Below are 57,671 nucleotides of genomic sequence, written 5' to 3' on the forward strand. Positions count from 1 at the left end.
ACGCGGGCGCGCCCCGGCTTCACCGCCTCAACCTCCTCGGTTGAGGTGTTGTGGAATGACTCGGTTGTCGCCGTCGTTCCTCCAGGTAACACCTGGGAAACCTACGATTTCGCGGTCGTCGGAACCGGCGGACAGGACCGCTTGACCTTCCGCGAGGTGGCGGGCCAGGGCGGCGACGGGCTCGGTGCTCTATATGACAATGTTGCATTGACGCCCACGTCGACGAGCGCGGCACCGGCCGCCACCTTGGCCAGTGCAGATCGGTCGATCGATCTCATGAGGCAGTACACAGCGACGAGCCTGGTCAGTGCCGGTTCTAATCTGAGCAGTTCTCTTGCAGGCGCGTCGGCGAATGCTTCGGTCGACCAGACACTGGCGTTGCCGTTGCATTAGCTGGCTGAGGCCGCCTCAGTGGAGGAAGGTGAATCCAGTCCGCGATGCTCGCGGGCACGGGTTCACCTTCGCCCGGCGCCGCACCTGAAAATGGTCGTTCCCGGCAGGCCATTGCACTCCTGCTCGCGAAATGGATTGAAAACACGCGTGGGAAACCGGTTTCCCGCGCTCCTGGCGCCGTGGCGGTTCGCCGTACTAACGGAGACGGTGTCCGCGAAACGCTATGCGCCGCACCATTCTAATCAGGCTTGACGCTCCCGCGTGCGGACGATCAAGCAGCCGATCTTCCGCCGACAGTACCGCGACAACGATCGGGCCAGCCGGCGCGGAACGGCGGGATAGTTGACAACGGTCAACTCGGGCGCGCGCGAACTTCGCACTACTTCCATAGAGGCACTCTAGTTGACGCGGTCCGCCCGCCTTTTGTGGGGGGTACGTTCATTGCCGAAGAGATCGATTTTCAACTAAATCGCGATCCCAATGGTTCTTGATGATCCCATGACGTCCTCCGATGTCGTCCCGACCGGTTCCCCCTATCCGTTCGTGACGATCGCTATTCCGACGTTCAATCGGGCGGCGCTCCTGAAGGGCTGCGTCACCTCGGCGCTGTCGCAGACCTATCCGCATTTCGAAGTCGTCGTCTCGAACAACGCCTCTTCCGACGAGACCGAAGACGTCCTGAGCGGATTCAAGGACGCACGATTGCGCATCATAAACCAGCAAACGAACATTGGCCTGCTACCGAACTGGAACGCCTGTCTTGCAAGCGCGAAAGGCGACTACATCGTTTTCGTTTCCGACGACGACAGAATTGCGCCTTGGCTGCTGGAGCGATGCGCTCGCCTCATCACCCAGCAGCCACACCTTTCGACCGTCATTGCGCTGAGCAATGTCCACGCAGCTTCGTTCGGACGAACGAAGGCGGCGCGCACCAGCCGATCCCGGGATACCGGCATCTGGGACGGTACAGATATCCTGACGGACTTCCTGACGGATCAGGTCACGGTGGCGATCTGCAGCGTCGCCATGAGCACCGCGCTCCTGCGCGCGCGCGGCGGCTTCCCACTCGACCTGCCGCACACCGCGGACGTCGGCGCCTGGGCACCCCTGCTGTTGCTCGGCAAGGCCGGCTTCGTCAACGAGGCCTGCGCCACGTTCACATGTCACAACAATTCCGAGACGGCACGGTTGGGCGTCGAACAACTGCTGTACGACGGACGGAAAGCGGCCGACCTGATCGCAAGCACCGCGGACCTCCATGTCGCCGACCCGCAGCAGCGCAAGGCCATCAAGGTCCAGGCCCAGCGCCACTTCGCACACCGCGCGCTGATTGCCTTGTCCGACTATCGCAGCAGCGGCGGCGCGGTCCGACAGATGTTGAACGTCGCGTGGCGCTTCCGCCACGACCTGTACAACGCCAGCTTGCACGCAGTCCTGCGCTTCATCGCCGTCGCCTTTATTCCGCAATCCTTTGCCGCCAAGCTGCGCCAGCTGAGGCATAGCACATTGGCGCGCCCGGCCTGACAACATATCGCCCGGCGCAGGCGCTCGCCCGCTGCCCAGGACAACGGCCTTGCCTGGGAATCACAATGTTTTCACCCCTTGCGCCTGACGCTTGCCTTATTGACAGCCGTCAACTCTCCCAGCCCCGTATGCGCGAAGTTTCGCTCGCAGGAGCGATTGCATGGTCCTCAGGTTATACAGGTTCCTCTTCGATCTTCCGCCGCATGAACCGCAGTGCCGTTTAAACGTCACGATTGAGCGACGAGATCGCGATACAGTTTGTTCACGCACTCTGATTGGTCGTGTGTAGCGAGACCTTGCACCTATGCCCGCCTCAGTGAGCAGGCTTCTCGTCGACTTGGCAGTCATGGCCATGCGCGCCAGCGTGATGGCCGCCAAGTTCGCCCTTGCAATCTTCATTGCACGCTATCTTGATCTATCATCACTGGGTTTGTATGGGCTCGCTGCCGGCGCCATCGCGATTGTTCCGGTGGTCGTCAATGTCGGAATGAACCACCTGGTAATGCGCGATGCAGTCGCTGCCTCGCCCGCCGAGTTGACGAATAGCCTACGCTACTATTGGAGCTTCGTGACGTCGATTTATGTCATCCTGCTGGCGCTGGCCGTTCCGCTCACGATTGCGCTCGACACTTCCGCTTTATGGATCTTTGTCATCGCGGTGATGTGGTTTGAGCATATCGGCTACGACGTGTTCTATCTTTTCTCCAACACGCAGCGTCACGTTTCGGCGAATGCGACCGTCTTCCTGCGCGGCGGCGCGTGGATTCTCGTCTACGTTCCGCTCGCCATTTGGGAGCCACACCTCAGGACGCTTTCGCACCTGTTCGGGTTCTGGCTGGCGGGCGGTATGCTTTCGCTTCTGCTGTTCGCATGGATGAGCTGGTCGTGGCCGTGGCGAGAGGCATTTTCCCTGCCATTCAAGCCGGGCGTGGTTGCGACCGCAATCCGGAAGTCCGCGCTCTTCTATGTCGGCGATCTCGGCTTCGTTGCGAGCCAGTACCTCGATCGATACCTTGTCACGTTGTTCCTGGGTTTGAAGGTCGCCGGCATCTACTTTCTGTTCTGGACCGTCGCGAATGCCGCAACTACCTTCATCGGATTGGTCGTCCAGCAGCAGCAACGCCCTCTCCTGATCAACGCGTACAGCGTCGGCGGGTTGGCCGCCCACTCCCAGCTCGCCTGGCGTTACATGCAGACAACGGTATTGGCCACCGTGGCCTTGAGCATTGCGACCGGGGTTGTTTTCCAAATCCTCTTGCCGTGGCTGGGTCCGCCCTCAATTGCCGACCAGTTGCCTGCGTTCTGGTTGATAATTGCCGGTATGGCGTTCCGCTGCCTGGCGGATTTCGGGGCGATGAGTCTGTTCACCGCATACCGCGATCGCCTCACGACGCTCACCAACCTTGTGTCGGTAGGAGTATTGGCGATTGCGCAAACAGCACTCGTGCCGTTCGCGGGACTCTACGGCGCTGGTGGCGCGATCCTGATCACGTTTGTCGGAATATCGCTTTGGCGTTACCTGCTGGTGTTTGATTCTTCACTCGTGAAGCCAGAAAGTACGGCGGCACCATGAAAATATTTAGCATTTGTTGCGTTCGGGACGAGAACGATATCGTTGGGGAGACGTTGAAGGCGGCTCTAGGCTGGAGCGACAGAATCTTTGTGTTTGATAATGGCAGCGTCGATGGAACGTGGGATACGGTGCAGGACATTGCGAAAGCAAATTCAAAGATCGAGATTGTCGGTCATGATGACCGCACTTTCACCGATGAGATGCGCGGGGAAATATACGAATCCTACAGGAGCATGGCCTCTCCCGGCGATTGGTGGTGCAGACTCGATTCCGACGAAATATACATTGATGATCCCGCCCGTTTTCTTGCGGAGGTTCCCGACAAATACGGCTTTGTGCTCTCTGCTACATTCAACTTCTATTTCACCGATCTTGATCTTCGCAGCTATGAACAGAGTCCGTCGGAATGGCTCGCCAGACCGGTTCGAGAACGGCTCAAATTCTATCAAAACAACTGGAGCGAACCTCGGTTCGTCCGCCATCGGAATGATCTTGAATGGGGCGGATTGATCTGGCCCGATAACCACGGCCGCACGTATCCCGTGCGGATACGGCTCAGACACTATCCGTACCGATCTCCGGCGCAGATATCCAGCCGACTCGAGATACGCCAACGGCAGCCCACACTCTTTAAGCACGAGGCCAACCGGTCTCTCGCTGCGCCGAAAGAAGTACGGCCAGATTGGTCCGACCAGTATATCGCGACGGCCACGTTCGAGAGAGCCTCTTGGCAGGATCGAGTAATGAGAGCTGCTGAATGCGATGTGGATCTTGGAGATGCGACTTTGGTCAGTCGTAACGAGTTGATGCCGCCGCTCCCACTGCCCGCGGTCGATTTGGTGAAGGCTGGTTTGCAGGCGACACCTGTTGGTCGAGCGATATTGTCCCCTCTCCTGAAATGGCGCCGAAGCCAGGCTAGTCGCCGGTGAACGGTTTCGAAGCGCATATCTGGGATGCGACGACCTTAGGCGCGTTACGATGCAGGTCGATCGCTAAGAATGCTTCGCGAACGGATGGGCTGGCAATGAATGCGCCTACTGCAAGCTGCCATGGGCCTGGGCAGCGATTACGGGCGCAACTCCGCGCGTGAACAAAATATCTGCCTGGTAGTTCGGAACGCCGTCCAGTCGTTGCAGAGGCGTTAGCTGATGCCGCTGCTTAATGTACCACTGTCGGTTATAGGAGTTTTCGATAAAGTAGGCTGAAAATCCGGCGGCTCGCATACGCTGGAATATGTCGGGCCATTCGTCGCACGGCGCTACTTCGACAATAAGGGTCACAAAGTCCGGGTAGAGTTCGAGGGTGTCAAGAAAGCGGTGCATCACAGGCACTTCGCCCCCCTCGATGTCCATCTTGATAAGCCGAAGTCTGGAACGCTCCTCGACTGTGAGAATCTGATCCAATGGTAGCGCTTCGACCGTGGCCTCAATCTTGGAGGTCGGTGATGCCAGAGTCGTTGTCAGGCCACGATTGCCGGCGGGACCGGCGTACAGGTTCAGCATTCCGGGTCCATCCGATACCGCCTTCTGCACGAGGCGAATGTTGCGCGCGTCATTCTCGCCTATATTTCGCGACAGCAGATCGAAGATGCTTGGCGAGGCTTCAATCGCTACTACCGAGCCGTGAGGCCCAACGAGGTGCGACGCCAAGAGGGTGTCGTAACCGACATTGGCGCCAATATCCACGCATATGTCCCCAGGCGACAATAGCTGCTCGATTACGGCGGATATATTCGGCTCCCAGGTTCCAAAGTGAAGGACCGTGTTCTGAATGGCGTCATGCGGGTCGCAAAGCATTGTTGACCCGAAATAGGTGCGGGCGCGGTATCTCCCGCCAAGAAGCCTCAGTGCGACATTATACGCGCGGAGAAGCGTCGAGTTATGTGCCGGGGCGCTTTCGATGTAGGAGAGGATGTTCCTGTGTAGCCAAGCCGGCAGTTCGCGCACGGGGCGCTCGCGCCTGCCAAGCGCCACTCCCGAAGCTGTTCGCACGTCGATCTTCATGCGGGCCTCCCTTGGCCATAACCGAACGCGTTTGGACGCGCGTCGAGCAGCGGCGCCGATGTCTGCTTTTCCTCACTCGACGTGGTTGATATTCGGCTCGATGCTTCACCCAAAATAGACATCCTTCGACCCCTCCTTTCTCTGCCGGGCAGCCAGCAAGTCGACCGGATCGTCGTCCCGGACACCAGGTGCGCGGTCCCGGTGTGGATGCAGGGAAGCTCTCGCGAGTTCCGGCCCGACGATCAACGCACAGCCAAGCAAGAGACCACCGGCCATTGCCAAGGCAATGAGATGCGGGATCTGCGGAAACACAGGCGCCGTCGGGGAGATCGCTTTCTGCATGACTCTCAGGCTCGAGAGCTGACTCTTCTTGGCGACCTCGGAACTAATCTCCTCCTCCACCATCCGGCTTGCATAGTGAGCGGCGGCGGTAGACGCGGTGGTGAGAAAGCGTTTCAACCTGCCATACTCTGCTTCCTTCGAGGAGAGCAACGCCAGTTCCTTGTTCACGTTCTCGAGTTCAGTGCCAAGTTGGTTCAGCAGGTCTGTCGTTCCAACAAGCTCGGCGTTGACCTTCATGAGCTGCGCCATGTTGTCCTGATAGACCTTTATCAGGAGCAAGGGAGGAGCCTCCTCGAACTGCTCCGGCTGCTTTTCTCCAGGCCTTCCCAGTCCCCCGATTATTCTCACCATCTGGCTGACGGTTTTGGACTGAGCGACCGGCTTCAGGTGCTCCAGTTGAGTTACGATCGCTTGTTTCTGCCCTTTCTTCTCTTCAATTGCTCCTCGCGTCGTGGACATCAATGCTGCCAGGTCGGTCGCCCGCTTGAGCAGAAGCTGCCGCTGCTCGTCAACCGAATAGATCGATGCCCTGACGGAAAAGCTCTCCAGGTTGGCAGCCGCTGTTTCGGCATCCTGTTCGAGACGTTTCGTCTGTTGCTGGAAGAATTCCTGCGCTCCGGGCAGCTGCACCTCGGCGTTATTAACGGCTACCAGCGAATTTGCGAGCTCGTTCAAAAAGCTTGCGGCGATCGACGGATCGGCGTGGCGAAAACTTATTCTCAATAGATCGGATCTGCCTTCCTGCTTGGCAACGACCCGGTCCCGCAACCCGAGGATGGCCGACTCCTTGCGGTCTGCATCAGCCTGCGTCTCAGCATTTGTCGGCTCGTAGGCTTCAGCATGCCTGACTTCCTTTGCCCACGCCAAGAACTGGGCCATGAGCGTTGGGTTCGGATCAGAAGACAATCGATCGTACCCGACCTCCTTCGCCGCCTGCTGAATGACGGTATCAATTTTGGCGAGGCGCGCCAGCGACTCCATGCGGCTTTGAAGATCAATACCCTCGCCAAGGGCAGCGTTCCCCGAACGCTCCTTAATGCCCTGCCCGGAGCGCAAAAGTGTATACGCCTCGTAGCGTTCACCGGCCATCGCATAATACAGGAAGGCGGCGCTGGCCGTGAAAAGCAGGCACAGGTACAGGATCCATTGTCGGCGCCAGAAAAGCCGCAAGATGCCGCGTTCCACTGTTGACCTCGCTCGTTCGTACCCTGCTCGCATAGCCTCTACGTGAAGCACCTGGACAGATATTGACGACGGTCAACTCGGATTTCGACAGATCACCTAGCTGCTTGTCATTGCTGCCATTCCCGGCGGCAGTCCGGCAAGGTCGCTGTTGCAGAGCGACCCAAGCAGGACCATGCGGCTAAGTAAGAGAGGCGGGTTGCTTCGTCGTGCAAAACTTGACTGTAAGCAGAGAACGAGCCGCCCACATCGTTCCCGCGTCCGTGGCGATTCAGCACCAGTTCTTCCCGGTGACCTGCCTGGGTCTCGTGCTCCTGAATCTATTCACTTTCGCTTACCACTTTACAGGATCTACTCTATTCAACACGCTCAGCAACTCCGTGAGCCTTTTGCTTATTTCGTTTTCAGTCTACGTTCTAATCCTCGGCAAAGAGGGTAGCGGTTTCTATAAGATCCTCTTGGTATTTGCCTGTGTTCTCGTCGGCACGAGCTTTCTGGCCAACTTCGGCGCTTTCGAGATTGCGGATGCCCTGAAGCTCTTGTCGTTGTATACGTTCTATATTGCGGGCCGAAGCGTTGGGGCGCGCTGGCACCCTGTCGAGAAGCTATGCATCTACGCTCTTGTCGCTCTGCCCTTCATATTCAAGCTGGTGGGCACGACAAAACTCTTCGTCGGGGCCGACTTTCCCGACGTTTTCGCGTACTTCCCGAACACAAACACGGCAGCACTATATTTTACTGCATCGCTCTTTGCTTTGTCGCACTGGTTCGAAAGCAAAATTCTGATACTGCAGTTCGTCAATGTAGTGGTGATGAATAGAGTCGGCGCCGCCTTGGCAACCATTCTGGCTATCGCCATGTGCTCTGTCTTTCCCCTAAGTAAGGCTAAGTTCGTTGCGCTGTTCGCTTTGGTGATCGCAAGCCTTTTTGCCTACGCGCTTGGCGCTTTGGATCGTTTGCTGACGGGTCTGGACGCCATAGCCTTGATCTGGAGTTTGGACCCCAGCACCGTCTCGCGGATGACCTACAAGCAATTGATCCATTTGACGGGCACGACAGATTTGTCCGCGTTCTTCCGCATCATTCATTGGACAAACATATGGGACTACTATTCGTCGCAGGGGCTCGGCGGAATATTGTTCGGTTACGGCGCAGGTCAGACCTCAATCATAGCCGTCATTCCAGTGCCGCCCCATAACGATTACCTGCGCGTCCTGGCAGAATTTGGACCCTTGAGTTTCCTGGCATTTGTCGTTTTTGTGCTCAGTATCGTGTTTTCGCTGAAACAGCAGGGTGCGAAAACTCTGTTCACCGTGCTGCTCATATATTTCCTCTCCGAAAATCTGATCGACAACTTTACGTCGATGACACTGTTCTTCTCGTATGCCGGTCGGCTTACGTCCGCGGCGTCATCTGGCGACAGTTCCGCTTAGCTTGCCTGGTGCCCGCTGCTTGAGGACGAAATCACCAATGAACTTCTCGATTTCCGATGCCATCAGACAGAACAGCCCCGGCCAGAGCGAAGGCTTCCCGGTTGGCGTGCCCAAAAGCTACAATTGGTATAAGGGCTGGAGCGACGAAGGGATGCCTACGCCGCCCTCGGGCTTCACCGCCGTTGTGGGTTGGGGAGCAGTCTATCAGCAGGTGGGAGCACCCGCGTATTCGAATGCAGATGCGGCCGTCGAAGTTGCCAACGCGAAGACCTATGTCCGCATCAAAGATGGCGGCCAATGGATTCTTGTCCAGGACCAATCAAGTCATCCAGTAGTGGGCGGGCATTTCGTTCCTGACTTCACTGGAAATGCAGGATACCCGATGAAGGTAACCCCTCTGCCGGGTGGTGGTGCCTCGTTCAGTGTCCCTCCGACCGGATACAACGATCATTTCTGGCACAATGCGCGGGGAACCTACGCGGCCGGGACGGTTGACGCCGTCTATGTCCAAATGGACATGAGGGTGACCGATCCAAACCTGAACCTGATCGCTAGTGTGGGCGCCGACTGGTGGCGCGACGCGAACGCACCCTATCTTGACGACCACAGCAACAATCCGGGCGTCGGCAGCAGCAACTGGGTCAAGCTCTCGACGGAATGGAAGACGCTCGGCTTCTATTCAGTCAGCACTGCCGAGCTTCAGAACAATCTGCCACCTCCGTTGCGCGGAGTCGTGAACACGCCTCCGATCGCCCCCCACCTGAAGAAGAAGTCATTCGAGGCAACCTCCGCGACGGCGGACGAGTGGGCTTCCTTCGGAGGCAATGACGCGTTTCACGAGATCGCGCAGACTGTTGCGGGGCCAACTAACAACCTCTTCCTCCTTGCGCGCTCGCGGCCGGGATCCGCCGGCCCGACGACGCCGATTGAGGGCTTGTGGAGCGATTCCCTCATCTTTCTGACCGTCGTCTTCGGCGCCATGGTCAAAATCGGTTGGAATGGCCCGCGCAGGCGCAGAAAACGCGAGAGCCGTAACCATTCGCGCCAACGCGCGCCAGGCCCTCAGGATTTTCAGAAGCGGTCCACCTCCGGCTCCTAGCCACGTACACGGTTATTGAGGATCGTCAACTCGATCACGAATGCAAGGACTAACCTTTGCGCTTCCATCGGCCCAAACCTGCAAATACGGAAGGACACCGGCGATGCATGGAGCAGTCTCGCTTGCCCGACTCGACGGCGGCCAAATAAGATCAGACCTCCTGGAACTGCTGGCATGCCCAAAGTGCCGTGCAGCGCTGATGGAAGACGCGGACGGGCTGCGTTGTACCGGCTGCGCGGCTACATACGACGTCAAACAGGGCATCCCGGTGCTCGTTCCCGATGATGTCAACACAGTGCACCTGGAGGAAGAGCACAACCTCGCGCTGATGATGAAATCGAGAGAGCAGCTTCCGGAGGAGCGGTTCAATCTCGGTCAATGGAGCCTTTCCAAGCGCGAGTTCTGGGCAATGGTTCGCTCTGTCGTGAACGACTCTCCCCCCAAGCGATTTGTCAATATTGGCTGCGGCTTTGACCCAAGCTGTGCGGAGTTTGAAAGGCTCGGACATACGTTCGTCAACCTTGATCTCGTCTTCGACATGTTGGCCCAACTACGGAGTGACTGCGGAGCGGCGTCCTGCGTCAACGGCGACGTGAACCGTATTCCGCTCAAGGCCGGCGCCTTCGACTATGTCGTCTCAATCGACTTGATACACCACGAATGCGAGCGACTTCCCGAACTGCTCGGGTCGTTTCGGGATCTGCTCAAGCCGAAGGGTATCTTGTTTCTGGAAGATCCCAACGCGTGGGGACTTTTCCAGATGGCAAAATCGATCTTCATGCCCCGATTCGCGTACAGGTCGCTGCGATCCGCCTATCACACGTTAAAACGCTCAACCCACCGCCCGGCCGACTATGAGTTTCCTACAAACGTGTGGCGCGTGATGGCACTGCTTCGCGAACTCGGTTTTGAGAATATAAGGTGTTACCCGCACACCGCATATCCGACCGTCAGTGAGCGCAGCTATCGGATGTACCGCTCGCTAAGCGGTTCGGAATTCGTGCGCAAATATCACAACTATCATTACATGCTGAGCGCAGTGCGGGCCTGATACGCGCCGACGGCGCGGTACGCGAAGTCGGCCCAATTTGGGTGCAGCACCTGATTGCGGGCAATCTTCTCGGGCTGCAAGTACTGCGCTATCTTTCGGCGCGCATTTGTGGCGCACTGAAACCAAATGGATCTGCGCGTACAGCACCTCACCGGCCTATTCCAGGGCCGTCATACGAGCTCGGCGCAAACGGTGCCGAGCGAGGCAACCGCGTCAACAATCGGTTTGAGAACGTCCCCGTATAGAAACGTGCTGAACACACGTGGCGCACCCGACGTTGATGGCGCCCACAATCGACCGGCGCGCGCGGAACATGGACGACCTGAGTGCTTCTTGAGATTCGTCAACTTTAGAAACTGACCGACGCCTACCCTCTTGTCACGGAGGCGTATCCAGAAGGGTTCGGTCTCATGCCGTCGTATTTCCAACGAGTTGTCCGTCTTCCATTGTCGGCTGCCGCGTTCGGACATGTCGCCCGCGTCTTGGCGAGGAAGCTACCTTCATTGTTGCCGATCGGAGCAGTCCTGATTTTCAGTATAACGGTGTCTGGTTCGGCGTCCGCCGACGAACCGATGAAACCGTCAAGCCAAGTCGGCGCGACCGCGCCTGCGCTCGACATCATAGCGCAAAACACACCAGGCTATAGCGAAGCATTTCCCGCTGGTGTGCCCAAGACGTACTCCTGGTGCAACGGCTCCTACAAACCACCCGGCGGCGGTACGCCACCTCCCGAATTCACTGCGGTGACAGCAGTGGGCTCAGTGTATCCCAAATTCGGCGAGCCTGCATATTCGAACCCCGACGCGAGGATCGTAGTCGCAAATGCACGGACCTACGTACACCTCCACGCCACCAAGGAATGGCTTATCGTACAGGACCAGAGCGCACACGAAATCACCGGAGCTCATTTCGAGGCTAAGGGCTCCAGAGCCAGTGGAGCCGAAATGAAGATCGAGGCTCAGGCGGACGGTGTGACCGCCATGGATAGTCCCCCACCCGGACGCAATATTGTATTATGGATGGTGAAGCGGGGCAACTATGCCGCCGGAAGCGTCGATGCCGTGTACGTTCAGATGGACATCAAAACGACGAATCCGAAGCTGAAACTCGTCGCCAATGTTGGAGCCGAATGGTGGCGCGACCCGGCAGCAGCCTATGTTCAAGGCCAGACCAACAATCGAGGAGCCGGCAACAGCAACTGGGTTGAGCTATCCACGCGGTGGTCGACTCTCGCATTCTTTTCCAGCACCACCGCGCAATTTGAGGCCAATCCGCCTCCGCCACTAGTCGAAACCGATCTCGGCGCCCGGCCGATCCGTGCGCGACGCGCTCCAGAGACCCCTTCGCCTTGCCTGAGCATCCCCGCACCTCGCTGACGCCTTGCCGGCATGCTCGGCACATGGCGTCTTTTGCCAGGGAACATCCGTCCGCCTGATCGAGACAACGCGCCGGACCATCCTCCTGACGTTTCATCCGAACAGTACTAGCTGAAGATAGCCAACGCCTCCGGCGAAAGTGGGCCGCATCGAAGCTCGTACCAACGAGCCTGGGCCTGCCGATAGTGCAATCGGACGATCGGAGTGACAACCGATCCAATGACGCTCCGGTTCGGCCCCTCGTACCAATAATCGGCTTCGAGCGGTACCGTATTCATGAGGTGATCCAGCAGTCCTGTCACCAGTATCACGCGTTGCCGCATGAGCCAGTCCTCTTGCGGCTGAATGATTTCACGCACCACTTCCGGCAAAGCGGACTCATCAAGGTTTCGCGCCCGCTTCTCGAAAGCCAGCGCGATGGCGTCCCACAAATCATGGCGGATCGTCGCAGGCAGGCCCTCAATAAACTCCAGCAGAAGCCGATCTGGTGACGGATCGCTCACACCCCAGTCCTTCCCTCCATGGAAGTAGGCGCGGCTCTCGGGTTTCAGAATTGAGGAACTCTTCCTAACGCGGTCCTTAAGACAAACCCCGCCTCGTCACTCAAACCGTAACCCTCGACATCACGGCGAATATTGAGAACCGTCAAGTACGACAAGGACGCGATGCATATCCTGCAACCTCGCTCATGCAGGCTCGAATGTAGCGTCAGTCTTTGCCATCTCCATCGCTTTCAGGACGGGATTATGCCTCGCCTGCTGCTCAGTGATATCGGGACGCCTGAGCACAATCCCCCTCGCGCCAAGCCTCCAGCTGCGTCCTTGTCTGGCAGCTCTGGCTTTCCACATAGCCGAGCAACGTCCCGTCGAGCGACCGGATAGAGGAGACGACCTCAGCTGCTTAAGCAAAGAGGTTCAATATGTCTACGACCACCGATACGTCCACAACCGCCCTTGATTTTGATCAGCTCCATTCCACACGTCGCGGCACGTCATTACAGAGGCCGTTTCAGATATTCGTCCTCACCGGCGATTTTTTGCTGATCCTGGTCAGCTATATGCTCGCAGGGATTCTCTATCGCCACTTCGCAGGAACTCCGATCGAGCAGGAGTTTTCAATCGGTGTTGGCCTGATCGTTGGCATGGTTTTCGTCATCATCGCTCTCTTTCAAGGCGTCTACGACGGCCCTCGGTTGCTCGACGGCAGTTGGCAAGCGCGCAAGGTCACCATTATCTGGATGCTCTCGCTGACGATTCTCGCTATTACCGCGTTTCTTTTGAAGTCGACGGCAAGTGTGTCGCGTGGCACGATCATCCTGTTCGCGATCACAGGCCTGGCCAGCCTGGGTGCGCACCGTGCGGTTTGGCGTATTGGACTGGCGTCATCATTTGCCAGGGACCATTTCGTCGATCGCAGGGTCGTACTGCTCAGCCTGAGAGCACTCGATTTCACTTCGACCCGTTTCAAGGACCTTCGCAAGAACGGCTTCGACGTGGTGCGCCATTTTGTTTTGAACGTACCCCCGGAAGACGATGACGCCGCATGGGATCGCGAGATCCTGAACGTCATTGCGCAGTCGCGCGCGACAAATGCGCAGGAATTTCTGTTGGTTCTCGATTGGAACGAAATCCCGATGCTGCAGAAAGTTCGGCAGCGCCTGCGTCAAGTGCCGCAGCCGATCCGGCTATTGTCCGACTTCCTCATAGCCGATCTTGTGTCCCGCCCCTTCGTGCCGGTCAGCGGAACGGCAGTGATCGAAATACAGCGGGCGCCGCTTTCGGTACTCGAGCGCGCACAGAAACGCTGCCTTGATGTCGCCCTTGCGTTGCTTGCCCTGGTGGCACTCGCGCCGCTTCTGATCACGACGGCGATCCTGATCAAGCTGGATTCACCGGGCCCCATCATCTTCCGCCAGGCCCGCCGCGGTTTCAACGGCAAGCCGTTCGAGATCTGGAAGTTTCGCACCATGACCGTCTCTGAAGACGGGAGCGTGGTTTTGCAGGCTACCAAGCAGGATGCGCGGGTGACCCGGGCTGGTCGGCTTCTGCGCAAGACAAGCATTGACGAGTTGCCGCAGCTCTGGAATGTGCTGAGGAACGAGATGTCGCTCGTCGGCCCGCGCCCGCACGCGCTAGCGCATGACAACTATTACGATCAGATCATCAGCAACTATGTGTACCGGCATCACATGAAGCCGGGCCTCACGGGCTGGGCACAAGTGAACGGTCTTCGCGGCGAGACCCCGATCGTAGAACTGATGGAGAGACGGGTCGAGCACGACCTTTGGTACGTGGCAAACTGGAGCATCTGGCTCGATCTACGGATCATTGTCCGCACGGCCATCGTCTTCCTTCATCAGAAAGCGTATTGAGCCTCTGTCAATAGGTGCAATGAGCCTGCGAGGGGACGGCTCCGGCCAGCGGTGGCTTGTGCAAGACCTTGGCTGCCATGAAAGCCGCTTCGGTTCTATTGCGGGCACCTAGCGCGCGCAGGAGCGCCGCAATGTGTATCTTGGTTGTTTGCACCGCGATGTTCAGCTCGCGCGCAATTTCCTTGTTGGACAGACCCTGTGCAAGGAACGGGAGGATTTCGCTCTGCCTGCGCGACAGCCTGAGAGGCTCGGGTTCAGAGCTGGTCGGCGGCGTCTCGGATTCGTAGTCGTGACCAGCTATCCACTGCGGGACGTATATTCGTCCCGAGAGCAAGTCGCTAATCGCCACGAGCCACTCCTCGTCCGGTTGGGTTTTGTGTACAAAGCCGTGAAATCCTGCAGACAAGCATCTCAAGACCTCGGATCGAGCATTCGATGCCGACATAAGTGCAAGGCGCATCCCGGGGTCACGAGCACGCGCATCGTGCAAGACGTCATATGACCGCTCATCAAGGCTGCCGGTGTCGATCAGCAGCAAGTCCACGCGATCACCAAAGTCGGCGTCTCCCAGGTGCGGACTTTCAAACACCCGGGAAAGCTTTGCAGTCTCGATCAGGGTACGGATTCCCGTCCGATACACACGGTGGTTATCGACCAACACTGTAGTGGGCAATCTCCCCCCCCTCAAAGATCGAGTGAAACCCGGATTGCACTAATCTCCCCGGCAACCGATCGTTCCCGAGCGGATCACCGGGCACATGCGGCGACGCCAAGATTCGCCGAAAAGTTTAACCAATGTTAGATCTACAGCCCCGGCGAGAGCTAATGGGTTTGGGAGTTCTTCTGCGACGGCTCAGAAGCGGGGTTGCCAAGGTCTTCTGAGTGCTTGCGAAGCTTAATCATAACATCACTTCGTCGCGCACGGAGATTGATCCAGAGAAGGAGAAGTCCCGCAACGATGAATACAACCGTCATCACATCGAGCAACATCGGAACCCAACTCTGGTGGTCTGCGCTCTCGGCGGACATGTTGGCTCCACGGTTCGAAAGGAGTTATACTCTCAAATGTCTTGAACGTCTTGTGTGCTACTGATTGCCCCGCCCCTCTCTGGACCGCCTGAGTCTCCCCTGACGTGTTCTCCCGATTTCCCAATTACACGCACAGCAGCGTTATACTTCTCCGCACGGCACTTTTTCCTCTCGTCGTGGCACCAGAGCCCAACGTCCTGGTACTGCAGTTCATCAACGTTCCGGTGAGTTGCTTCGCGTGCGACCTCCCCGCGCAGGCGGCGCGCGGCGCCAGCTGATTGGCTACAGCCAAAGCGTGAGGTGGCCTTGACCTGCGTTCGCCGGCGTTTCACGTATTGTCCGTTCCTAGCGGCTCCCTGGATGGGCGGCCGCTTCATTCAGCAACGACGGCCCTATGGACTCCGCGAGCTTCTTCGAGAGCGTCTTCGTAGCTGGCCATCTCAAGTGGATCGCATCCAGGAATTCTTCACTGCTCGTCGACGATTCCGCATCGCCGTCCCAGTATTTCCCACCGCTCGGTTCTATGGCCTTAACTATCCCTTCTCTCAGACGCGCGCGGATGGTCCCGTCGTGATCGTAGAGTTCCTTCCATTTGGGATGCAGCGGGACTCCGACCACCATGATTGCCTTGCTCTCCGATGCCAGTCGGTCGGCCATTGAAGCCAGCGCGCTGAAGCAAGTGCCATCGAGCCGACGAAGCGGCCCATACATCAGCGTTCGCTCACTGGATAGCGCGTCCACCGGACCGTCACCAAACTTCGTAAATACCAGCGAATAGAAATGACCCGGCTTACGCATCGACCCGACGCGGAGTACGTTTCTGACCATTGAGCCGGGATCGAAGTTGCGCATGTAGAAGCTCCACTTTGATGCCCGCCCGAACACATACTCGTCGGCGGCCGCCAGATCGAATGCAGCCATCGGGCTGGTTGAACAGCCCTCAAAATCGAACGGCGAAACGACAAAGACAACGGTGCGAATGGATGCAAAACGGTCAACCAGCCAGTCGCCCACGAAGGCGGCCTGATTGACCTGGAGACCGCAAAACCCACCGTTCAGGGGCTGGAGGTGCTTCGCGGCACTGACCATGGCCTCACCGTCGATGCTTCGCCATGCAACCGAAGATCCCGCGATCAGGACATTTGGGGATCCGAACGATCGATCTCGCATGAATGACAGCTTTTCATCAATGCAGATGTTGTTGGCTATCGGCGGGGGCGGCAACCGCCCAAACCATTCCAAGACAACGAGCAGACTGAATGCGCCGACCACGAATAGAATTGCTCCTGCAAGAGCGGCGGCAAGATAGGTTCCATGGTTTGATTTCTCGCTCGCATGGTGCTCATGGCCGTATATAGCGTCCATTGCTTTCCCCGTCTGTTGCCTCTGAGGGCGATGTCTCTAGTACTCGGCCGTGCGAGAGTCTCGCCTGCACGTTATCGCATGGAGATCGTGTGGGAGCCGGCTGCACTGCTCCATCTCCAATGCTCAAAACTGGAAGTAGAGAAATTCCGTCGGCGCCTGAGAGAAGGTCCGCATCAGCGCGTAGGTGGCAAGACAACCGATCATAAGGCCCCATACCGACGTGGGCTGCCAGCCAGCACGGGGAATCAAACGCGCTACCCAATCCATTCGAGGCCTATGATCTAGCGCGGTCCGATAATGACGCATCCACTGCTGCGTGTTGGGCGTTCCCCACACGACAGCAAGCACCACGACAATCCAGAAGATTTGCTTAAGGTGCAGGTATTTCGACTCGATAACGGGAATTCCCAAAACCTGGCTCAAAGCGCCTAGGCCGGGCAGCTCCGTCACACCTGGCGGAAAACCAACCCCATGCGACCCCATCATGACGGACAGAAGCGCAATCGCCGAGGGCACGTCAGACGACCGGAAGAACACCAGAGCAACGACTACGCATAGAAAGGTCAGTATCGTCGCAGAAGCATTCCGGAGTTTGCTTTTGCTTTCCACCGGCCACCCGACTGCTCCCTTGATCGTCCGCCACGCACGATTGATGGTGATGTAGAGGCCGTGCAGCAAGCCAAAGATGATGAATTGCCAGCCCGCCCCATGCCACACGCCTGAAATGAACATCGTCAGAATGGTGGGCAGTGCGATCATCATTACAAAGGCACCCGGAGTTGTCCTGCTCCGCCCTCCTAAGGGTAATCCAGCCCGCAGTCGAGCTCGGGTCACGCGCAAAACGATCGGATTATACACATACGCCGTCAGAAACCGGGTCAGCGTCATATGAAATCGCGACCAGAATTCAATGATATTGCGCGCTTTGTATGGGCTATCGAAGTTCGGCGGCAGGCGGATTCCAAACATCAGCCCAAGGCCGATCGCCATGTCCGTATAGCCTGAGAAATCGAAGTAGATCTGCAGCGCATACGCAAGGGCACCGCCCCACGCATCGATGAGAGACAGCGCCGGGGTGGTGGCTTCGGCAAAGATTGGCCGGGCCACCTCGCCCAGAGGGTCCGCAATAGCGACTTTCTTGAACAGGCCCAGGACGAATAGCGTCGCTCCAATCGCGACGTTATCCAGACGCGGCCGAAACGTTTCCGAATTGCGGAATTGCGGGAGCATTTCCCGATGATGCGTTATCGGTCCCGCAATCAAATGAGGGAAGAACGTTATGAACAATGAGTAATCGACGAAGCTGTGCTCTTCTGCATTCCCGTCGTGAGCATCGGCCAGGAACGCGATCTGCTGAAACGTAAAGAACGAGATTGCGAGAGGCAGCGCGATGTTCGGCACCACCCAGTCCAAGCCAAACAGCTGGTTCGACGTCGTGACCGCAAAGCCGGAGTACTTGTAGACTCCCAGCAGCAGGATGTTGGCCGCTACCCCGGCGCCCAGAACGTATTTGCTGGGCGCGCGGGCAAGGCGTCGACCGATGAGAAAATTCGCCACCATGCTCGCCATAAGAAGCGGAACATATGGCGGATACCACCATCCGTAAAACACGAGTGACGCCGCCACCAGCCAAACGGCTGCCAGGCGGTATCGACTAGATCCTCCGACGGCAAAGAAGACAGCAAGAACAATTGGCAAAAAATAGACCAGGAATTCCTTCGAATTGAACAGCATGGAACCCTGTCTGCTTCCCCGGAACGTGTTCCCATTGACACTAGCATCGGCACGCATAGCGTTATTGAGATCCGTCAAATACCTTGAGATCTCGACGCAGATAGATGTCGCTGTTCGCGTTACTCGTGCTGTCCAAGGGGGAACGCCTCGAGCCGGCGCACAGCAACTGCAGATGGATCGTTCGATCTTGCGAGAGCCACTCACAGGTGCCTGAATGGATGCTCACCAAATAGCTCGTCAATTGACAACCGTATTCCACGACGTGATGGATCGAGATGACATCGTGCTTTCGGACACGATGTCGGCCGACGATCTGGATGAGTGGGACAGCCTGAGTCACATTCGCCTGATGGCTTCGGTCGAACGACAGTTCGGAGTGCATTTCACAAATGCCGAAATTGGCAGCCTGAAGAATGTCGGTGACCTGATAAAGCTCATTTCACAGAAGACAAACGCGTGATCGCGCACGGGGTTTGCGATGAACGTACTCGACTTCCGCCTGGAGAATTTGCCCTGGCTTGTCCCAGCGCCCGCGCATTTTCGCCAACTTTGCCGCACTCTCGAAGATTCACCGACCGCGACCGAGCGAGACATTCGTCATCTTGCCAATTATCAGCTCAATATCGATCAGCTTATTCGTCTCGCGAAACTCATTGGCTCGCTACGGCCACGGCTTGTGCGAAATGCCTCATTCGTCGATATGCGGCTGGCAATCTTGAGCGACACTACCGTCGATTACACAATACCTGCTCTGGTTGCCACAGCGGCGCGGTTTGGAGTGCTTCTGGAGGTCGTACATGGCGGATTTGGCCAAATTGCTCAGGCGATCTTCTCGCCAGACTCCATCTTGCACAAGACCGCCCCTGATGCCGTACTCATCTCGCAGGATCCGCGCGGCTTGGGGCTTCATCAATCATTCATATCTCCGAAGAGCGGCCGCGAGCGGCTTGCATCCGCCTGCGCTCAGATCGACTCGATGGTGAGGGTTATCAATGATGATCTCGGCGTTCCCGCGATTCTTCAAACTGTGCCGCCACCTCCTGAAGAGTGGTGCGGGAGCTTCGATCGCGTAGCGCAGGGATCTTCTCGACAACTCTGCGAGTCGTACAACAGATCATTGACGGAGATCGCCTCGCGAAACGGGAATCTTCTCTTTGACGCACAGCACGTCGCTGCGCTGGTTGGATATGACGCGTGGTATCGGCCCTCGCAGTGGACGAATGCCAAGCTTCCCTTTTCGCTGGATTTGGTTCCCTTGTATGCCGACCACTTGGCGAGGCTGTTGGCCGCGCTGCGCGGGAAGAGCCGCAAGTGTCTCGTACTCGATCTCGACAATACGCTGTGGGGAGGAATCGTCGGCGACGACGGTGTAGAGGGACTTCGATTGGGCAACGGCACGGCGGACGGTGAAGCTCATCTGTTGCTTCAATCGTACGCTCTTCAATGCAAAGAGCGGGGAATCATATTGGCCGTCTGCTCGAAGAATGAAATGGCAGCCGCAGTGCGGCCGTTCCGTGAGCATCCCGAGATGCTTCTCAAGGAAGACGACATCGCGGTCTTTCTCGCGAATTGGGAAGACAAGGCGTCAAACTTGGCGCAGATCGCCAAAGTACTGAATATCGGGACAGATGCCCTCGTTTTCGTCGATGACAATCCGGCGGAGCGTGAACGGGTGCGGCAGATGTTGCCGGAGGTTGCCGTTCCCGAGCTCTTTCCCGACCCGGCCTATTACGCCCGCGCATTGGGCTGTGCTGGCTATTTCGAGGCAATCGCCATCTCTGAGGAAGACAGCCTCCGTGCTGACTTCTATCGAGGCAATGCTGAACGTACAAAGGCCGTGGAGCAGCTCGGAAATCTCGACTCCTATCTCGAGTCGCTGCAAATGGTTTGCGTCATTCGGCCGTTCGACGAGATTGGTCGATCTCGGATCGCTCAACTGATCAATAAGTCGAACCAATTCAACCTCACGACGCGACGCTATACCGAGAAGCAGGTTGGCGACATCCAGGCGGACACGTCGAAATTCGCGCTCCAGATACGCCTTATTGATAAGTTCGGCGACAACGGCATGATAAGCGTTGTGATTTTCGACGTCTCTTCAGAGGTCTGGGCCTGCGATACATGGCTAATGAGTTGCCGCGTTCTTGGCCGCCGCGTGGAAACCGCAGTACTCAATGAAGTGGTTTCAGCTGCCAAATCGCACGGCGCTTTACGACTGAGGGGTCGCTACATTCCCTCGGCGAAGAACTCGATGGTCCAGGATCATTTCGGAAAGCTCGGTTTCAGCCTTCTTAAGCGCGAGGATGACGGAACAACCGTGTGGGAATTGGATATCGCAACCTACGCTGCTCCCGACGTTCCAATGCTGGTTCAGCGTGAGCTTGCTCAAACTGAACCAGCCGTCTAGCTCTCATCAAAGCGACAGCCCCTGGCGCGCTGGGTCGCTATCGCATACTGAAATTGGCAACACGCTAAATGGCCCCTTTGAAGCTTCATCATGTCGCCATTATACAGCCCACCGAGCAGGATGCTCTGCAATTCATGCACCTGCTCGGAATGGAGGAGCACTATCGCGGCTATGTCGAACAATGGAGATGTTGGTGTATCTTCGCCCAGTCGTGCAACGGATCGACCGTTGAATTTGTAGTGCCGACGGCGGGTGTACTTGCCAAGTTCAACAAGGGGGTGGGCGGTCTGCATCACATTGCGGTTGAAGTGGACAATCTCGACGCCACACGCCGTGAGCTGGAGAGTCAGGGCATGCAGCTCATAGAGCCGGAGCACGTCAAGGGCGCGGGACCGTTCTTGTGCAATTTTCTGAGTCCGATCTTCACTCGTGGGATTCAGGTTGAATTCGTACAGTCTTTGCCGCCCACCTCCTCCGATCCTTAACGTGCAGAATTGCGTCGATGAGCTGGATCACCAATACCAAATGCATCAACGCATCTGGAACCGACGCAATTGTGCGCCTGGACGTTTTGAGTTTCGTGAGGCTAGCCACCGCTGAGCAACCCTCGATAAGCACCGATTAGGTTACGTCCGGCGGCCGAACCAGCCAGCTGCTTGCGTATTCGGTCATCATTCGCGGGAAAGATGCACATGACGCTCCGAAGGACCATCTGGCTTGCTTCGGTTACTGCCATTTGCGCGGTGGCGTTTGTGGGCTACTTCGTTGATCGCGCCCTTCGCGTCGCAACGGGCCTGATCGCTCACGACGTTTGTGCAAAAGCTTTCGTATCAGGATTTGATCCACAGACTGTCTTTGCAGAGACCATGATGCGCCCTGAGATCGGCAGGTTAAGATCAGTGTCGCGACATGAGGTCGACTGGTCGATGAGGACCGTCAGCGCCTCGATGATGGGTTGGGCTGGCAGTCGAGCGGCGTTCCACGACGGACTTGGCTGCATCATTCTTCGCGGCCCTGCCGACCCTCGGCTCCCCAAGGCGGAAATTGCCAGGCTGAAGGCGGTGCAGGACCAAAGCGTAATCGCGGACAGCGGCGGCCCCTCGGTCATAGAACCATCCAATGTCAATTTGAAGAGGGCCCTTGATAACGCTTTTGCGGAGCCTTCGGCGCCACCCTATCGAAGAACCAAAGCCGTCGTTGTTTTGCTGGACGGGCAAATAGTCGCTGAGCGCTACGCGACCGGCGTCGGCATAGATACGCCATTACTCGGTTTCTCCCTGACCAAGTCGGTCGTTAGCGCGATGATCGGCATTCTGGTGCGACAAGGGCGTCTTGCGCCGTCACAAGCGGCACCTATCGCGGAATGGCAAGACGAAGGAAATCCACGCCGCTTGATTACGATCGAGCAGCTCCTGCGCATGACAAGCGGCCTTCGGGATGACGGCCGACTAGGCTTCGATGCTTCGAGCCAGATGCTCTATTTGCACCAGGACATGGCCAAGTTCGCTGCAAGTGCAGCCGTGATTGCGGCACCAGGAACGCGGTGGGCTTATAGCAGCCTGAATACGCAGCTACTGGCGCGGATCATCCGCGACAGCGTCGGCGGGCCGGAAAAGACTCTCGAATTTGCGTGGCACGAACTCTTCAACCCGCTAGGAATGCAAAATGTTATTGTGGAATTCGATGGCTCCGGAACGTTGCAGGGTTCCTCTTATATGTTCGCAAGCGCGAGGGACTGGGCACGCTTCGGGCTGCTTTATCTCAATGACGGAATGATCGGCTCCCGCCGCATTCTGCCCGAGGGTTGGGTAGAATTCTCAGCTCAGCCAACACTTGATACCGGGTATGGCGCGGGGTTTTGGACCAGCCGCGGAAACCGCGAGAGAGCCGAGAACCCTTTGAGTGCGACCACCCCACCTGACGCTTTTTACGGGCTCGGCAACCTTGGTCAGATCGTTGTGATCCTGCCTTCGCATCGACTCGTCATAGTTCGTCTTGGCGATTCCGTGGACGTGACTGTCGAGATGCGCGGCCTGACGCAATTGATCAACGAGATCATTGCCGGGATCAACCACTAGCATGCTCTGTAGTGCTGCTCACGTGAGCTGGGGACAAAGCCCGCCCAGGTTGGCGCTCGTCCTCTTGATCTCCTGCCGGGTAGGCGGAATTGCGGCAGGCATCTCAAGGCCCGGTCTCTGACCAACGTCGCCGAGCGAATATACCCCGCTTCGGCGACGTACGCCTATTCTGGCTTTATCTGGCTTCGCGGGACCCGCCGCCAAGCGGATGGGAAGCTAGCCTGCCGCACTGCTCAGAACGGCAGGCCGACGTAGTTCTCCGCCAGCACGCGCATCGCTGCTTCCGACGAGAAGACATAGGCAAGCTCGGTTGACTGCAGCTTATCCTCGTAAGGGTTGCGATCGGGGAAGCGGTGCAGCATCATCGTCATCCACCACGAGAAGCGCTGCGCTTTCCAGATGCGCGCCAGCGCCTTCTGCGAATAGCCGTCGAGGCCGGAATCATCGCCCTTCTTATAGTGCGCGACGAACGCGTGATAGAGATAGTAGATGTCGGAAGCTGCGCTGTTGAGCCCGCGCGCGCCGGTCGGCGGCACGATGTGGGCGGCGTCGCCAGCGAGGAACAGCCGGCCGTAGCGCATCGGCTCGGCGACGAAGCTGCGTAACGGTGCGATGCTCTTCTCGATCGAGGGGCCGGTCATCAGTCGTGCGGCGACGGACTCCGGCAGGCGGCGCTTGAGCTCGGCCCAGAACGCATCGTCCGACCAGTCTTCCACCTTGTCCGTCAGCGGCACCTGGATGTAGTAGCGGCTCAACACCTGCGAACGCAGCGAGCACAAGGCAAAGCCGCGCTCGTGTTTCACATAGATCAATTCCGGATTCACCGGCTTGGTCCGCGACAGCACCCCGAGCCAGCCGAACGGATAGACCTTCTCGTATTCGCGCAATACGTCCTTCGGAATCGACTTGCGGCTGACGCCGTGGAAGCCGTCGGCGCCGATGACGTATTCGCAATCGACGCGGATGGTCTCCTCGCCGCTGCGATAGGTGACGTACGGCTTGTCGGTGTTGATGTCGTAAGGTGTGACGTCCTCGGCATTGTGGACCACCTTGCCGCCGAGCTTGTCCCGCGCTTCGTAGAGATCGCGGGTCAGCTCGGTCTGGCCATAGACCAGCACCGAATTGCCGCCGGAATATTTGTGGAGATCGACGCGGTCGAGCACGCCGTCATGGGCGATCTCGAAACCATCGTGGATCTCGCCCTCGCGGTCCATGCGCTCGCCGCACTGCGCTTCCCGCATCAGCTTGGCGAAGCCGTGCTCGAGAACGCCGGCGCGGATGCGCGAGAGCACGTGTTCCCGGCTGTACTTTTCCAGCACGATCGTCTCGATGCCCTGCAGATGCAGGAGCTGCGAAAGCATGAGCCCGGAGGGCCCCCCGCCGATGATACAGACCTGAACCTTCATTCTTTGCGTCCTCCTTTAGGACGACCGTTAAGTGATTTTACCGCCGGATCGCATGGATGGATGCAGCATTATCTTGCACAATTCCACCACGGGAACAGCCCAAGACCACCGGCCAGCCGGCCGGCGCGGTATTATGCATTGCAAAATCATCACTTTCCGGCGGCGGACCAACGGACGCACGAATTCTCCCCCTGATTGTGCGATAAATTACGAACTCGTAGTAATTGAGGAACGCGGCGACTTGATCACGGGCCGCAGCGGAAGATATGTCCGGGTTCCAAACCCCTTGTCCGCGCGTCGATTGGCTGCGCCGGGGAAGCACTGGTTGCGCCGCTGGCGGCGCGGTAGAGTTACGTTATGACCGTTACAGATATTGCGAGCAGGACCTACAACCACAGCTGGCGGCTCGATCCGATCGTGCGCAGCCTGCTCGACACTGACTTCTACAAGCTCTTGATGCTGCAGATGATTCGGGAGTTCTACCCGAACCAGCGAGTCACCTTTTCGGTCATCAATCGCTCGCGCCATGTTCGCCTTGCCGAGATCATCGACGAAGGCGAATTGCGGGCCCAGCTCGACCATGCCCGCACCATCCGCTTCACCAAAAAGGAACTGATCTGGCTTGCCGGTAACACCTTCTACGGCAAGACCCACATGTTCTCGGCCGATTTCATCCGCTGGCTCGCCGAGTTCCGCCTGCCCGAATACGAGCTGCGCAAGGTGGACGGCCAACATGAGCTGCATTTCCACGGGCCGTGGATGGAGACCACGATGTGGGAGATCCCCGCGCTCGCCATCCTCAACGAATTGCGCTCGCGCGCAGTGATGAAGGAACACGCGCGCTTCGCGCTCGACGTGCTCTATGCGCGCGCCAAGGCCAAGCTGTGGACCAAGGTCGAACGCTTGCGCAGGCTCGAGGGCCTGCGGCTTTCCGACTTCGGCACGCGCCGCCGGCACGGCTTCTTGTGGCAGCGCTGGTGCGTCGAAGCCGTGAAGGAGGGCCTCGGCCCCTCGTTCATCGGCACGTCCAACGTGCTGATGGCGATGGACAACGATCTCGAGGCCATCGGCACCAACGCCCACGAGCTGCCGATGGTGGCGGCGGCGCTCGCCAACGATGACGAAGAGCTGCGCTGGGCGCCCTATCGCATTCTTGACCAGTGGCGCCAGAGCTATGGCGGCAATCTTCTGATCGCGCTGCCGGACGCCTTCGGCACGAAGCCGTTCCTGCGCGATGCGCCCGAATGGGTGGCGGACTGGACCGGCTTCCGTCCCGACAGCGCCCCGCCGATCCAGGCCGGAGAAGACATCATCAAATGGTGGAAGCAGAAGGGCCGCAATCCCAAGGAGAAGCTGCTCGTCTTCTCCGACGCCATGGACGTCGACTCGATCGAAGAGACCTATCGCCACTTTGCCGGGCGCGTAAGGCTCAGCTTCGGCTGGGGCACCAACCTGACGAACGACTTCATCGGCTGCTCGCCCGACGGCTCGGTCGATCTCAACCCGATCTCGATCGTCTGCAAAGTGTCCTCGGTCGACGGGCGGCCGGCGGTCAAGCTGTCGGACAACCCGGAAAAGGCGACCGGCATTCCCTCCGAGATCGAGCGTTACCTGCGCGTGTTCGGCGATGCCGGCCGCGTCCGTAAAGCGGTGCATGTGTGAGGCAGTGCGGCCCCGCGCTCTAACTGACCAGGGCATTGACGCGCCAGAGGGCACGCGCGGCGCGGACAGCTTGGCAAATCGACGTAGCGCGATGGCCACCAACAATTGGATGCATTGTCGTCCACCGAACTGTCCGTTGTTCTGCCAAAGGCGTCGATCAATACGGTCGCAAGGCCGCGGGTTGCGATGTCGGGGGCACGAAAGCAAAAGCCGCCCCGAGAGAGGCGGCTTTTGTGTGGTTCTTGTTGTCTGCCGAAAATTAAGCTGCTCCGAGCGTCATCTTATTCTTCCGCCGGTAAGCGATGAAGCCGAGGCCGGCGAAGCCGAGGAGCATCATGGCCCAGGTGCCCGGCTCCGGCACTGGTGTGATATTGAACGTGCCACTGCCGCTCACGCCGTCGATCGAGTACGTCCCCACAAACTTGAACGGAGTTCCCGGATATGCCGCGAGTGCATCGATCTCTGCCTGTTGGTCGGCAAGCGAGCAGCCAACACAATATGCGGGAAACGAGTTGCCTGAACCGCGACCGAAGATTGCATCGACAAGCTGCGTGTTGGGACCGCTCTTAATCCATGTATCGTCACTACCGCCCAGTTGACCGTCCGCTCCGTACAGCACGCCGACATAGCCGGTGCCGTAGTCGTACTCGCCGGCGGCATAGCCAAACTTAAGCGCATTGGACGCGTCGGTGCTGTAGGCATTGAGCGCCATATTCGAGATCGAGAATTTGGTGCCGTCCGAACCGACAATGCTCACCGCAAAGTGCATGCGCGTGCCATGTTCAAGGGCGTAATCAGGGCCGAACACGTTTCCTGGATCCACCTTGCCCATCCATGACGGGAAGCCGGTCACGATGCCTTGTGCTGCAGTAATGTTTGAATTCGGTACGAACGCCGCCGGTCCGGAGCCGGTGGCAATCCCGCCATTCATCATGCCGGCAACCGCATTTGCCTCAGCACCGGCAAACCAGGCCGAGCTGAAGCCATTGGGGGCGAGCCACGGCACGACATTGATAACGATGTCGGCCTTGGCGGCTGTAGAAAGCACAGCGAGGAGGGCCGACGCCAGCGCCACCGATTTAAGCTTCATTTCAATCTCCATTTACTTTCTCTTAACCTACAAAATGCTCGCCTCATTCTCAACCAAAGGTTTGTCCGTGCAATCGATAATCGCTTGCAAGAGATCCATGTTGCAGTTGCAAGATGAAAACCATGAGCACCATAGGCGACGTTCAACGTAGCGTGTTGCGCAACTGACGATGTAGCGGACGACCAAAAGCCACCTTGTCTTCGCGCAGCCCGGCGGGATTGGAGACCCGGCTCCGGTCACAGGAGCCCTGCCCTTCAATGGTGCCGCGACATGAATGAAATCGGCCTGACGACGCCCGCGGCGGGCTAGCTCAATCGTTCTCTTATTGAGAAAGCACCGATCGCTAAAATCCATTGGTACAGCAACTTCGCCGGTGGCTTGATGGTCTAGTCCAGGGACCAGCCCCATGCCCACCATCTCGAACCGGCTCACGCGAACGCTCAACATCGAGCACCCGATTCTTTCCGCGCCGATGGCCTTCGCCAGCGGCGGCGCGCTGGCCGCGGCTGTCAGCGCCGCAGGCGGACTTGGCTTGATCGGCGGCGGCTATGGTGATTCGACGTGGCTGGACCAAGAATTCGACCTCGCCGCGGGGCAGCGCGTCGGCGTCGGCTTCATCACCTGGTCACTGCGCAAGTCGCCGTCATTGCTCACCGAGGTGCTGAAACGCCGCCCGGCGGCGGTGATGTTGTCGTTCGGCGACCCGCGTCCTTTCGTCGAGGAGATCCGCGGCGCGGGCGCGCTGGTGATCTGCCAATGCCAGAACGTCGATCACATCTGGGACGCGATTGACGTCGGCGCTGACATTGTTGTCGCACAGGGCGCGGAAGCGGGTGGTCACGGTTCACTTCGCGGCACGCTGCCCTTCGTTCCGGAGGCCGCTGACCTGCTCGCCGCCCATTCGCCGAAATCCATGCTGCTCGCAGCAGGCGGCATCGCCGACGGGCGCGGCCTTGCCGCAGCCTTGATGCTGGGCGCGGACGGCGTTCTCGTCGGGACGCGGTTGTGGGCATCGTCGGATGCACTTGTGCACCGGCGGCACCAGGAAGCGATCGTCGAAGCCAACGGCGACGGAACGATCCGAACGACGGTCGTGGACATTGCCCGTCAAATTCCGTGGCCTCGCGGCTTCACGGCGCGCGTTCGCCGCAACGCCTTTGTGCAGCGTTGGCACGGTCGCGAGAACGAGCTCGAACAGAATGCCGCCATCGAAGGGCCTCGCTACCGGCAAGCTTTCGCCGAAGGCGATCCGGACAACACCGGCGTCTGGTTTGGCGAGGCCGCCGGTCTGATCGGCGCGATCGAACCGGCCTCCGTCATCGTCAAGCGAATGGCGGCGGATGCGGCCGACCTGCTTGCCGGCCATGCGGGAACGACTCTTGCCTGATGACCTCCGGTCGTTTCGCCTTCTCGTGACGCGCCCTCAGGCCTTGCGCGGCACCGCCCGTTGAACGGGGATGATGCCGAGCCCGGCGAGATGGGTATCGACGAACTGCGCAAGCTGCTGGCGCAGGCTGTCCGGCGGCACGGCCACCATGCGCTCCTCCAGGCCGAGCGAGATGATGCCATGCACCGCCGAGAACAGCATGCGCGACAACAGCGCGACCTCTGTCTCGTCGTGATCGGGCATTAGGTGGAGCAGCGGCGCGTGCATCAGGGCGAAGGCCTGCATGACCATGCGCAGGATGTCCTCGGGAAACGGCCGGTCGTCCTCCATCCGGTGTTCGAACAATGACCGCAGCAGGTTGGCGTGCTCGGTGGCGAAGCCGAGATAGGCCGCGGCCAGCCCGTGCAACTGGCGGATCGGATCGTCCGTGGACACCGCGGCGAGGCGCTCGGTCAGCGCCTGAACCGTCTCCCGGTTCACGGTCAGGATCAGACCGTCGAAGTCCCCGAACTCGTTATAGACGCTCCCGATGGAGCAGTCGGCGGCCTCGGCCACGTCCCGAACCTTCAATGCTCTCAAGCCCTTAGCCGCAATGATCCAGCGCGTGGTCTCGAGCATCAGGACCCGCCTCTTGCCCTTCTTTCGTTCACGCAGAGATTCTTCTTGAACATTGTTCATTTTTGCGCTATCCGTGTTGAACATTGTTCAAATAACCGGAGGCCACCGAAATGGCAATGCTTGTTTCTCACATCGCAACCACCTTTGCCGAGGACGCCGCGGCGCTCGTCACAGGTTTTGGCCGGGTCCTGCTTCACCTCGCCATGGCCCCGATCGAACGCATCGCCAATGCCTGCGACGTCGCCGGCGTGCTTTCCGAACGACGCGCGGCATTGCGGATGTGGCGCACTTCTCACGCCATACGCCTCTCAACTCCGCGTTCGGCGCGCCGGCGCGGCGGCCTTTTCCGCTGCCTCACCCCCTTCCGCTTCCTCTCTGATCTGACCTGAAGGTTGGCCTCGTGCAGCCTGCCCTCCCCGGCCAAACCATTTGCAGCCTTCATGAGACTAACGGAAGGCCGGCCGATCGAGGAAGCCAGGACCGAGACATTGCTGAGCGCCGACAGAGACTGAGGCTGCGCACGTTAATACCTCGTTGTGCATTCCACGCGTCCCGCCTTGCATTCCCGGGCGACGGGACAGGACATTCAAACTTGAATTGACAGACACAGGACCAGCCATGATCAAGGAGTTGCTGTCGTCACGCCGTTTCGCCCCGCTGTTCGGGGCGCAATTCTTCTCGGCCCTGAACGACAACGTACTGAAGAACGCGCTCGTCATCATCCTGCTCTATGGCGCCGCGGCCGGGCACGGAGATGCGCTGGTGACGTTCGCGGGCGCGGTGTTCATCTTCCCCTTCTTCATCCTGTCGGGGCTCGGAGGCGAGCTTGCCGACAAATACGTCAAGTCGGTGGTGGCAAGGCGCCTCAAGTTCGCCGAGATCTTCGCTGCCGGCTTTGCTGCGGCGGGCTTCTTTCTGCACTCGGTGCCTCTGCTGTTCGCCGCGCTGGCCCTGTTCGGGATCATCGCCGCCCTGTTCGGTCCGGTGAAATACGCGATGCTGCCCGACCAGCTCACGGTCGGCGAACTCGCGACCGGCAACGCGCTGGTGGAGGGCGCGACCTTCATGGCGATCCTGCTCGGCACCATCGCCGGCGGCCAATTCGTGGCCGACTCCGCCCATATGGGCTGGGTCTCTTCCGCCGTCGTCGTGCTCGCCCTGTTGTCGTGGGCCTTCGCTGCGCAGATTCCGCAGACGGCGCCTTCCGCGCCCGAGCTCAACATCACGACCAATCCGTGGACCTCGACCCTTGGACTATTAAAGACGCTCTATGCCGACGCGCGCCTGTGGGACGGCATGGTGATCGTGTCCTGGTTCTGGCTGGTCGGCGCCGTCGTGCTGTCGTTGCTGCCCGCGCTGGTGAAGGACGTCGTCGGCGGCACCGAGGGCGTGGTGACGCTGTGCCTTGGCGTCTTTGCGATCGGCATTGCCGCGGGCTCGCTGTTCGCGGCGCATCTCAGCCATGTGCGCCCCAATCTGGCGCTGGTGCCGATCGGCGCGATCATCATGGGCTTCGTCGGCCTCGACCTCGCCTGGGCCGTCGGCGTGACGACGCGCGGGACAGAGATCTCGCCGCTCGGCTTTGCGACCTCCGTCGGGGGCCTGCGGATGCTGGTCGACTTCGCCCTGTTCGCGGTCGGCGGCGGCCTGTTCGTCGTGCCGTCCTTCGCCGCGGTGCAGGCCTGGTCGGCGCCGTCCGAGCGCGCCCGCGTTATCGCCGCCGGCAACGTGCTGCAGGCGGCCTTTATGGTCGCCGGCTCGCTGTTCGTCGCATTGCTGCAGGCCGCCGGTCTGCCGATCGCCTGGATCTTCTTCGGCCTCGGGGTTTTGAGCTTCGGCGCGGTCTGGTTCGTGCTGAGCAAATGGGGCAAGGAGGGCGTGCGCGATTTTGGCGCGCTCTTGTTCCGCGCCCTCTTCCGCACCGAGGTCCGGGGTCTGGAGAACCTGCCGCCCGCCGGCACGCGCATGCTGATTGCGCCCAACCATGTCAGCCTGATCGATGGCCCGCTGTTGCACGCCGTGCTGCCGATCGACGCCAGCTTTGCCGTCGATACGGGGATCGCCAAGGCATGGTGGGCGAAGCCCTTCCTCAGGATAATCCGGCACTACACCATGGATCCGACAAAGCCGCTGGCCGCGCGCGATCTGATCAAGCTGGTATCGGCCGGCGAGCCGGTGGTGATCTTCCCCGAAGGGCGCATCACGGTCTCCGGCTCACTGATGAAGGTCTATGACGGCACCGCGATGATAGCGGACAAGGCTGATGCGGTCGTCGTTCCCGTGCGCATCGAAGGCGCGCAGCGCTCCTATCTGAGCTACTTGAAGAACGGCGAGATCAAGCGCTCGTGGTTTCCAAAGGTGACGATCTCGATCCTGCCGCCGGTGAAGCTCGAGGTCGACGGCAGCCTGAAGGGCAAGCAGCGCCGCAATGCCGCCGGCGCCGCGCTCCAGGACGTCATGATCGACGCAATCGTCAAGACCGCGATGCTCGACCAGACGCTGTTCCAGGCGCTCGCTCACGCCTATCGCGACCGCGACACCGGCAAGGTCGTGATCGAGGACGCGCTCGGCACCAAGCTCACCTATCGCAAGCTGATCGCCGGCGCGCAGGTGCTGAGCCGAAAGCTCGAGACCGGCACGGCGATCGACGAGAATATCGGCGTGCTGCTGCCGAACTCGGCGGGCGTTGCCGTCGTCTTCATGGCGCTGCAGAACATCGGACGGGTGCCGGCGATGCTGAATTTCTCGGCCGGCGCGGTCAACGTACTGGCGGCGATGAAGGCGGCGCAGGTCAAGACGGTGCTGACCTCGCAAGCGTTCATCGAGAAGGGCAAGCTCGACAAGCTCATTGCCGCGATCTCCACAGAGGCGAACATCGTCTATCTCGAGGACATCCGTGCTTCCGTCGGCCTTCTCGACAAGGTGCGCGGCTTTGCCGCCGGAACGACGCCGGGCGTCGCCCGCAATGCCAACGATCCCGCCGTCATCCTGTTCACCTCGGGCTCCGAAGGCACGCCCAAGGGCGTCGTGCTGTCCCACCGCAACATCCTCGCCAATGCGGCCCAGGCGCTGGCGCGGGTCGACGCCAATGCCAACGACAAGGTGTTCAACGTGCTGCCGGTCTTCCATTCGTTCGGATTGACGGGCGGGATGATGATGCCGCTGCTCGCGGGCATTCCGATCTTCATGTACCCCTCGCCCCTGCACTACCGGATCGTGCCGGAATTGATCTACCAGACCGGCGCCACGATCCTGTTCGGCACCGATACGTTCCTGACCGGCTATGCCCGGTCGGCGCACGCCTACGACTTCCGTACCCTGCGCCTGGTGCTTGCCGGCGCGGAAGCGGTGAAGGACCGCACGCGACAGGTCTATATGGATCGCTACGGCATTCGCATCCTCGAAGGCTACGGCGTGACCGAGACCGCTCCCGTGCTGGCGATGAACACGCCGATGGCGAACCGTCCGGGCACCGTGGGACGGCTGTCGCCGCTGATGGAATACCGGCTCGATCCGGTCCCCGGCATCGACGAAGGCGGCCGACTGTCGGTGCGTGGCCCCAACGTCATGCTCGGCTACCTGCGCGCGGAAAATCCGGGCGTGCTGGAGCCGCTGCCGGACGGCTGGCATGACACCGGCGACATCGTGGCGATCGACAGCGCAGGCTTCATCGCCATTAAGGGCCGCGCCAAGCGCTTTGCCAAGATCGCCGGCGAGATGGTGTCGCTCTCCGCGGTGGAGGCAATGGCCGCAACGCTGTGGCCGCAGGCGATGTCGGTCGCCGTCTCGATCCCCGATCAGCGCAAGGGCGAGCGCATCGTGCTGCTGACGACGCAGAAGGATGCGGATCGCAGCGCCATGCAGCGCCAAGCCAAGACGACCGGCGCCTCCGAACTCGCCGTTCCCGCCGCGATCCAGGTGGTCGACAACGTGCCGTTGCTCGGCTCGGGCAAGACCGACTACGTGGCTGCGACGGCGCTGGCGCGCGAGCTTGCGCCGGGCCCGGAGCTGGAGGTTGCCTGAAGCCGGCAACCCGGCCTTCCTTGACTCAAGGGCCGCGCGACCGCCCGGAGTGGTCCTGCTTCACGGCATCGCGCGGACCTCACGATCGCTCCGGAAACTCGAACGAGCGCTGCAGGCATCCGGCTTTGCAACGCTGAACCTCAATTATCCCAGCCGCAGCAAACCCATCGAGGTGCATCTACTTGCACCATAGTTGACCGGACGGGCCACACTTAGCCCCCAGCCCCGCGGCCCGGGCGCGGTCCCTCAGCCCCCTTTGCGTGAGGGCCGTGCTTCGGCCGAATGCGACCGCGCGGACATTTGCCGGCTTTCGCGCGCCTGGACACCCCCTCGGGTTCTTTCGACGCTCAGCGGTGGGTTCCATTAGCGGCAAGGACGCAAACCTGCGTGCTGGATTGATTGCTGAAGTTCCTTCTCGAAACAAAAATTGATCCCGCCCTCCCTACAAGTGGCTTGATTTTCCTCCCCCTTGCTAATCGCGCCGAGTTCTACCGCTGGAGCGCTCAAATGACGAAGCGGATTTCGTCGATCACGTTTGCCGCTTCCCTTGCCACGCTCTCATCTATCGGGATGCAAACTGCGCAGGCGAAGCAGCAATGCCGTGCCGAGATGCCATCAGGTCCGCACGGGCAGTGGTGGTCCTACCGTCTCATCGATGGCCGAAAGTGCTGGTACGAAGGCAAGCCTATGCTTTCGAAAGCCTTGTTGGAGTGGCCCCAGCGAACATCAGCACAGCCGGATTCCGGTGGAAAAATCATGATCGCCAAAGAGAAGCCGGGAAATGCATCGGACGCACAAGCGTGGGCACCGCAGGACAATGATACTTTCGAAGCGCGATGGCGTGCCAGGGTTAGAGCGGATTAGATATCGATCTGAATGTCGCTGACCTCGAACGCGACGACGCCGAAGGCCGAAGGGTGCCTGCGACTGATTCATTGGATTGTCCGGATGAGAGTCGCCGTTGATCTTCATTGCGTGCGCGGCCGGCGGTGAACAGACGGCATGGCGGCGGTTGCGCAACTTCCGTTCACAGCTCACGGCTGGTGACCTCATGGATCGTTAAACCACAGCTGCAATTCGAAGCTAACGGGCATGCGCACCATCGCCGAGTTCGTCGCGAGCCCGGAGATCCTCGATGCCGCAGCCGCTTGATGCCGCATTCTTCCGAGCCAACCAACCCGATAGCGCCTCGTGCCAGGTAGCTTGAGGCTAGCCCGCCTGCCTGCGTTCCTGCGCATAGCGCACCAGCGCGGCGAAGCGGTAGATGCCGTGTACGAACTTGCCGTAGGGCAGTGTGATAAACAGCGCAAACACCGCACCCAGGTGGAGGGCAAGCAGCGGACCCATGGCGACAGTCTCGCGCAGGATGAGCAGGACGAGGCCGGTGATGCCGACGAGAAACAGCATGGCGACGAAGCCGACATCCATGCCGTAGCTTGTCTCATCGAGCAGCACGGGATCGCGCCGCCACTTCGCGATGACGAGACCGATCGGACCGATCACGAGCCCGATGCCCCCCACCGTCCCGAGCAACACCGGAAGATCCCACCACGCGTAGGGCGCCTCGCGGCCAAACAGATAGTGATAGAGTGTGGCGACGCAGGTCGCGGCAAAGCACAACAGGAAGCCGTGGAAGGTCATGTGGTGGAAGAACTTCCGCCGGTCGGTGGGTCGATCATCCTCGTTGTAGCAGCCGACGCCGCCGCCATCGAGGTAACGCAATTTGCCGGCATCGCGAACAGCCTGCCAGAGCGAGGCGCCGTCGGCGCGCATCCCGATCGGCGCGCCAATATCGCGCCAGAACGCGCGCACGCTCATCGCGAGCGCGACGATCGCATAAAGAAACGCGAAGCCGAACACAACCACCATCGCATTGTGGGGCATCAGCCTATAGAAGGCGCCGGGACCGGTGTGGATGGCCAGCAGCATCTGCCGGTCATTGAAAGCGGCAAAGCCGAGGATGAAGACCGCCATACTCAGCGCGGCGATAATGCTGATGATCAGGCCGTTTCGCGCGAACAGACCGGATAACGCCATCGGCCAGGCATAGGCCGCGTAGGATTGCGCACGGGCGACTGCCAGGGTCTTCGGCACATTGACGTTGAACTCATGTGGCGGCGAGAACTGGCAATCGACATAACAGGCGCCGCAGGCATGGCAGAGGTTGGCGAGATAGTTGAGGTCGCCGTCGGAGAAGGCACGGCGCATCTCCATGGCGGGGAACACCGCGCACAGACCTTCACAATAGCGGCAGGAATTGCACACCGTCATCAGGCGGTCGGCTTCGTCGAGAATCCTAGTTTCGTGCATTTTTCGCCGCTTCCCGTCCCGCGATGCGCCCGAATACACTGCCGATGGTCATGCCGATGCCGGCTGCATAGCCCTTGCCCAGCACGTTGCCCGCCATGATCTCGCCGGCGGCGAACATGTTGGCCGACGGCGCGCCGTCCTTCATCAGCATGCGCGCCTCCTTGTTCACGCGGGTGCCGAGATAGGTGAAGGTGATGCCGGGTCTGACCGGATAGGCGTAGTAAGGCGGCGTCTCGATCCGCCGCGCCCAGTGCGTCTTCGGCGGTGTGATGCCTTCCGTGCGGCAATCGTCGAGAATGGTATGATCGAAGGTGCCGGGCCTCACCGCCGCGTTGAAACCGGCAACCGTCTTCTCCAGCACGGCCGGATCGAGCTCGAGCTTGCCGGCGAGCTCCTTGATCGTGCCCGCCTGGATCGGGGGGTAGAGCGAAGGCATGAAGCTCGTCAGCACGGTCGAGTCGAAGATGATGTAGGCAATCTGCCCCGGCTGGCCGGCGACCAGCCGGCCCCAGATCGCATAGCGCTTGGGCCAGATGTCCTCGCCCTCGTCGTAGAAGCGTAATGCGCCCTTGTTGACGACGATGCCGAACACGACGCAGTCGAGCCGCGTGATGATGCCACCGTCGAATTTCGGCGCGCGGGCATCGATCGCCACCGCATGGCACTGGGTGGGATCGCCGACCTCCTGCACGCCCTTCTCCAGCAGCATCTTCAGGATAGAGCCGCGGTTATACGGCGTGCCGCGGATCAGGAAGTTGTCGGCCGCCTCGCCCCAATGCTGCTTCAGCCAATCGATGTTGGCCTCGAAGCCGCCGGCCGCTGCGACTAGCGTCGCCGCGCTGATGTCGGTCGGGCCGTTGATCGGGCGCTTCAGCCTGGCCGAGACGAACATGCCATCCCGGATGTCGAGGTCGATCACCTCGGCGTCATAGTGAATCTCCACGCCGAGATCTTCCGCCGTCAGGTACAGCGCGTTCAGCATCGCCCTGCCGCCGCCGAGGAAGAAGGAATTGGTGCGTCCCAGGCTAAGCGTGCCGCCAAGCGATGGCTGCCAGCGCACGCCCTGCTCGACGATCCAGTTCAGGATGTCCTTGGACTCCCTGATCATGAAGCGGGCGAGCTCTTCGTCGGTCTCGCCGCCGGTGACGCGCGAAAGGTCTTCCCAGAATTCGTCTTCGGTATAGGGGCCGGTCAGGATCTCGGTCGCGGCATCATGGGCGCAGCGCATGTTGCGGGTGTGGCGGGTGTTACCGCCCCGGTAAAACTTCGGGGCGCCTTCCAGCACCAGCACCGACGCACCGGCTCGCCGGGCGCTGATCGCCGCGCACAGCGCCGCATTGCCTCCTCCGATCACCAGCACGTCGTATTTTCGATCCATCGCTATGTCCGATTGCGGACGGGTTCGAGCTTGCTGTAGCCCTCGCACGTCCGCCCTTCGTTTGCGTACTATTGTATACAATGATATACATTGTTCGTGTCAAGCACCCCTTGCCTGCGTGTCGGCCCATGGAAAGGCGGAATGTCGAAGCGACCTGCGAAAGCCATTGGATCCATCGAACGCAACGGCGGCCTTGCTTTGGGCGAGGCCGTATTCCGCTCGCTATGCGACGCTCTGCAGGCCGGCACCTATCGCGCCGGCGACCGCCTGCGCGAGGAAGAGGTCGCCCAGCGCCTGAAGGTCAGCCGCACCCCGGTTCGCGAGGCATTCGGGCGGCTGGCGGCGCGTGGTTTCGTCGAGCCCGCGGGCGGGCGCGGGCTGATCGTCCGCAACCTCGACACCGGCGAGGTGCTCGAGCTTTACGCCATGCGGGAAATCCTGGAGGGCGCCGCCGCGCGCCTTGCCGCCGAGCATGCCTCCCGGCCCGAGATCGACGCGTTGCGCGATCTGGACGAGGCGTTCGATACCCGGCACGCCGACGCGGCCGAGATGGCGCGGCTCAACCGCGCCTTCCACGAAACCATCGTCCGCGCCGCGCGCAATCGCTATCTGGACAACGCGTTGAGGGAACTTCAGGACTGGATCTCGCTCCTCGGCGCCACCACATTCAGCGTGGCGGACCGCCCCTCGAGCAGCCGGAAGGAGCACCAAGGCATCGTCAACGCGATCGCGGCTCATGACCCCGACAAGGCGGAGAAGCTGGCGCGGGCCCATATCAGGGAAGCGCTGCGCTGCCGCCTGAAGCTGCTGCAGAAGCAGTAGGGCCGGGCGAAACTGTCAAACCACGCCTCGATGCTGTCCGCTAGGACGATCTGGATGGATCGACGAGCCTGGCGATAACGGGAAAGTAGGCGTCCCCCATTCCCTTGCCGATCGCCTCCTCGAAGATGGTGCGGACAAGTGCCGCGCCGCGCGCGTTGATGCCAGCCTCCCCCGCTAGTTCGAGCGCGTAAGTGAGATCCTTCAGCGCATATTCGGTCGAGAAGGCGCGCAGCGGAAACTCGTCCGGCACGATTGCCTTCATGCCATGGTTGCGGAGCGCGAAACTGTCCGCCGACCCCTTGGCCAGCGTCTCCAGCAGCAGTTTTGGATCGACACCGCTGTGCCTTGCGATGGCCGTTGCCTCCGCGAGCGCATTGACCGTCTCGAACAGCACCATGTTGTTGAGGATCTTGGTCACCTGCCCCGCCCCTGTGCCGCCGCATAGGGTGACTTCAGTGGCAAAATGCCGGATCAGCGGCTCGACTTTCGCGAACTGCTCGGGTGATGCGCCGACCATCACGCTGAGCGTGCCGTCCTGCGCGGCCTGGCGGGTACGTGCGATCGGCGCATCGATCCACAGCGCCCCGCGTTCGGCAAGCCGCTGTGCCAGCGCACGCGTGAGCCCGACTTCCGAAGTGCCGAGATCGATCACGGTCTGGCCGCGCCCGACCGAGTTGAGAATGCCCGTTTCGCCCTCGAAGACCATCATGACGTGCCGGGCGCTGGGCAGGCAGAGAAACACGGTTTCGCTGCCGCTCACCGCCTCGGCCACCGAGCTGGCGGTCTTGGCGCCTTCCGCCGCAAGTCGCCCCAAAGGTTCCTGCGAAAGATCGAACGCAACGATCGTCCGCCCGCTCTTGCGCAGCAGGTTGCGGCAAATCGGCTCGCCCATGACGCCGAGCCCAATGAATCCGATCGCCCCCGACATGTCGTATACTCCCTGAAGCTCGTGACAGGCGTGCTGCTCTGTAGCGTTGGTCGCTGCGGCGCAAACAGTAGCCGCTTGCAGCGACCTGGCGCAATTCCCTCGAAACAAGTAGAGCGGTCAACGATGACAGCCGACGGCGTAAATCTGATCACTCATCCCCTCGTCCAGCACAAGCTCTCGCTGATGCGGGAGAAGGACCGATCCATCAAGGGCTTTCGGGAACTCCTGAACGAAATCGGCATGCTTCTGTGTTATGAGGTCACGCGCGATCTGCCACTCGAGCTCGTCGATATCGAAACGCCGCTCGCGCCGATGAAAGGGCCGAAGATCGCGGGCAAGAAGCTGACCTTTGCTCCGATCCTGCGCGCCGGCGTTGGCTTCCTCGACGGCATGCTGGCGCTGGTGCCTTCCGCACGCGTTGCGCATATCGGGCTCTACCGCGACCCTGAAACGCTTCAGGCGATCGAGTACTACTTCAAGGCGCCGCAGGATCTGTCGGACCGCCTGGTGGTGCTGATGGATCCGATGCTGGCGACGGGAAACTCGGCCTGCGCGGCCGCAACGTTGTTGAAGTCGCGCGGCGCCCGCGACATCCGCTTTGTCTGCCTGCTGGCCGCCCCCGAGGGCATCAGCCGGTTCCAGCATCAACATGCCGACATCCCGATCTGGACGGCCGCGATCGACGAGCGCCTGAACGATCACGGCTATATCGTCCCGGGACTCGGCGATGCCGGTGACCGGATGTTCGGCACGAAGTAGCGAGCTCTGTCGCCGCCATCGGCCCGGTGAACCGATATTCCCCGACCCGGAAAGTTCGGGGCGATCCTGGCGCCGACGAGGCAGGCTCGGCATTGCAGAGTTGCGCGAAGCCGCCATAATCGTCTGCTGCCCAAGTCTAGCATCGTGCCGCCATGAGCAATCACCATAGATCTCTCCAATCCGTCATCGAGATCGACCGATATTCGGAGCCCGCCTTTATCTTCGACGGCGAACGGGTTTCGCGCGCGGCGTTCAAGGAAAGTATCGACCAGGCTGCCGCCTGGCTGGCGGCACACGGGATCGACAAAGGTGACGTGATCGCGGTCTGGCTGGTCAATCGCCTGGAATGGATCGCGCTGCTGTTTGCCGCCGGCCGCATCGGAGCCATCGTCGCCGCCGTCAACACGCGCTACCGCAGCGCCGAAGTCGGTCATCTCCTCCGCCTCTCCGGCGCAAGAATGCTGTTCATGGAGGCCCATTTCCGCTCGATCGATTTCGCCGAGATTCTCGCCGGCATCGACGAGGCGGAGGTTCCCGATCTCGAGAGGCTCGTCGTGATCGGCACGGGAAACGCGTCGGCTCGCTGGCCCTGCGTGCGCTTCGACGCGTTCGAACAAAGCTATCCAGCACCGCCAGCGCCGATCGAAGAGTTCGACCTGCCCGTGCTGCTGTACACCACCTCCGGCACCACCAAAGGGCCGAAGCTGGTGGCGCATTCGCAGGCAACGCTCACCGCGCACGCCCGCTCGGTTGCAAAGGCGCTGGCGCTGGCGCCGGACCGGCATTCGCTGCTCGCGATGTTGCCGTTCTGCGGCACCTTCGGCCTCACCGCCGCGCTCGCCTTCCTGGCCGCGGGCGTGACCGTGCATGTCCTCGACGCGTTCGAAGCAACGCCCGCGCTGCAAATCCTCCAGGACAAGAGGATCACGCACAGCTTCGGCTCCGACGAGATGTTTCGCCGCATCCTTGCGCTGACCGACGAGCCGCGTCCGTTCCCGCAGGCGTTAGTATTCGGCTTTGCCGCTTTCCAGCCAGGCTGGCGCGAGTTTGCGGCGGTCGCCGAGGCGCGCGGGCTGCCGTTCTTCGGGCTCTATGGCTCGAGCGAGGTGCAGGCGCTGTTCTCGATCGGTCGCACCGATGTTTCCTTCGCCGACCGCATCGAATGCGGCGGCTGGCCGATGTCCCCGCAAGCCATCGTGCGCGTGCGCAACACCGAGACCGGCGAACTCGTCGAGCCTGGCGTCTCGGGGGAACTCGAGATCAGCGCGCCATCGCGATTTCTCGGCTACTTCCACAATAAGCAGGCGACAAAGGACGCGATCATGGCGGACGGTTTCTTCCGCACCGGCGACATCGGCCGGCTGCGTGGCGACGGTTCGTTCATCTATGAGACCCGCGCCGGGGACGCCATGCGGCTTGGCGGTTTTCTCGTCAGTCCGGGCGAGATCGAGGACGAACTGAAGGTGTGCGCGGGCGTTGCGGACGCGCAGGTGGTCGCCGTCGATCTCGACGGCCAGTCGCGCTGCGCGGCCTTCATCATTCCCGAACCCGACGCGGCGCCGAGCGAACCGACGCTGGTGTCCCGCCTGCGCGAGCGCCTGGCAGGCTACAAAATTCCGGCACGTATCTTCTCCATCGATTCTTTCCCGGTCACCGACAGCGCCAACGGCGTGAAGATCCAGCGCGCAAGGCTTCGCAACATGGCGATGGAGAAGATCGCAGCGGAGCGGACCGCCCCCCGTTAGCGCGTGCGCGCTCACCTGCCCCGCCTGGCGTTCCAGAGATCGTGCGCAAGCGCGTCGCGATGCTCGGGCGCGGCGATTGCGATCATGCGCCTGGCGCGCTCGCTCAAGCCACAGCCGCGTAGTTCCGCAATGCCCCATTCGGTCACGATGGCATCAACGTCGGCGCGCGGCGTCGTCACCGTCTCGACGCAGACCACGATGCGGCTGGTACCGTCCGGCGCGGTCGCCGGCAAGGCGATGATCGCCCTGCCGCCCGGCGAGGCATTGGCGCCGCGCACGAAATCGAGCTGTCCGCCGATGGCGCCGACCGCGACGCCATTCAGCGTTTCCGAATTGACGCTGCCATCGAGCCCGACCTGCAGTGCGGAGTTGATCGCGACCAGCCGGTTGATGCGCTCCAGCACCGACTGCGCGTGGGTGTAGGACGCCGGACGCACGGCGACCCCCTTGTTCTCGTGCACGAAGCGGTAGAGGCGCTCCGTCCCGATGACCTGGTTGGTGACGGCGAGCCCGGCATCCAGGCCCTTGGCGAGATTCGTCACCGCACCGGATTCAATGAGATCGACGACGGCGTCGTTGATGAGCCCCGAGTGGATGCCGAGATTGCGGCCATTCGAGAGCGATGACAGTATGGCATCCGGTATTTTGCCGACGCCGAATTGCAGCGTGCTGCCGTCTTCAATCAGGCTTGCGGCATGGTGTGCTATGCGGCGGGAGACGTCATCCAGCGGCGCCGGAGGCAGTTCGACGGGCGGAAGGCTCGCCGCAATCCGCAGATCCAGCGGAACGTCTTCCGGCCATTCGGCGCCGAAGGTCCATGGCGCCTCGTCGTTGATCTCCGCTATGACGACGCGCGCTCCTCGTGCCGCGTCCATCACATAGTCGTTCGACAGGCTCGCGCTCAGCCGGCCGTGCTCGGATGGGGCTAGCTGCACCAGCACCACGTCGGCGCGATGGCGACCGGCGGCAAAATCGGCACAGAACGCGCTGTAGTTGCTGGGAATGACCTCAAGTCTGCCGGCGCGGGCGAGCGCGCGCGAATTGCCGATCACGCCATAGCTCAAGAACGCGATTCCGGCGACACCTTCGGGGGCGAATGTGTCGGAGAATACCGGACCGATCACCAGCGTGAAAGGCGGCAGCCGGTCCGCCTGCTCGACCAGCGCTCGCGTCAGCGTGCGCGGCTCGGCGGTCGCCTGGCCGCACACCACGACGTCGCCCGGCCTGATGATGTCGGCAAAGTCGATCGACGTCGCAGCGGCATCCTGGGTTTTCAACGATCGCCCCGCTCGTCGTTGTGGAACGTCAGATCATTTCTCGGAGGCGACCCGACGCCTCGTTCAACAGCACGCGCAGCTCGGTCTTGACGATCTTGCCATAGCTGTTCTTCGGCAGCTCCGTCGTCAGGAAATAATGCTTCGGGCGCTTGAACCGCGCGATCCACTCGCCGCAGAGTTGGTCGAGTTCGCCCCGCGTCAAGGCCTTGCCGGAGGCGGGCACCACGATTGCAACGACTTCCTCGCCCCACTCCGGATGGAAACGGCCGATCACCGAAACTTCGGCAACACCTTCGTGACGAAGCAGGACCTCCTCCACCTCGCGCGGATAGATGTTTGTTCCGCCGGAAATGATGACGTCCTTGGAGCGGTCCTTCAGGGTGAGGAAACCGTCGGCGTCGAACGAGCCCATGTCTCCGGTGTAGAGCCAGCCGCCCCTCAGGGTGTTCTTGGTCGCGTCGGCATTCTGCCAGTAGCCCGACATGACGGTGTCGCCGCGGACAACGATCTCGCCGATTTCGCCGAGTTCGACGTCGCGCCCGCTCGAGCCGACGGTGCGAACCTCCACCACGCTCTGGGCAAAGCCGACCGAGGCAAGGCGCTCTTCATAACGTGGATGCCCGACGTCCGGGTGCATTTGCCTCGGCAGAACAGTAATTGTCATCGGCGACTCGCCCTGTCCGTAGATCTGGGTGAGCTTCGGCCCGAAGATCTTCAGCGCCGCCTTGCAGTCCGCCACGTACATCGGGCCGCCGCCGTAGATGATGGACTTCAGCCCCGGTGCGTTCGCGCCGGCGGCTTCGGCGGCAAGCGTCAGTCGTCTCACCATAGTCGGTGCGGCGAAGAAGGAAATGCCGCTCCGCTTCGCCGTCAGTTCCAGTATTTCGTCGGGTTCGAACCGGCCGCTCTCGGGTATCATCTGCGCGCCCATGCCGAGCAGATGCGGGATCATATAGATGCCCGAGCCGTGCGACATCGGTGCGGCGTGCAAAAGCGCCTCACCAGGTGCGAGCGGATTGATCTCGGCGAGATAGTTGAGCGCCATCGCCAGCAGATTGCGATGGCTGAGCACGGCGCCCTTGGGCCGGCCGGTGGTGCCGCTGGTGTAGAAAATCCAGGCAGGGTCCTGGGCGGCAACATCGGAGATTGCGATCGGCTCCGCGTCTCCCAGGCGGCGGAAATCGGCAGAGCCGATTTCGACAATCTCGGGCTTTGATGCGCTGATCAAGGCCAAGGCATCGGAAGCCGCTCCGGCCAGGTCCTCGGTCACGAAGACGACGGCGGCGCCCGAATTCTCCAGGATGAAGGCGATTTCGCGCGGATGGAGCTTGGCATTGATCGGCACGGCCACGAGGCCGGCGTGCCAGCAGGCATAGAGGCAGCCGACATAGTCGGGCACGTTCTTCATCAGTAGCGCGACACGATCACCCTTTTCGAGCGCGAAGCGTTGCCGCAGGGAGGCGGCCAGGGCCGCGGTTGACGCGGCCAACGTTCCATAGTCGGCGACCTGCGCAAGCCCCTTGAAGATCGCCGGTGCAGCGGCGTCGACACGGGCGGCACGCAGGAGATGATGAGCAAGATTCATGGCGATACTGCCGATAGTTTGCGTGCTAAGCTGCGATTGTCTGCCGCGGCGCGCACGACTTCAATACGACTTCCTCAATAGGACTTGGCAAGCCCAAGCACCTTCTCTGCGATAAAGCTCAGTGCCAGTTGTGGGCTGACCGGGGCGATGCGCGGGATCAAGATCTCGCGCAAGTAGCGTTCGACATGAAATTCCTTGGCGTAGCCGAAGCCGCCATGGGTCATCACCGCCTGCTCGCAGGCCTGAAACCCCGCTTCGCCGGCGAGGTATTTCGCTGCGTTTGCCGCAGCGCCGCATGGCAGGCCCTTGTCGTACTGCCAGGCCGCCGACATCACCATCAGCCAGGCGGCTTCCAGCTCGACCCAGTTCTTGGCGAGCGGGTGCTGGATCGCCTGGTTCTTGCCGATCGGACGGTTGAACACGATGCGCGTCTTGGCATATTCAGTGGCGCGTGTGAGCGCGCAGTTTCCCAAGCCAACCGCTTCGGCCGCGATCAGGATGCGCTCGGGGTTCATGCCTTCCAGAATATAGTGGAAGCCGCGGCCTTCCTCGCCGATGCGATCCTCCATCGGGATTTCGAAATCCTCGAAGAACAGCTCGTTGGAGTCGACGATCTTGCGGCCCATCTTCTCGATCTCGTGGACCTTGATCTGCTTGCGGTTGAAGTCGGTGTAGAACAGGCTGAGGCCGTGGGTCGGATTCTTGACCTCTTCCAGCGGGGTGGTGCGCGCCAGCAGCAGGATCTTGTGCGCGACCTGTGCGGTCGAAATCCACACCTTCTGGCCGTTGACGACATAGCGGTCGCCCTTGGCAACCGCGCGCGTCTTGAGCTGGGTGGTATTGAGCCCGGTGTTGGGCTCGGTGACGGCAAAGCAGGCCTTCTCACGGCCTTGCACCATCGGCGGCAACATCCGCCTACGCTGCTCCTCAGTACCGAACACGACAACCGGGTTCAATCCGAACACGTTGATGTGCACGGCGGAGGCTCCCGACATGCCGGCGCCCGATTCCGCGATCGTGCGCATCATCACCGCGGCCTCGGTGATGCCGAGACCGGAGCCGCCATACGCCTCGGGCACGCAGATGCCGAGCCATCCGGCATCCGCCATGGCCTTGTGGAAGTCGTGCGGGAAGCCGCCTTCGCGATCCTTTCTCAGCCAATAGGCGTCGTCGAATCCGGCGCAGATCTTTCCGATCGCGTCGCGAATAGCTTCCTGCTGCTCGGTAAGCGCGAAGTCCATGGTCGTTCTCTTCTCTTGTTCTTTTAAGTCGCCCGCTCTGCTCGCTTAACGTATCACGTCGAAGCGTGGGTCACGGCGCCCTTTTCGCCGTAGGGTGGGGTATAGATCACCAGGATCCTAACCGGCTCCTCGCTGACGGCGGTAAAGGTGTGGGGCATGTCGGCCGGAAAAAAGCAGGCATCCCCCGGGCCGAGTTCAGAACGCTCGCCACCGACCTCCGCCACGGCCCTGCCCGCAATCATGTAGCAGACCTGATCGATGCCGGGATGACTGTGCGGCAGCGCGCCGTTCGACCTGGAAACCACCCCTAACAGAACTTCCAGGTTTTCCGAGCCGGTCTCCTTCGGTCCGATCAGACGGCGGTTCACCGTGCGAGTGTGATTGGCTGGTGAATAGGGCGTGACTTCGCTTTCCTTCACAAAGAACTTGTATTTCTTGGTCATGTGCGGCCTCGCTCAATGCACCTGGGAAGCAGCGGCCAGCGCCTCCCTTCCTTGGCCTTGCCGAGCTGCTCGGCCGGAAAGTCCGCGATCGTCACGTCACCGTTGGTGCGCTTGGCGACCGCTTCGATGAACGGCTTGGTGACGGCCTCATGGATGACGTGGCCGATCGGCAAGCTGTCGCCGAGGCGCAGGTTGATCTTGTCCTCGGCGCAGGCCGTGTCCGAAAGCATGGCGGCGGCGACCACACCGATCGCAAACGACTTCATGACGTCCTCCCGTTTGTTGTCAAGGCGCAGGGCTTGCCTAATTCCCCATCTGCGACGGCAGCCAGAGGATGATGCCGGGAAATGCGACCAGGATGGCGATCGCGATCAAATGCGCGACGAAGTGCGGGAACGTGCCGTGGAAGACCTCGGACACCGGCCGGTTGGCGTAGCGCGCGACGATGAAGCAGTTGAGCCCGACGGGCGGCGTGATCATGCCGACTTCAGCGGTCACGATCTTGATGACGCCGAACCAGATCGGATCGAAGCCGAGCGTCTTGATCAGCGGCAGCACGATCGGCACCGTCAGCACAAGGATCGCGATCTGGTCCATGAACGAGCCGAGCACGATGTAGCCGCACAGGATCAGGGTGATGATGACCCAGCGCGAGGTCGGCAGCGAGCCGATCCAGGCGACGAGATCCTGGGTGACATGAGTGAGCGTGAAAAAGTAGCCGAAGATCGAAGCACCAACCAGGATCATCACGATCATGCAGGTGCCGTGGCAGGCACTCAGAAGCGCCTTGTAGAGCGATGGCAAGGTAACCTTGCCCCTTACGACGGCGAGCACCAGCGCGCCCATGGCACCGAGCGCGGACGCCTCGGTCGGGGTTGCAATTCCCAGATAAATGGTGCCGGTGACCATCGAAAACAGGATCAACATTGGGCCGACCTGCCGCAGCAGCGCAAAGCGCTCGCGCCACGGCACTGCCTTCACGCTCGGCGCCCGCGAGGGGTCCTGCCAGACCAGGAAGTAAATGGTTCCCATGATCGTAGCCGTCACGAGTACCGCGGGAATGATGCCGCCAATAAGAAGCTTGCCGATGTTCACTTCGGCCAGCAGGCCGAAGATCACCAACGCGACGCTCGGCGGGATCAGCATCGCGAGAGTCCCCGAAATCGCCACGACGCCGGCTGCCATTTTTGGCTCGTAACCATGACGGATCATGGCTGGCAGGCTGGTCGACGACAAAGTGGCAGCTGAAGCCGTGCTGGTGCCGCAGATCGCGCCGAAACCCGCGCCGGCCAGCGCAGTCGCCATGCCGAGACCGCCCGGGATGCGCCCGACCCAGGCGGACGCTGTCTTGAACAAATCGTCCGCAACCCCCGACAGCAGCACGAGGTCGGCCATCAGCAGGAACATCGGGATCGTGATCAGTTCGTAGGACGAGATGGTGGATAGCGGAGCGGTCTGCAGGATGCCGAACAGCGTGCCCGGACCGCCCACCATCAGCAGGCCGACCGAACCGGAAAACGCCATGGCAAAACCGACCGGCGTACCGATCGCGAGCAGGCAGAAAAGCAGACCAAGAACGATGATGGTAGTCATGAGGGGCCCGCTTACTCGAAGGTGCTGGCTTCGCCGGGACCCATCACCGGCGGTAACGGGTACATATTCTGCCCGGAGACGAGGCTGAACACATGGCCGGTGAGTTGCAGGCCAAGGCGCAGCACCAGGACGCCGCAGCCGAACGGCACCAGCGCCGCCGATATCCAGGTCGGCCAGGGAATGGCGCCGGCAAGCACGTCATGCTGCTGGTAGTTCTCGAGCGCGCGCTCGAACCCGACCTTGCAGATGAGGACAAAGACGAAAAGGCCGGTGAGCGCGGTGACGATTTCGGAAAGCCGCCGCCCGACAAGTGAAAAACGGGAGAGCAGGATGTCGACGCCTACATGGGCATGCTCCCGCATGGCGTCCGACAGCGTCAGAAAGAACGCGCCCGCCAGGAGATAGAGCCCGATCAGGTCATAGGTGAACGTGAAGGGCCGGTTCAGGGCGTAACGCATGAACACGTCGGCGACGACCAGCACCATGATCGCGAAAAGAAACATGACGGCGATCACCGTCAACGCACGCTCGATTGCGGCGAGAGCATCTTCTGCTCGCTTGATCACCTGCAACGCCTCCCAAGACTTGAGCGAATCTACTTTCCGGCGCCCGCCGCCAGCAGGGCTTCAAACTCCTTGAGCGCCGCGGAAGCCGGCGTGCCGCGACTTTCGAGTCCGGCGGCCCACTCCTGGGCGACGCCCTTGAGCTTCTCCTTCATCTGCGCGCGCGTCGCATCCGGAATTGCGTCGAAGCTCACGCCCGCCTCTTTCAGGTGTTGCCGAGTCGCGGCCTGCTCCTTATCCACGTCGGCGCAGGCCTTGGGCTCGAGGGCTTCGGAAGCCTCGTCCATCGCCTTCTTGACGTCCTCCGGAAGACGGTCCCACGCCGCTTGGCTGATCGAATAGGCGACGATGAAGCTGCCGAAGCTGACGCCGTCGGTCGCATGCTTCACCAGCTTGTCGAGGCCGTACGCGATGACGCTTTCGGCCGGAAACAGCAGGCCGTCCATTGTGCCCCGCAACAGCGACTCATAGGCATCCGGAGCCGCCATGCGTACCGGCACGGCTTCAAGCGAACGCAGCGTGAGATCCTGCGCACCTCCGGTCGTCCTGAGCTTCAGCCCCTTAATGTCGCTGATGGAATCGATCTTCTGCTTGGCCGTCCACACCTGGTAGGGCGGCAGCACGACCTCCATCAGCAGCTTGATCTTGTTCGGCGCGTATTCCTGCTTGGCGAGCACGCCCTCGCGCGCGCTCTTCCAGTATGCAAGCGTTCCCTGGCAGCTGGTCTTGAACGTTTCCGGCAATTGCGCGACTTCTGACAGCGGCATCTTGTCGGATGCATAGGACGGGGCGACGTAGCCGATGTCGATCACGCCGGATTGCGTGAGACGCAACATGTCCGCGGCTTTGCCGATCTGCTGGTTGGGATAATAGGTGAAGGTGACGGCCCCATTGGTACGTTTGGTCACGTCGTCCATCCAGGGCTTGAGCACCAGGCGAACGAGGTAATGGCCGGCGGGAAAAGAGTCGGCCACCTTCAATTCCAGGGCCTGCGCCGGAATCGTTGCCAGTGAAATCGGCAGCGACAGCGCTGCCACCCAACCCAAGCCTCTCTTCATTCTTTCCTCCCTGGCCGCTCGCAGAACGGCAGCCCGATGGTGCTCGCTGGCAAGCCACCGGCCATTTGGCTGCGATTTATTTGACGCAAGCGTACATATACGTGAATTTGGATGTCAAGCTTATGAATAGCGCATAGGCTTATGCGTAGAACGCGTGTGCGCGGAATTGACCGTTGGTCGATTATGAATTCTAGATGCACATATATGAATTCCAGGGATGAACGCTCGTGGGCCCACTTGCTGGCATAACGATCCTCGACCTCACCACCGTGCTGATGGGGCCCTACGCCACCCAGATCCTCGCGGACATGGGGGCCAACGTCATCAAGGTCGAAAGCCCGGAAGGCGACATCGTCCGGCAGATCGGACCGGGCCGCACGCCGGGCATGGGCGGGATGTTCCTCAACGCCAACCGCGGCAAGCGCAGCATCGTCATCGACCTGAAGAAACCGGAAGGCCGAGACGCGTTGCTGCGTCTTGCGGGTCAGGCAAACGCCCTGGTCTACAACGTGCGGCCGCAGGCGATGGCGCGTCTCGGCCTCGGTTATGACAGCGTGGCGGCGGTCAACCCTGGCATCGTCTATGTCGGCGTATTCGGCTACGGCCAGTCGGGTCCCTACGCGTCGAAGCCGGCCTATGACGACCTGATCCAGGGCGCATCCACCATCCCGACCCTGATCGCCACCGCCGGCGACGGCACGCCGCGCTACGTGCCGATCACCATGGCGGATCGCGTCGTCGGGCTGATGGCCGTCAACGCCATCCTCGGCGGTCTGATGCATCAGCAGCGAACCGGCATCGGCCAGCGCATCGACGTGCCGATGTTCGAATCGATGAGCGAGTTCGTCCTGCTCGACCATCTCGGCGGGCTGACCTATGATCCGCCGCTCGATCACGGCGGTTACGTCCGCCTGTTGTCGCGCTACCGGCGGCCGTACCAGACCAGCGACGGCTACATCTGCGCCCTGATCTACAACGACAAGCAATGGCGCAGCTTCTTCGAAAGCATCGGCCGGCCGGAATTCCTCGACCAGCCGCGCTTCGCCAACCACGCCGCGCGCACCAGGCATATCGACGAGATCTACCAGGAAGTCGGCCGCATCTTCCTCGAACGCACCACCGCCGAATGGCGCGAGCTTCTGGAGCGCGCGGACATCCCTGTCATGCCGATGCATACGCTGGAAACGATCCTTGAGGACCCTCACCTCAACGCAGTTGGCTTCTTCAAGACCATGGAGCACCCGGTCGAAGGGCGCATCCGCCAGATGCAGGTGCCTTCGACCTGGAGCAAGACACAGCCGCAAGCCGGCGGCCCGGCACCGACGCTCGGCGAGCACGGGCGGGATATTCTCAGCGAGGCCGGATTCTCGACTGAGGAGATCGAACAACTGGCGCAGCAGAAGGCGGTTCACCTGACGGCATAGGCGGCATCGGCCGCGCTGCGCGCAAACCAGCCAAGGGAGAGGAACATCAATGGCCGGGCTCTACTTCGAGGACTTCGAGGTCGGACAGGAATTCAAGCATCCGCTGACGCGCACCGTCACCGAGATGGACAACACCATGTTCAGCCTGCTCACGCTGAACCCGCAGCCGCTGCACATCGACGCGCATTTCTCGGCGCAGACCGAGTTCGGCCAGCGCATTTTCAACAGCTTGTATACGCTCGGCATCATGATCGGCATGACGGTCTATGATACGACGTTAGGCACAACCGTCGCCAATCTCGGCATGACCGACGTGACCTTTCCCAAGCCGGTGTTCCACGGTGACACGCTACGGGCGACGACAAAGGTGTTGTCCAAGCGCGAGTCCAAGTCGCGGCCGAAAGCCGGGATCGTGGAGTTCGAACATCTGGCACTCAACCAGAACAACGAAATCGTCGGCAAATGCCGCCGCATGGCCATGATGCACAAGAGGCCCGTCTGATGCGCTCGATGCTGTTCGTGCCGGGCGATTCCCCGCGCAAATTCGAAAAGGCTCGTGGAGGCAAGGCCAGCGCGCTGATCCTCGACCTCGAGGATTCGGTCGTGCCGGACAAGAAGGCCGAAGCGCGCAAGCTGACGCAGACCATGCTGACCGGACCTCGCGGCAGCCATCAGCTTTATGTTCGGGTCAATGCGCTCGACACCGGTATGACGCTGGAAGATCTCGCTGCGGTGATGCCGGCCGTTCCCGACGGCATCGTGCTGCCGAAATCGCGCGGCGGTGACGACGTGCACAAGCTTGCGTTGTGGCTGGATGCCTTCGAGGCCGCGGCCGGCTCAAAGCCGGGCGCCACGCGCATCGTTGTAGTCGCGACCGAGACCGCTGAAGCGATGTTCGGGCTCGGCTCCTACAAGGACTCTTCGCCCCGGCTCACCGGGCTGATGTGGGGCGCCGAGGATCTGTCGGCCTCTCTCGGCGCGACCGAAAAGGAAAGCGGCGGCGTATTCCACAGCCCCTACCGGATTGCGCGCGATCTGTGCCTGATGGCGGCGGCGGCGGCGGAAGTGGCGGCCATCGACACGGTCTATACCGATATCGACAACCTCGCGGGACTTGAGCAGGAAACCCGCACGGCGCGGCGCGACGGCTTCACCGCTAAGGCCCTCATCCATCCCAAGCATGTCGACATCGTCAACGCCGCCTTCGAGCCGACCGCGGCCGAGCGCGAATGGGCGGAGAAGGTGATAGCGGCATTCGCGGCCAGTCCCGATCTCGGCACACTCCGTCTCGACGGCAAGATGATCGACAAACCCCACTTGAGGGCCGCGAGGAAGATACTCGGCCTTTGATTCATTTCAATTGCGCAGGCCGCCAGGGGCGGAGCCCATAATGATCGTTCGCCAAGCCGCAAATGTTCTGGAAATCCTGGAATACTTCGCGCGCACGAAGAAGCCTGCGACACTCGCCGAGATCGCGGACCATTTCGGCTGGCCGCGTTCGTCGACCTTCAACCTCCTGACCACGTTGTCGGAAAAAGGCTATCTTTACGAGCCACGCCCGCGCGCCGGCCTCTACCCAACCCCGCGCTGGCTGGCGATGGCGCGCATGGTGTCCGAGGTCGAGCCGCTGCCGGAATGGACGCACGCGCTGATCGCCGAGCTTTCGGCGGAAACGGATGAAACATCATCGATCGTGGCGCCGTCAGGCGTCATGGCCGTCTTCATCGACGTCGTCGAGTCGAAGTCGGCGATCAGGTATTTTGCAACGATTGGACACCGCGTGCCGATCCATGCCACGTCGAGTGGTCGGGCACTGCTGCTGCAATATTCGCCGGAGGAGCGTGACGCGCTCTATCGCAAGATCGAGTTCAAGCAGTACGGCCCGTCGACGCCCATCAGCATCGAGGCGGTCGAGGCCGAGCTTCGCAAATCGATCGAACGCGGCTATTGCCAGAGCTTCGCGGACTTTAGCCGGGATCTCGCCGGCGTCGCCATGCCGCTTCCGATCGGAAATCGTCGTCTTTCCGTCGTGGTGGCGGGACCGGAGTTCCGCATCGGCACCAGGATCCCCGAGATCGCCGCGCTGATCGCGAAGCTCATCGAGCGGCATCGCCCGAATGCGGGCTAGCACTCCGCGCCCTCCAGCGGCCATTGGCCGCGAAGATATTGTCTGCGCCTGGCTTGCGCCGATATCCTTTTGATCACGGCCGGAGGCGATCTTCATGAGATGGAGCCTCGCAACCTGGATGCTGCTCCTCACCCTGTTGGCGGGCTCCGATGCGCTCGCGGGCGAACAGGCCATCAATCCGCGCACCATGCCGGCCATCGGCACCGTCGATGAACGCTTTCAGTCCTACAACGTCGAGATGGTGGAGGTCGCCGGCGGGAGGTTCTGGAAGCCCTTCGCGCCCGAGCGAGCCGAAACGGCTGCCGCAGCGCAGTCATCTTCCGAACACGAGATGTATGCGTACCGGCCGCCGACTGATCTTGCGAATGCGCGCGTGCGCAAGCTCGCGGCGGCGCTGGCGCCGGCCTACGTGCGTGTCAGCGGCACCTGGGCCAACGCCACCTATTTTGCCGACGCAGACGCGCCGCCGCCCGCACCCCCGGCGGGATTCGATTCCGTATTGACGCGCGCGCAATGGCGCGGCGTCGTCGATTTCGCCAGAGCGGTCGACGCGCGGCTCGTCACCTCCTTTGCGGTCAGCCCCGGATCCCGCGATACCGCGGGGGTCTGGCAGCCGGATCAGGCGCGCCGACTTCTTGCCTATACAAATTCGCTCGGCGGCAGGATCGCCGCCGTGGAATACATGAACGAGCCGACGCTGGCGGCGCAGAACGGCGCGCCGGCCGGATATGATGCAGCGGCCTACGGCCGTGATTTCAGGATCTTTCGCAGGTTCCTGAAGAAGGCTTCGCCCGACACGCTGCTTCTCGGGCCCGGCTCTGTCGGCGAGTCCACGTCAAGGGCCGCTTCCGGCCTGAACTCCGCGGATTTGCTCGCCGCGAGCGGCCGCGGCATCGATCGGTTTTCCTATCATCACTACGGCACGGTATCGCCGCGCTGCGGCGGCAGGGATCGTCCCGATGACGCCTTGTCAGAAGAGTGGCTTTCCCGAACCGATAAGACTCTTGCCTTCTATCGCGCGCTTCGCGACCAGTTCGAGCCCGGCAAGCCGCTGTGGCTGACGGAAACCGCGGACGCCGCCTGTGGCGGAAATCGCTGGGACGCGACCTTCCTGGATACCTTCCGCTATCTCGACCAGCTCGGTCGAATGGCAAGAGCCGGCGTTCAGGTGGTGATGCACAACACGCTCGCCGCAAGCGACTACGGCCTGTTGGACGAGAAGAGCTTCGAACCGCGCCCCAATTACTGGGGCGCGCTGCTGTGGCGTCGGCTGATGGGTAGGACGGTACTCGACGCCGGAGTGTCGCCTGAGCCAGGACTGCACGTCTATGCGCACTGCCTGCGAGGAACGCGCGGTGGCGTTTCCGTACTGGCGCTCAACACCTCGCCTGACGCGCCGCACACCCTTTCGCTTCCAACCGCGTCAGAACGCTACACGCTGGAGGCGACGCACCTTCAGGACAAGAGCGTCCGGCTCAACGGCGACACCCTCCGCCTGGGCGTCAACGACCAGCTGCCTGCCTTCACGGCGGTCCCTGCGCCTGCGGGCGCGGTCACCCTCGCACCGGCAAGCATTATGTTCCTGACCGTCCCTACAGCCGGCAACCGCGCCTGTCGGTAGGCGCGAGCGTTGAGGCAAAAAGCAGCAGTACGCCTCAGGTGCCGCTCGTCAGGTGCTTTTCGATGTCGCCGACCGGATGCTTGGTGAGGTCCTTGTTGACCTCGGCGATGATGCGCGCCTTGACGTCGGCATGAAACGCATCGCGCAGCTCGGCCAGCGTTCGAGGTGGAGCCACGACTACCAGTGCCGGAGCCTTCCTGGTCCGCACCAAATTCTCCATCGCCGCCGCCACCTTTCGGGCGAAGCGCTGCTCCTCGATATCATGCCAGTCGACCGGCTCCACGGCGCTCCGCTGTCCCGTATAACTGGCCTGCACGTGCCCGGGCCGTTCGCTGCCCTGTTCATGGGTCGGCGGATTTTCGTCCTCGAAGACGCGTTCGGTCTTGAGGTTCGGATACTTCTCGTCGCCCTCATTGCGCAGAAACAGCGCCTTGCGACCGTCACCGACAAACACGAAGGCATCATGCGGGATCTTCAGCTTGTTCATATTGATGCTCCAGCGTACCTCGTTCCACCCTGATCAGGTCCGAAATGCCTATCGGCGCCATGTTTTTCAAGGATATAGGCACGGTCCGGCCGCCCGGGATTGATTGAAGTCAATAGCCGTTCGGATCGTAGCCCCGACAGGTCCCGAATGACGCACCGCGGTCAAGAACTGCCAATGCCTTTCTTTGACGAAGATCAACGGTAGCATTGCCCGAACCAAGTAATAAGTATTCCGATCATCAATGGAGGCTCAGATGAAAGCGCGAGACGTGATGACGTCGCCAGTCATCACCGTTCCGGAAAGTGCAACGGTCGCCGAAGTTGCCAACATCCTGGTGACCAAGCGTATCAGCGCCGTGCCCGTCGTCGATGCTGCCGGTAAGCTCGTCGGCATCGTTTCCGAAGGCGATCTGTTGCATCGCGTGGAAGCCGGCACCGAGCGTCCCCAGCCATGGTGGCTGCATGTCATTTCCGGAGATCGGCCCCTTGCCGCCGATTACGTCAAGTCGCACGCGACAAAGGTCGCCGATCTCATGACGAGGGACGTCAAGACGACGGATCCAGAAACGCCGCTGAAGGAAATCGCAGAGCTGCTCGAAAAGTGCCATATCAAGCGCGTCCCGATCGTGAGCAAGGACGGCGAGCTGGTCGGAATTGTCAGCCGGGCGAACATCATCCAGGCGATCGCGAGCGCGCACCAGAAACTCGAAGCCAACCTCTCCGACACTGCGATTCGGGACAAGCTGCTGGAAGAGCTGAACAAGCAGCCCTGGGCGCACACTTACCGGCTGAACGTCACCGTGAGCAACGGAGTTGTGGACCTTTGGGGCATGGTGGAATCGGAAACGGAGCGCAAGGCGATCACGGTCGCGGCCGAATCCATTCCGGGCGTGACGACGGTCAACGACCATCTCATGCGACAGGCGTCGTTCGTCTACTAGGCGGTGAAATAGAGTCGGGGCGTGAGGCCCGGGAAACCAATCACGCCCGGCCTGCAGCACACCGAGGCCGGGCGTCGTTGCGTCGGGATTATCGCTTCAAAAGCTTGCGCAGGCGCGCCAGCGGCTGGGTATTGAGGACGTCGTTTGCTTCGAGCCAGCCACGCCGCGCCTGATCGACCCCGAAACGCATATTGGCCAGTCCGCTGGTCGAATGGGCATCCGTCGAGATCGCGAGCTTCACGCCCGCCGACTTGGCGGCGTGCGCGTGAATGTCGGTCAGGTCGAGGCGAACCGGATCCGCATTCAATTCGAGATGACAGCCGCGCTCGCGGGCTGCCGCAATGACCGCTTCCATGTCGACGTCAAAGGCCTCGCGTTCGCCGATCAACCGCCCGGTCGGGTGGGCGATGATCGAGATATGCCGATTGTCCATGGCGCGGATGATGCGTTCGGTCTGGCCCTGGCGGGACAGATCGAATTTGTAGTGCACCGCCGCGACGACCAGATCGAGCCGGGACAGCACCCTATCCGGCAGATCGAGGCTGCCATCGGCAAGGATGTCGACCTCGCTGCCCTTGAGCACGGCAAATCCGTCGAGCTTGTCGTTGAGACGATCGATCTCGTCGATCTGGCGGGCGAGGCGCGCCGGATCCAGCCCATGGGCGATGGTGACATGCCGGCTGTGATCGGTGATCGCCATGTAAGCATAGCCCCTGGCCTTTGCCGCGGCTGCCATCTCCGCAATGTTCGCCGTGCCGTCGCTCCAGTTCGAATGAACGTGCAGATCGCCGCGAATGTCGTCCATCGTGATCAGCTTCGGCAGCTTGCCGGCCTTGGCGAGAGCGATTTCGCCGCGGTCTTCGCGCATTTCCGGCGGGATCATTGCAAGACCCAGCTTGTTGTAGACCTCCTCCTCGCTCGCTCCGGCGATGCGTCGCTTGCCGTCGAACAGGCCGTATTCGTTGAGCTTCCAGCCGCGGTCGTTGGCAAGCCCGCGCAGGACGATGTTGTGGGCTTTCGAGCCCGTGAAATACAACAGTGCCGCCCCGTAGCTTTCTTTCGACACGACGCGGAGATCGACCTGCAGGTGCGAGCGCAGAACGACCGTGGTGCGCGTCGGGCCGTGAGCCAAGACGCTTGCAACGTTATCGTAGTTGGCGAGCCTGTCGCCGGCGGCCGTGCCATCGCGCGCCGTCATCAGAATATCGAGATCGCCGACCGTATCGCGCCGGCGCCGATAGCTGCCCGCGACGACGACCAGGTCATGGCCGGCTGCGCGCATGTGCTTGAGCAGCGTTTCCGCCTCGGCTTCGGCCTCGGCGATCTTGAAGCGTTTCTCCGCCTGCGGTTTGGCGAGCGCAGATGCGAGCTTCTCCTCGCTCTTTTGCCCGAAGCCTTTCAGCTCGCGCAGCCGGCCAGACTTGATGGCGCGCCGCAAATCCTCAAGCGAGCGAATGCCGAGCTTGTCGTAGAGCACCTTGACCCGTTTCGGCCCGAGGCCGGGCAGCGCAACGATCTCGCCGAGGTCGCCCGGCAGCTCGTGCTTCAGCCTATCGAGCACGTCGAATTTGTGGGTCGCAACGATGGTCGCGATCTTGCCCGCAAGATCCTTGCCGATCCCGGGCAGTTCGGAAAGATCTTCGCCTGCCTTGAGCAGGCTCGCGATGCTCTTGGGCAGGCGTTCGATCACCCGCGCAGCGTTGCGATAGGCCCGGGAACGGAAGGGATTGTCGCCCTTGATCTCCAGGAGCTCGGCGGTGTGGTCGAACATCTCGGCGATTTCGGCATTCTGGACCGGCATCGAGGCGTCTCCGTCTCCGAGCAGGCTAGAGGCGGATCGATCCTGGGCGTTGACGCAGATCATACTTGCACAACGCGGCAGCGGCAGCTGATCAAAACCGCCGCTCATAGGAAGGTGAACAGTTCTTGTCGGTAGCGATTCTCATTTCGTCGTGGCGTCAACGGTGGCCGCCAACTTCTCAAGGCTTTCGGCGACCCGCACGGGGTAGGATTGGCGTGGCTTGAGTACCTCGAATCCCCTTGGCAGCCGCTCGAGTTCCCGGCGCGCGCGCCCCCGGACCTCCTGCAACGACGGACATGGGCCGATACGGCGGCCGTCCTGCATCATCAGGCGGATCAGCGGCTCGCCCTCATGCACGTCCTCCTCGATCGACAGCACGTCGGAAGCCATGCGGCCATCGGCATCATAGCGCCGCCAGACCT

General features: G+C 61.0%; 49 protein-coding genes and 2 pseudogenes (1 of these 51 running past the window's edge). 28 read left to right on the forward strand and 23 right to left on the reverse strand.

Annotated features, from left to right (window positions below; all coding sequences use genetic code 11):
• The 4 genes and pseudogenes from HY852_RS24965 to HY852_RS24980 all read left to right on the forward strand — a co-directional run.
• Positions 1-393, forward strand: a pseudogene (locus HY852_RS24965) (hypothetical protein); the annotation flags it as partial.
• 498 nt (positions 394-891) lie between these two features.
• Positions 892-1,917 (forward strand): glycosyltransferase family 2 protein, encoded by a 1,026-nt coding sequence (locus HY852_RS24970; protein ID WP_291607579.1) that lies wholly within the window; start codon positions 892-894, stop codon positions 1,915-1,917.
• A gap of 346 nt (positions 1,918-2,263) precedes the next feature.
• Positions 2,264-3,490, forward strand: a complete 1,227-nt coding sequence (locus HY852_RS24975; protein WP_291607580.1) for a polysaccharide biosynthesis protein — start codon at positions 2,264-2,266, stop codon at positions 3,488-3,490.
• Positions 3,487-4,419, forward strand: a complete 933-nt coding sequence (locus tag HY852_RS24980) for a glycosyltransferase family 2 protein (protein ID WP_291607582.1) — start codon at positions 3,487-3,489, stop codon at positions 4,417-4,419. Before HY852_RS24975 ends, HY852_RS24980 begins: the two co-directional genes overlap by 4 nt.
• A gap of 105 nt (positions 4,420-4,524) precedes the next feature.
• Here the strand turns inward: HY852_RS24980 and HY852_RS24985 are convergent, their stop codons facing one another.
• Both HY852_RS24985 and HY852_RS24990 read right to left on the reverse strand, forming a co-directional pair.
• Positions 4,525-5,493: an FkbM family methyltransferase gene (locus HY852_RS24985; protein ID WP_291607583.1), complete on the reverse strand. Its 969-nt coding sequence runs from the start codon at positions 5,491-5,493 to the stop codon at positions 4,525-4,527.
• 105 nt (positions 5,494-5,598) lie between these two features.
• Positions 5,599-7,020 carry a hypothetical protein gene (locus HY852_RS24990; RefSeq protein ID WP_291607584.1) on the reverse strand — a complete coding sequence of 474 codons (1,422 nt, stop codon included), beginning with the start codon at positions 7,018-7,020 and terminating at the stop codon, positions 5,599-5,601.
• A 260-nt stretch (positions 7,021-7,280) separates the two neighbouring features.
• Here HY852_RS24990 and HY852_RS24995 point away from each other — a divergent pair, with 260 nt between their 5' ends.
• The 4 genes from HY852_RS24995 to HY852_RS25010 all read left to right on the forward strand — a co-directional run bounded on the left by HY852_RS24995 (position 7,281) and on the right by HY852_RS25010 (position 11,976).
• On the forward strand, positions 7,281-8,450 hold the full coding sequence (locus HY852_RS24995) for an O-antigen ligase family protein (RefSeq protein WP_291607585.1): 1,170 nt from the start codon (positions 7,281-7,283) through the stop codon (positions 8,448-8,450).
• 37 nt (positions 8,451-8,487) lie between these two features.
• Entirely contained in the window at positions 8,488-9,549 is a 1,062-nt protein-coding gene (locus tag HY852_RS25000) for a hypothetical protein (protein WP_291607586.1), read from the forward strand.
• Positions 9,550-9,652: 103 nt separating this feature from the next.
• On the forward strand, positions 9,653-10,600 hold the full coding sequence (locus tag HY852_RS25005; protein WP_367116424.1) for a methyltransferase domain-containing protein: 948 nt from the start codon (positions 9,653-9,655) through the stop codon (positions 10,598-10,600).
• A gap of 410 nt (positions 10,601-11,010) precedes the next feature.
• Positions 11,011-11,976 (forward strand): hypothetical protein, encoded by a 966-nt coding sequence (locus HY852_RS25010; protein ID WP_291607589.1) that lies wholly within the window; start codon positions 11,011-11,013, stop codon positions 11,974-11,976.
• A gap of 107 nt (positions 11,977-12,083) precedes the next feature.
• Here the strand turns inward: HY852_RS25010 and HY852_RS25015 are convergent, their stop codons facing one another.
• Positions 12,084-12,479, reverse strand: a complete 396-nt coding sequence (locus tag HY852_RS25015; RefSeq protein WP_291607590.1) for a hypothetical protein — start codon at positions 12,477-12,479, stop codon at positions 12,084-12,086.
• A gap of 416 nt (positions 12,480-12,895) precedes the next feature.
• Here HY852_RS25015 and HY852_RS25020 point away from each other — a divergent pair, with 416 nt between their 5' ends.
• Positions 12,896-14,347, forward strand: a complete 1,452-nt coding sequence (locus tag HY852_RS25020; protein WP_291607591.1) for an undecaprenyl-phosphate glucose phosphotransferase — start codon at positions 12,896-12,898, stop codon at positions 14,345-14,347.
• Between the two features lie 7 nt (positions 14,348-14,354).
• On the opposite strand, the gene HY852_RS25025 is transcribed toward HY852_RS25020, so the two are convergent.
• The 3 genes from HY852_RS25025 to HY852_RS25035 form a co-directional block, all read right to left on the reverse strand.
• Positions 14,355-15,020 (reverse strand): response regulator transcription factor, encoded by a 666-nt coding sequence (locus HY852_RS25025; RefSeq protein WP_291607592.1) that lies wholly within the window; start codon positions 15,018-15,020, stop codon positions 14,355-14,357.
• 701 nt (positions 15,021-15,721) lie between these two features.
• Complete coding sequence (locus tag HY852_RS25030) at positions 15,722-16,741, reverse strand: hypothetical protein (protein WP_291607593.1); 1,020 nt, start codon at positions 16,739-16,741, stop codon at positions 15,722-15,724.
• A 123-nt stretch (positions 16,742-16,864) separates the two neighbouring features.
• Entirely contained in the window at positions 16,865-18,475 is a 1,611-nt protein-coding gene (locus HY852_RS25035) for an MBOAT family O-acyltransferase (protein ID WP_291607594.1), read from the reverse strand.
• A gap of 214 nt (positions 18,476-18,689) precedes the next feature.
• Here HY852_RS25035 and HY852_RS25040 point away from each other — a divergent pair, with 214 nt between their 5' ends.
• From HY852_RS25040 to HY852_RS25055, 4 genes are all read left to right on the forward strand, one after another.
• Positions 18,690-18,935, forward strand: a complete 246-nt coding sequence (locus HY852_RS25040; RefSeq protein ID WP_291607595.1) for an acyl carrier protein — start codon at positions 18,690-18,692, stop codon at positions 18,933-18,935.
• 18 nt (positions 18,936-18,953) lie between these two features.
• The gene (locus tag HY852_RS25045) at positions 18,954-20,882 is read left to right on the forward strand and encodes an HAD family hydrolase (RefSeq protein ID WP_291607596.1); all 1,929 of its coding nucleotides are present in this window, start codon (positions 18,954-18,956) and stop codon (positions 20,880-20,882) included.
• A gap of 68 nt (positions 20,883-20,950) precedes the next feature.
• Complete coding sequence (locus tag HY852_RS25050; RefSeq protein WP_291607597.1) at positions 20,951-21,367, forward strand: VOC family protein; 417 nt, start codon at positions 20,951-20,953, stop codon at positions 21,365-21,367.
• 207 nt (positions 21,368-21,574) lie between these two features.
• A complete protein-coding gene (locus HY852_RS25055) occupies positions 21,575-22,960 on the forward strand; it encodes a serine hydrolase (protein WP_291607598.1) in 1,386 nt (461 codons plus the stop codon).
• A gap of 233 nt (positions 22,961-23,193) precedes the next feature.
• Here HY852_RS25055 and pobA read toward each other — a convergent pair whose 3' ends face one another.
• Positions 23,194-24,366 carry a 4-hydroxybenzoate 3-monooxygenase gene (gene pobA / locus HY852_RS25060; RefSeq protein WP_291607599.1) on the reverse strand — a complete coding sequence of 391 codons (1,173 nt, stop codon included), beginning with the start codon at positions 24,364-24,366 and terminating at the stop codon, positions 23,194-23,196.
• A 357-nt stretch (positions 24,367-24,723) separates the two neighbouring features.
• Between pobA and pncB the strand changes: the two genes are divergently transcribed.
• Positions 24,724-26,028 carry a nicotinate phosphoribosyltransferase gene (gene pncB / locus HY852_RS25065; protein ID WP_291607600.1) on the forward strand — a complete coding sequence of 435 codons (1,305 nt, stop codon included), beginning with the start codon at positions 24,724-24,726 and terminating at the stop codon, positions 26,026-26,028.
• 259 nt (positions 26,029-26,287) lie between these two features.
• On the opposite strand, the gene HY852_RS25070 is transcribed toward pncB, so the two are convergent.
• Positions 26,288-27,130, reverse strand: a complete 843-nt coding sequence (locus HY852_RS25070) for a PEPxxWA-CTERM sorting domain-containing protein (protein ID WP_291607601.1) — start codon at positions 27,128-27,130, stop codon at positions 26,288-26,290.
• 394 nt (positions 27,131-27,524) lie between these two features.
• On the opposite strand from HY852_RS25070, the gene HY852_RS25075 reads away from it, so the two are divergent.
• Positions 27,525-28,505, forward strand: coding sequence for a nitronate monooxygenase (locus tag HY852_RS25075; protein ID WP_291607603.1), 981 nt, complete (start codon positions 27,525-27,527; stop codon positions 28,503-28,505).
• A gap of 36 nt (positions 28,506-28,541) precedes the next feature.
• Here the strand turns inward: HY852_RS25075 and HY852_RS25080 are convergent, their stop codons facing one another.
• Complete coding sequence (locus tag HY852_RS25080) at positions 28,542-29,123, reverse strand: TetR/AcrR family transcriptional regulator (protein ID WP_291607651.1); 582 nt, start codon at positions 29,121-29,123, stop codon at positions 28,542-28,544.
• Positions 29,124-29,233: 110 nt separating this feature from the next.
• Between HY852_RS25080 and HY852_RS25085 the strand changes: the two genes are divergently transcribed.
• The 4 genes and pseudogenes from HY852_RS25085 to HY852_RS25095 all read left to right on the forward strand — a co-directional run bounded on the left by HY852_RS25085 (position 29,234) and on the right by HY852_RS25095 (position 34,010).
• Complete coding sequence (locus tag HY852_RS25085; RefSeq protein ID WP_291607604.1) at positions 29,234-29,512, forward strand: hypothetical protein; 279 nt, start codon at positions 29,234-29,236, stop codon at positions 29,510-29,512.
• 229 nt (positions 29,513-29,741) lie between these two features.
• The gene (locus tag HY852_RS25090; RefSeq protein ID WP_291607605.1) at positions 29,742-33,146 is read left to right on the forward strand and encodes an acyl-[ACP]--phospholipid O-acyltransferase; all 3,405 of its coding nucleotides are present in this window, start codon (positions 29,742-29,744) and stop codon (positions 33,144-33,146) included.
• Positions 33,139-33,315: pseudogene (locus HY852_RS28010) on the forward strand (esterase/lipase family protein); the annotation flags it as partial. The gene HY852_RS25090 and the pseudogene HY852_RS28010, both read left to right, overlap by 8 nt.
• Positions 33,316-33,545: 230 nt before the next feature.
• A complete protein-coding gene (locus HY852_RS25095; RefSeq protein WP_291607606.1) occupies positions 33,546-34,010 on the forward strand; it encodes a hypothetical protein in 465 nt (154 codons plus the stop codon).
• A 345-nt stretch (positions 34,011-34,355) separates the two neighbouring features.
• Here the strand turns inward: HY852_RS25095 and tcuB are convergent, their stop codons facing one another.
• Both tcuB and tcuA read right to left on the reverse strand, forming a co-directional pair.
• Positions 34,356-35,456 (reverse strand): tricarballylate utilization 4Fe-4S protein TcuB, encoded by a 1,101-nt coding sequence (tcuB, locus tag HY852_RS25100; protein WP_291607607.1) that lies wholly within the window; start codon positions 35,454-35,456, stop codon positions 34,356-34,358.
• The gene (gene tcuA, locus HY852_RS25105) at positions 35,443-36,834 is read right to left on the reverse strand and encodes an FAD-dependent tricarballylate dehydrogenase TcuA (RefSeq protein ID WP_291607608.1); all 1,392 of its coding nucleotides are present in this window, start codon (positions 36,832-36,834) and stop codon (positions 35,443-35,445) included. Before tcuA ends, tcuB begins: the two co-directional genes overlap by 14 nt.
• Before the next feature lie 141 nt (positions 36,835-36,975).
• On the opposite strand from tcuA, the gene HY852_RS25110 reads away from it, so the two are divergent.
• On the forward strand, positions 36,976-37,656 hold the full coding sequence (locus tag HY852_RS25110) for a GntR family transcriptional regulator (protein ID WP_291607609.1): 681 nt from the start codon (positions 36,976-36,978) through the stop codon (positions 37,654-37,656).
• Between the two features lie 40 nt (positions 37,657-37,696).
• On the opposite strand, the gene HY852_RS25115 is transcribed toward HY852_RS25110, so the two are convergent.
• Entirely contained in the window at positions 37,697-38,584 is an 888-nt protein-coding gene (locus HY852_RS25115) for an NAD(P)-dependent oxidoreductase (RefSeq protein WP_291607610.1), read from the reverse strand.
• A 123-nt stretch (positions 38,585-38,707) separates the two neighbouring features.
• On the opposite strand from HY852_RS25115, the gene upp reads away from it, so the two are divergent.
• A complete protein-coding gene (upp, locus tag HY852_RS25120) occupies positions 38,708-39,343 on the forward strand; it encodes a uracil phosphoribosyltransferase (RefSeq protein ID WP_291607611.1) in 636 nt (211 codons plus the stop codon).
• A gap of 152 nt (positions 39,344-39,495) precedes the next feature.
• Positions 39,496-41,088 carry an AMP-binding protein gene (locus HY852_RS25125; protein WP_291607612.1) on the forward strand — a complete coding sequence of 531 codons (1,593 nt, stop codon included), beginning with the start codon at positions 39,496-39,498 and terminating at the stop codon, positions 41,086-41,088.
• Between the two features lie 11 nt (positions 41,089-41,099).
• Here HY852_RS25125 and HY852_RS25130 read toward each other — a convergent pair whose 3' ends face one another.
• From HY852_RS25130 to dctP, 8 genes are all read right to left on the reverse strand, one after another.
• The gene (locus HY852_RS25130) at positions 41,100-42,365 is read right to left on the reverse strand and encodes an acetyl-CoA hydrolase/transferase C-terminal domain-containing protein (protein WP_291607613.1); all 1,266 of its coding nucleotides are present in this window, start codon (positions 42,363-42,365) and stop codon (positions 41,100-41,102) included.
• A 28-nt stretch (positions 42,366-42,393) separates the two neighbouring features.
• Positions 42,394-43,950 (reverse strand): AMP-binding protein, encoded by a 1,557-nt coding sequence (locus tag HY852_RS25135; RefSeq protein WP_291607614.1) that lies wholly within the window; start codon positions 43,948-43,950, stop codon positions 42,394-42,396.
• 74 nt (positions 43,951-44,024) lie between these two features.
• On the reverse strand, positions 44,025-45,191 hold the full coding sequence (locus HY852_RS25140) for an acyl-CoA dehydrogenase family protein (protein WP_291607615.1): 1,167 nt from the start codon (positions 45,189-45,191) through the stop codon (positions 44,025-44,027).
• A gap of 53 nt (positions 45,192-45,244) precedes the next feature.
• A complete protein-coding gene (locus tag HY852_RS25145; protein ID WP_291607616.1) occupies positions 45,245-45,634 on the reverse strand; it encodes a cupin domain-containing protein in 390 nt (129 codons plus the stop codon).
• The gene (locus HY852_RS25150; protein WP_291607617.1) at positions 45,631-45,900 is read right to left on the reverse strand and encodes a hypothetical protein; all 270 of its coding nucleotides are present in this window, start codon (positions 45,898-45,900) and stop codon (positions 45,631-45,633) included. The genes HY852_RS25145 and HY852_RS25150 overlap by 4 nt, the downstream gene beginning before the upstream one ends.
• 37 nt (positions 45,901-45,937) lie before the next feature.
• On the reverse strand, positions 45,938-47,227 hold the full coding sequence (locus HY852_RS25155) for a TRAP transporter large permease (protein ID WP_291607618.1): 1,290 nt from the start codon (positions 47,225-47,227) through the stop codon (positions 45,938-45,940).
• Positions 47,228-47,238: 11 nt separating this feature from the next.
• Complete coding sequence (locus HY852_RS25160) at positions 47,239-47,793, reverse strand: TRAP transporter small permease (protein WP_291607619.1); 555 nt, start codon at positions 47,791-47,793, stop codon at positions 47,239-47,241.
• Between the two features lie 29 nt (positions 47,794-47,822).
• Entirely contained in the window at positions 47,823-48,848 is a 1,026-nt protein-coding gene (dctP, locus tag HY852_RS25165) for a TRAP transporter substrate-binding protein DctP (protein WP_291607620.1), read from the reverse strand.
• A gap of 227 nt (positions 48,849-49,075) precedes the next feature.
• Here dctP and HY852_RS25170 point away from each other — a divergent pair, with 227 nt between their 5' ends.
• The 5 genes from HY852_RS25170 to HY852_RS25190 all read left to right on the forward strand — a co-directional run bounded on the left by HY852_RS25170 (position 49,076) and on the right by HY852_RS25190 (position 54,021).
• Positions 49,076-50,272 carry a CoA transferase gene (locus HY852_RS25170; protein WP_291607621.1) on the forward strand — a complete coding sequence of 399 codons (1,197 nt, stop codon included), beginning with the start codon at positions 49,076-49,078 and terminating at the stop codon, positions 50,270-50,272.
• A gap of 49 nt (positions 50,273-50,321) precedes the next feature.
• Positions 50,322-50,774, forward strand: coding sequence for a MaoC family dehydratase (locus tag HY852_RS25175; protein WP_291607622.1), 453 nt, complete (start codon positions 50,322-50,324; stop codon positions 50,772-50,774).
• Positions 50,774-51,622: a CoA ester lyase gene (locus HY852_RS25180; RefSeq protein WP_291607623.1), complete on the forward strand. Its 849-nt coding sequence runs from the start codon at positions 50,774-50,776 to the stop codon at positions 51,620-51,622. Before HY852_RS25175 ends, HY852_RS25180 begins: the two co-directional genes overlap by 1 nt.
• Positions 51,623-51,662: 40 nt before the next feature.
• Positions 51,663-52,400 (forward strand): IclR family transcriptional regulator, encoded by a 738-nt coding sequence (locus HY852_RS25185; RefSeq protein ID WP_291607624.1) that lies wholly within the window; start codon positions 51,663-51,665, stop codon positions 52,398-52,400.
• Between the two features lie 94 nt (positions 52,401-52,494).
• A complete protein-coding gene (locus HY852_RS25190; RefSeq protein ID WP_291607625.1) occupies positions 52,495-54,021 on the forward strand; it encodes a hypothetical protein in 1,527 nt (508 codons plus the stop codon).
• A 34-nt stretch (positions 54,022-54,055) separates the two neighbouring features.
• On the opposite strand, the gene HY852_RS25195 is transcribed toward HY852_RS25190, so the two are convergent.
• Complete coding sequence (locus tag HY852_RS25195) at positions 54,056-54,508, reverse strand: host attachment family protein (protein WP_291607626.1); 453 nt, start codon at positions 54,506-54,508, stop codon at positions 54,056-54,058.
• Positions 54,509-54,761: 253 nt separating this feature from the next.
• On the opposite strand from HY852_RS25195, the gene HY852_RS25200 reads away from it, so the two are divergent.
• Entirely contained in the window at positions 54,762-55,448 is a 687-nt protein-coding gene (locus HY852_RS25200; RefSeq protein WP_291607627.1) for a CBS domain-containing protein, read from the forward strand.
• A gap of 88 nt (positions 55,449-55,536) precedes the next feature.
• Here the strand turns inward: HY852_RS25200 and polX are convergent, their stop codons facing one another.
• Both polX and HY852_RS25210 read right to left on the reverse strand, forming a co-directional pair.
• A complete protein-coding gene (polX, locus tag HY852_RS25205; RefSeq protein ID WP_291607628.1) occupies positions 55,537-57,249 on the reverse strand; it encodes a DNA polymerase/3'-5' exonuclease PolX in 1,713 nt (570 codons plus the stop codon).
• A 141-nt stretch (positions 57,250-57,390) separates the two neighbouring features.
• Positions 57,391-57,671 carry the 3' end of a nicotinate phosphoribosyltransferase gene (locus tag HY852_RS25210; protein WP_291607629.1) on the reverse strand. 1,057 nt of this gene lie beyond the right edge of the window, so only the last 281 of its 1,338 coding nucleotides appear in the window; the start codon falls outside the window, past its right edge — the gene reads right to left on this strand; the stop codon is at positions 57,391-57,393.

The sequence above is a fragment of the Bradyrhizobium sp. genome (assembly GCF_016213215.1).
Taxonomy (GTDB): Bacteria; Pseudomonadota; Alphaproteobacteria; order Rhizobiales; family Xanthobacteraceae; genus Bradyrhizobium.

Excerpts from the sequence above, each read along its gene's own strand:
- HY852_RS24970 (WP_291607579.1), top strand. The coding sequence starts at position 892 with ATGACGTCCTCCGATGTCGTCCCGACCGGTTCCCCCTATCCGTTCGTG.
- HY852_RS24975 (WP_291607580.1), top strand. The coding sequence starts at position 2,264 with ATGGCCATGCGCGCCAGCGTGATGGCCGCCAAGTTCGCCCTTGCAATC.
- HY852_RS24980 (WP_291607582.1), top strand. The coding sequence starts at position 3,487 with ATGAAAATATTTAGCATTTGTTGCGTTCGGGACGAGAACGATATCGTT.
- HY852_RS24985 (WP_291607583.1), bottom strand. The coding sequence starts at position 5,493 with ATGAAGATCGACGTGCGAACAGCTTCGGGAGTGGCGCTTGGCAGGCGC.
- HY852_RS25000 (WP_291607586.1), top strand. The coding sequence starts at position 8,488 with ATGAACTTCTCGATTTCCGATGCCATCAGACAGAACAGCCCCGGCCAG.
- HY852_RS25005 (WP_367116424.1), top strand. The coding sequence starts at position 9,653 with ATGCATGGAGCAGTCTCGCTTGCCCGACTCGACGGCGGCCAAATAAGA.
- HY852_RS25010 (WP_291607589.1), top strand. The coding sequence starts at position 11,011 with ATGCCGTCGTATTTCCAACGAGTTGTCCGTCTTCCATTGTCGGCTGCC.
- HY852_RS25020 (WP_291607591.1), top strand. The coding sequence starts at position 12,896 with ATGTCTACGACCACCGATACGTCCACAACCGCCCTTGATTTTGATCAG.
- HY852_RS25030 (WP_291607593.1), bottom strand. The coding sequence starts at position 16,741 with ATGGACGCTATATACGGCCATGAGCACCATGCGAGCGAGAAATCAAAC.
- HY852_RS25035 (WP_291607594.1), bottom strand. The coding sequence starts at position 18,475 with ATGCTGTTCAATTCGAAGGAATTCCTGGTCTATTTTTTGCCAATTGTT.
- HY852_RS25040 (WP_291607595.1), top strand. The coding sequence starts at position 18,690 with ATGGATGCTCACCAAATAGCTCGTCAATTGACAACCGTATTCCACGAC.
- HY852_RS25045 (WP_291607596.1), top strand. The coding sequence starts at position 18,954 with ATGAACGTACTCGACTTCCGCCTGGAGAATTTGCCCTGGCTTGTCCCA.
- HY852_RS25050 (WP_291607597.1), top strand. The coding sequence starts at position 20,951 with ATGGCCCCTTTGAAGCTTCATCATGTCGCCATTATACAGCCCACCGAG.
- HY852_RS25055 (WP_291607598.1), top strand. The coding sequence starts at position 21,575 with ATGACGCTCCGAAGGACCATCTGGCTTGCTTCGGTTACTGCCATTTGC.
- pobA (WP_291607599.1), bottom strand. The coding sequence starts at position 24,366 with ATGAAGGTTCAGGTCTGTATCATCGGCGGGGGGCCCTCCGGGCTCATG.
- pncB (WP_291607600.1), top strand. The coding sequence starts at position 24,724 with ATGACCGTTACAGATATTGCGAGCAGGACCTACAACCACAGCTGGCGG.
- HY852_RS25070 (WP_291607601.1), bottom strand. The coding sequence starts at position 27,130 with ATGGAGATTGAAATGAAGCTTAAATCGGTGGCGCTGGCGTCGGCCCTC.
- HY852_RS25075 (WP_291607603.1), top strand. The coding sequence starts at position 27,525 with ATGCCCACCATCTCGAACCGGCTCACGCGAACGCTCAACATCGAGCAC.
- HY852_RS25080 (WP_291607651.1), bottom strand. The coding sequence starts at position 29,123 with ATGCTCGAGACCACGCGCTGGATCATTGCGGCTAAGGGCTTGAGAGCA.
- HY852_RS25085 (WP_291607604.1), top strand. The coding sequence starts at position 29,234 with ATGGCAATGCTTGTTTCTCACATCGCAACCACCTTTGCCGAGGACGCC.
- HY852_RS25090 (WP_291607605.1), top strand. The coding sequence starts at position 29,742 with ATGATCAAGGAGTTGCTGTCGTCACGCCGTTTCGCCCCGCTGTTCGGG.
- tcuB (WP_291607607.1), bottom strand. The coding sequence starts at position 35,456 with ATGCACGAAACTAGGATTCTCGACGAAGCCGACCGCCTGATGACGGTG.
- tcuA (WP_291607608.1), bottom strand. The coding sequence starts at position 36,834 with ATGGATCGAAAATACGACGTGCTGGTGATCGGAGGAGGCAATGCGGCG.
- HY852_RS25110 (WP_291607609.1), top strand. The coding sequence starts at position 36,976 with ATGTCGAAGCGACCTGCGAAAGCCATTGGATCCATCGAACGCAACGGC.
- HY852_RS25115 (WP_291607610.1), bottom strand. The coding sequence starts at position 38,584 with ATGTCGGGGGCGATCGGATTCATTGGGCTCGGCGTCATGGGCGAGCCG.
- upp (WP_291607611.1), top strand. The coding sequence starts at position 38,708 with ATGACAGCCGACGGCGTAAATCTGATCACTCATCCCCTCGTCCAGCAC.
- HY852_RS25125 (WP_291607612.1), top strand. The coding sequence starts at position 39,496 with ATGAGCAATCACCATAGATCTCTCCAATCCGTCATCGAGATCGACCGA.
- HY852_RS25135 (WP_291607614.1), bottom strand. The coding sequence starts at position 43,950 with ATGAATCTTGCTCATCATCTCCTGCGTGCCGCCCGTGTCGACGCCGCT.
- HY852_RS25140 (WP_291607615.1), bottom strand. The coding sequence starts at position 45,191 with ATGGACTTCGCGCTTACCGAGCAGCAGGAAGCTATTCGCGACGCGATC.
- HY852_RS25145 (WP_291607616.1), bottom strand. The coding sequence starts at position 45,634 with ATGACCAAGAAATACAAGTTCTTTGTGAAGGAAAGCGAAGTCACGCCC.
- HY852_RS25150 (WP_291607617.1), bottom strand. The coding sequence starts at position 45,900 with ATGAAGTCGTTTGCGATCGGTGTGGTCGCCGCCGCCATGCTTTCGGAC.
- HY852_RS25155 (WP_291607618.1), bottom strand. The coding sequence starts at position 47,227 with ATGACTACCATCATCGTTCTTGGTCTGCTTTTCTGCCTGCTCGCGATC.
- dctP (WP_291607620.1), bottom strand. The coding sequence starts at position 48,848 with ATGAAGAGAGGCTTGGGTTGGGTGGCAGCGCTGTCGCTGCCGATTTCA.
- HY852_RS25175 (WP_291607622.1), top strand. The coding sequence starts at position 50,322 with ATGGCCGGGCTCTACTTCGAGGACTTCGAGGTCGGACAGGAATTCAAG.
- HY852_RS25180 (WP_291607623.1), top strand. The coding sequence starts at position 50,774 with ATGCGCTCGATGCTGTTCGTGCCGGGCGATTCCCCGCGCAAATTCGAA.
- HY852_RS25185 (WP_291607624.1), top strand. The coding sequence starts at position 51,663 with ATGATCGTTCGCCAAGCCGCAAATGTTCTGGAAATCCTGGAATACTTC.
- HY852_RS25190 (WP_291607625.1), top strand. The coding sequence starts at position 52,495 with ATGAGATGGAGCCTCGCAACCTGGATGCTGCTCCTCACCCTGTTGGCG.
- HY852_RS25195 (WP_291607626.1), bottom strand. The coding sequence starts at position 54,508 with ATGAACAAGCTGAAGATCCCGCATGATGCCTTCGTGTTTGTCGGTGAC.
- HY852_RS25200 (WP_291607627.1), top strand. The coding sequence starts at position 54,762 with ATGAAAGCGCGAGACGTGATGACGTCGCCAGTCATCACCGTTCCGGAA.
- polX (WP_291607628.1), bottom strand. The coding sequence starts at position 57,249 with ATGCCGGTCCAGAATGCCGAAATCGCCGAGATGTTCGACCACACCGCC.